This is a genomic window from Streptomyces sp. NPDC002276, assembly GCF_053891435.1.
In genome coordinates, this window is sequence record NZ_JBSFCQ010000016.1 from 172,330 (window position 1) to 230,000 (window position 57,671).

The window sequence follows — 57,671 nt, forward strand, 5'->3', positions numbered from 1 at the left end:
CGAGGGCGTCGAGGAGTTCACCGGCGGAGCAGTCGAGCGGGAAGGCGCGCCAGCGCTTCAACGCGTCCCCGGCGAGCACGGCCCCGCCCTGCAAACGGCCTCGCACGCGCGCGTGCTCGCTGTCGTAGGCCCCGTCGACGGCGGCCGTGAGCCGTAGCGCGGCGGCGTACTGGGCGGCGGCGGCACCGGCGAGTTCGGGCATCCGCGACTTGAGCGAGTCGAGGACGCCGTAGGCCGTGCGGGCCATGGACTGGTGCCGGGCGCCGGGGTCCTGGGCCTGCTGCACGAGCCAGCTGCGCAGGGTCGCCACGGCGCTGGCCGGGAGCAGCCCGCCGCCCCAGGCGGACTCGGGGAGTTCGGGCACCGTGAAGCGCGGTACGTCGCCGAGGCCGGCCTTGGCGAGCAGGGCGCCGTACTGCCGGGACACCTCGGACACCACTTGGTGGGGCACCCGGTCGAGGACGGTCACCAGGGTCGCGTTGTGCTCCTTGGCGCTGCGCAGCAGATGCCAGGGCACGGCGTCGGCGTAGCGGGCGGCCGTGGTGACCATCACCCAGATGTCGGCCGCGCAGATCAGTTCGGCGGCCAGCACCCGGTTGTCGGCGACCAGGGAGTCGATGTCGGGCGCGTCCAGGAGGGCGATTCCGCGCGGGAGGGAGTCGGCGGTCTCGACCCGCAACACGCGCATACCGTCCTCACCGGGGAGGAGCAACTCGTCCCCCGGGTCCTGATGGGGCACCCACGCGCGCGTGAGGTCGGGCAGTACGCGCATCCCGCTGAACCAGTGATGGTCCTCCGGATGGCAGACCAGCACCGGTGTGCGGGTCGTCGGGCGCAGCACGCCGGCCTCGCTGACCCTGCGCCCCACAAGGGAGTTGACGAGCGTCGACTTGCCCGCGCCGGTGGAACCGCCGACCACCGCCAGCAGGGGCGCTTCGGGCTCTTTCAGGCGGGGCACCAGATAGTCGTCGAGCTGGGCGAGCAGTTCGTCGCGGTTGGCACGCGCGCGTGGAGCCCCCGCGAGGGGCAGCGGGAAGCGTGCGGCGGCGACACGGTCGCGCAGGGCGGAGAGTGCGTCGAGCAGCTGAGGCCGTACGTCCAAGGTCACCACATGTGAAGAATGCCCAATTTTGGGGGAATTCTGAAGCATATGAGCATGCCTGCGCGCCGACGGAACACAACGGACGGAAGGGATGACTGGGGCAAGGGCACAGTCCAGGCATAACGAGTGCACAACACCCGTGGCGCCGGGCACCAAAAGCGATGCACGATTCGTACCTGCCTGCGATTATCAGGACCGCTTCACCGAACCTCCACATCGAGCCACGGAGGGGAAGCAACAGGGACAAGGACCCGGGAGCCCTATCCTTGTCCCCGGCAACGTCACGGACCGGCCCACACCCGGGCACACCACGACCGAGGCCACCACACCCGGCCCCCGTAGCTCAGTGGATAGAGCAGGCGCCTTCTAAGCGCTTGGCCGCAGGTTCGAGTCCTGCCGGGGGCGCCATTGAGTCTCTGACCTGGGGTTATGGGTCAGAAGGATCACCGAAAGCCGCGTGACTTACCTACCAGACTCGGTTAGGTAAGGCGCCTAGCGGATTGCACCTTGCCTAGCCCGGACACCAGGGAGTCACCCCGTGTCGGCACAGGCCAAGAAGTCACCTCTCAGGGCATCTCAGGGAACGGCCAGGAGCACAGCACTCCGCGTCATCCCCTCCGACCCGGACCAGTCAGAGGCCAGGCAGGCCACAGCCCAGGACTACGCAACTCACCTCAGGGCCAGCAACAACAAGCACGGTCGGCCCTACACGGAGAAGACGGTCACGGCGTACACCAAGGCAGTCCGAGCCCTTGACCAGTGGATGAGCCGAGAGGGAATGGAAGAGGACTTCACCAGCGTGGGCACCGCCACGCTGAACCTGTTTTTCAGGGCGTACTACGAGAGCCACAACCAGGGCGGGACCAACACCGTTCAGAGGAACTTGCGCCCCTTCTTCACGTGGATGGAGGAGGAGCACGACATGACCAATCCCTACCGGGACAAGAAGCTCCAGAGGTACGCCCCTCCCAAGGCAGGCAAGCCACAGACTCTCTCCGCCGACTTCGTCACCGACCTGTTGAAGGTGACCGGCAACGGCCACCCCCGAGTGAGGGAGTTCGAGAAGCTGAGGGACCACGCAATCATGAGGGTCCTGACAGAGGGACTGCGGGCAGAGGAGTTGCTGACGCTCAGGCTGGATTCCCTCGACCTGTCACAGGGGTTGGCTCAGGTGGTTCCACTGAAGGACGCCAGGAGTACGGGAGAGGGCAGGGTCATTCCCCTCCAGCCCCGTACGGTGATTGCCCTCACGCGCTACCTGAGGGCCAGGGAACCCCACAAGATGAGCAAGGGTCAGGATCTTTGGCTCGGTACCCGGAACAGGTCTCGGCTCACGTACTCAGGTCTCTACCGGATGCTCAACAGGCGGGCACAGGAAGCCGGTTACGAAGGATGCCACCCACACCAGTTCAGGCACACAGCCACAGACGACATGCTCTCTGCCGGAATGAGCGGTGAGGACGTGATGACCATTCAGGGATGGAAGGACCCCACCATGCTTCGGAGGTATGCGGCAGACATGGCGGTGAGTAGGGCTGTGAAGGCTGCACGGAAGATGGGTGACAGGTACTGACCCTGACTGGCTGAGAGGCTTCGAGAGGGCCCCTGGCGACGTAGCCAGTGGGCCCTTTCTCGTACCTGGGGAGTAGGATGGTGATAGTTCCTGTCATACCCGAGGATGATCTTTGAAGGAATTCAAGACCGCAGCCTGTCTCAGGGGTCGAGTCGGGGGCCTCTATATAAGTAGAGGGTAGTTCTCCTCGATACGCGGTGGTTGGTCTCCACGTGGTGGTGGATGAAGGGTCCTGGTTGGCTTCGGCTGGCCGGGGCTTTTATTTTTCCCGCAGGTGGACCAACACAGCCACCACAGAAGGTACCCGACAGTGCCCGGCCGATGTCAGTCCCGTGGCATAGAATAGGCACTGAAGAAGTTCACCGGACTCCAGGAAACTCCGAGAGCCCCTGATGCTGTCCGGCTTCTTGTTCCACGCCGAGTCTCAGTTACTCGTTTTCGCGACTGACCACCCACGCCATGGCACCCCCCATACTGCGGTCCTGACGGCATGCAGTATGCACGGCAGCTCTTTTTTTCAGCACGGTCTGACCAACATTCCCCCAGCAGCGGGCAGGGCTACGACGCCCTGCCGCACCCCACTAACCACGAAGGAGACAGCTATGTCTCGACGTCACTACGTAACGCTTCCCGACCACTCGTATCGATGCGTGTCCTGCCGACAGGAGTTCAGCACCCGCGAGGAGTTGGGCAGGCACTACAGCCCTAGAGGCAAGTGCAAGCACCCGATAGCCATGGGCCTGCATCTCGACATCCAGGTAAGCCAGTACCGATGGACCAGCAACAAGCCCGAGAGTGCCCCTGGATGGCTTTCTAAGGCCGCGTGAGGCCGAGCAAGTATCAATACATCAGAGCCGCAGGGATGGGCGACCAGAAGCCCGTACAGGCACATTCACGGGCCCGAGCGATCGGGCCTCACACCACCACTACCAAGGAGCAATCCACATGACTAAATGCGTAATGGACGGATGCACAGAGCAGGGCGAGACAGTCACGCTCAGACAGATATCCGGGGCACCTTCAATGACCCTGTGCCCCGCTCACCGCTGGGACTTCTTCTGGGATCGGAAGCGAGAAGCCCGAGACATGGCTACCGCTATCAGCGAGGCCAACCCGGAGATGAACCACACCCCCGGATTCACGTACATCATTCGACTGGCCAACGGGAACGTGAAGATCGGCACCACCAATCGACCCAAGCCTAACCAGGTGAAGCGGCTGAAAGACCTGAGCGATAAGCGAAATCAGAACATGCCTGTCCAGGTACTAGCACTCATGAGTGGTGGTGAATCCCTTGAGGCCCTAGTTCAGGACCAATGGAAGCATGACCGAGTACAAGGCCAGATGGAGCAGTTCTATCCCTACGCACCGCTACTCGAATGGGCTGAGCGGCAGGGGATTGACCCTGCCGTCAGCGACTTTGATGACTACGTGATCGGGAAGCACAAGCGGGGTTCCGTGAGTGAGTACGCACAAGAGATGCGGGGCCACATCGGAGATGAGCCGATGCCGTTCCGTGCCGCTTCACCCGCAGCAGAGAAGTTCCTGACCGACAAGCTCAACAACAACGAAGGAGAAGAACAGCAGTGAAGATCGCAGCAAGTGAAGCCAAGGCAGTTCTCGGCAGTCTCGTACGAGAGGCAGAACAAGGACAGACCATCGAGCTAACCCGATATGGGAAGGCCGCAGCAGTCCTCATCTCCGCAGAACGATACGAGCGACTGACACGAAACCTGATGGAAGACAACTGAGCGGGGAGGAATGTATGGCATACCGAAGAAGAAAGAACCTACTGCCGTCCATCGCGGCAGTACTGGAGTCCATGGGAGTACGAGCCTGGATACATGAGGGCCGCGTCTATCACGACGGACCGGACGAACTGAGAGACGAGATAGGCAACGCAATCGAGAGAGTCCGGCCGACAGGGGTTAGGGAGTCTGCTCTGTTCTTCGGAGCGGTTCTCGTGGTGGCTATGGACCGAGGCAACTTCACCCGCGCTGATATCAAGAGCCTGGATGACTTGGGCTACGGCAACGCTAACTATCTGCTCGAACGACTGGAGAAGCTGAAGGAGATTGAGAGTGACTGAGCGAATCACAGAGCTGTGGAGTGAATACCTGGAGAGTGGCGGTGAGGCACTCCCACTGTTGAAGCTCCTCATAGATGAGGCATGGCAGGAACTCACAGCAGACGACGCCGACGAACTGAGAAGGTTCCTGAGTTACTGAGAGGAGACGACATGTACTCCGAGGGAATCAAGGGAAGGGAACACAAGCTCATCTGTTCTGACTGCGGCGAGGCATTCAGCTTCCGGATTGAGATGCACAAGCACCAGGACCCCAAGCTCAAGCAGTGCCCAGGGGTGTTCTGGTCGAGAAGGTACACAGCCACTACCGGCATAGCCAGAGGGAAATGAGAACCCCGAGCCGGCTGAACCTTTCAGAATAGCTAGCTGACTGAGTTTCTTTGGTAGGGAGCCTGCGCCGATTGACGGCTACGGCTCCCTGCCATGGATGCTCAGACATCCGAACTAACCAGCCTCCCAATAACACCGAGTCGATTGGATGAAGGCTATGGGTACGACAGGCAACTACTACAGGTGGACGAAACAACAGAACGGAGATAGTGGATGTTCGACAAGACGAGATACGCGGGCAAGAAGCTGGGTGACCTGGTGAAGACCGCGAACAAGTTCCTGATTGAGGATCTGATCCACGGCAAGATAACGATGCTCTACGCACGACCCAAGGTGGGTAAGTCTCTGCTCGCCATGTCTGCCGCTATTGCACTCTCTGAGGGAACCGACTGGCTTGGCCGAAAGGTGGAACAGAAGTTCGTCGGTTACTGGGCAATGGACGGTGGCCAGGCCGACGAGATGCGAGAGAGGTTCGAAGACCTGGGCAGTGACACAGGGTCCGAAGTAGTCGTGTTCGACAGGAAGCCGGAAGACACCGACGAATGGTGGGACGGCTGGATCGATTACCTGGCCGACGAGGTGGAGGTTCTGTTCATCGATAACCTGCTGGCACTCAAGCCTGGCGATGTGTCCGTGAATGACGACGCATCTATGGGTGCCATCTTCGAGCGCATCGGGGCAATCGTCAGCCGAGGGATTGCAGTGGTTGTCATCCACCATGCACCGAAGATGAGCGAGGACATTCTGAAGACGCGCACACCCATGGGTAGCACCATCATCGAGTCGTCTGTCCGATACCTGATCCGAGCCGAACGAGATTGGGAGAAGAACTCTGCACTTGTCACCCTGGTTGCTGGCGGCAACGCAGGAGCAGCCAAGGAATTCCAGGTTGCCCTTTACCCGAAGGGAATGGGTAACGATGGAGCCTTTGTGACACTGCTCGAAGAGAGGCTGAATGGAGACATCCCCGAGGATGAAACCATGGAACAGGCGCTAGAGCGAGCCCGTATGGAACTCCGGAAGAAGCAGGGTCAGGCCAAGCCCGCAGAGCGTAAGCAGCAGGAGCGAGACGGTGACAATGTCTCCAGGGTGGTCGACTATCTGAAGAACAACGCCGAGCCGGTTAACCAGGGCACCATCCGTGAGGCGACAAAGATGAGTAACACCAAGCTGAGGGGTGTACTCGCAACACTGGAGAAGGACGGCAAAGCCAAGCAGACCAAGGGTGCCGGTAATGCTGTGCTGTGGGAACTGACTGCCTAAGCCTCTGTCTGTTCGTGTCTGTCTGTCTGTTCCCCCCACGATATATAAGGCAGACAGACAGACATCTGCCATCTATATCTTCCCCCCGAGCGGAGTGATCCAGGTAGGCACAGCTCCGGGCAAGGGCCCTGCGCTGCGCTTGGAGCGGGGAGAAGGAGAGGGCGGGGGAAAGGAGAGGCGTAGCCCTTGCGAAGTCTCTCCCTCGCACCCTCTCGTGCTTAAAGGTTCCGCAGGATAGGCGCTCCGGGCATGGGCCCTACGCACCTCCATAGTTCTACTTCCAGGGCTGAGCCGTAGCGAAGCCCCTGGCATGAGTCACCCGAGAGTCAAAGTCCAATCCCAGGGACTGGCGCCCTGGCATTGCATCTGTTGCTCGTGCTCATACTCTCTCCCCGCTCACCTCTTCTCTTCCTCGCTACTCGGACCACGAGCCGTCGCGAGTGGGCCAGAATGCTTGCCCCTTCATGAGGCCACTCCTCCTAGCGGAGTCGTCGCGGCCTCTCCTCTCCCCCGGTTCAGTCCTTCCCACCCCGCTATCCATATTGGGGCCGAGCCGTTGCGAGGGCCTGAACCTGAACTACGGAACTGGACCGCTGTGAACCTCTGAACCACCACTACCACGTTAGGAGATCTGAACCATGAACTACGACATCACAAGTGAACTGAAGTCCGTAACCAGAACTCGGAAAGTTGTGAACCTCATGCTCTGGTTCATTGTTGCCGGAGCAGTGTTCTACTCCCTTATGACTTCCACGCCTCTAGTCTCTACTCACTCTGTATGGCATCGGTCAGGATGGGCTCTGGGTTTACTCACCGATGCCGCATTCATCTTGTCCATATCTGCTGACGCTGCCCTGTCCAGACATGGCCTGAGTGGAGGAAGGTGGCCAGCGGTATTTCGCTGGACCACCGGGATATCCTCACTGTTCCTGAACACCTGGAGTTCCGTGGCTCACGGGGATTGGGTGGGAGTAGTCATCCATTCCATCTCGCCTGTCATCCTGGTGTGTGCTGCCGAGGTTTCACCCATCTACAGGAGAAAGTTCCGAGAGGTTGAGCTGAACCTGAGTGAACAGGCGAAGGAGTTCACTGTGACCAAGACTGTGAGCCGGAAGGGTTCAGTTCAGAACACGGTTCAGGTTCAGGGTTCAGAGGTTCAGCCGGCTCGGGGTTCAGATATCCCTGAAGAGGTTCAGCTAACCGGCAACCAGAAGGCAATCAAGGATGGATTCCTGGCGGGGGTGAAGGCAGCAGAGGTAGCCCGAGAGATTGGAGTCAGTGGCTCTTATGTGTCCGGCCAGTACCGGAAGATCAAGGCTGAACTAGAGATGGCGGCATGACAAAGGGCGGGGCACTAGACCCCGCCCCATCTCAGGAAGGAGAATTCTCCTCAGACACTAGCGATAGCCACTTCTCACGGTCAGCCTCAGTAGGCTTAATTGAGATTCCAAGGAGAAGGATAGTGGGCGTGAAGCGAATCATCAGAGTTCCAGGGGGAGCGTCCTCATGCTCTACCGGTTCGACGCCCTCAATGAACTTGCGGTCGATAACGTGAGACCTTCCAGACGTGAGCATGAACCTTAGGGACCCACCTTCTGGTTCGAGTCTCGCCATACCACGACCAACCATTTCCGGAGTGGTGGTCAAGATTGGGTGAGCTTCGCCGCTAGCGAGCAAAACACCCCGTTGAATCTCTCCCCCCAAGGCGTCAAACGTTTTCCGCAGCTCACGGTTTCCGGGTTGCTTGAGCCATGCCCGTTCTTTCTTTCGCTCCCATACGACGGCAGACAGAGCCATCAATCCCCAGCCGCCGACAGCTTGAACACCAAAGCCAATGTCAAGCATGGGGTACCCCTTTATCGGGGAAATAATGAGCGCGAGAACTGAGCCTACCGCGAACCCCATTGCCCACATGCCAGCGAACTTCGGAGCGAACAGCATCACAATCAGGACTGCCATCAGGATTCCGAATCCTGTAGTTAGGCCGTCAGTCCAGGACTCGGGTCTCACCTTGCTATCAACGGCCATGCCGAATGGCACGCCCGCACCCCATAGGAATATCAACCACACTCGAACATCACTCCCACCCCTTATGGTCCTTCTCTGAACGGATGGAGTATGCCAGAAGTCGGAGTTATCGCAACACAAAGGGCCGGAACATTGTCCGGCCCGTGATGTGCCCACCTACCTACACCCGTTTCTTTCTGCATTGGAAGCAGGAGCAGGGAGGAAATTCGGAGGTCATCAGTACCTCACCAGCCACCACTGTCCGAACCGGTTTGATGACTGTCTTCTCTCCCGTCTCAGGGTTCAGCCGGTACACCGCGAGGGTCATGTATGGGAGTCCGTCCACTGCTGCCTCATCCGCCATGCCTGCATCGTGGCCACCCACAAGGGGCGTACTGAGCCATGGGCAGGGACAGTTGGGCACTTTCGGCGGTAGCCTCAAAGAACGCCCAAACGTCCCTAGGGGGAGCCTTGAACACTGCCCTACGATCAGCTATGGAGTCCGCTGGTCTGTCACCCCGGCAACTGGCTCTGAGGGTGGGTGTCTCAGGGAAGACGGTGGAGCGGTGGGTCAGCGACTCCGAACTGATCCCTCACGCCAGGAACCGCGAAGACGCCTGTAATGCATTGGGAGTTGACGAAGAGATGATCTGGCCCAAGGTGGTTAAGGAGCGGATCAAGACGGGCGGGGACAGGGAGATCCTTCACAGCTACCCCTATCGGTCGGCGTGCCCCTCGACGGTTTGGGCGGAACTCACGGAGAACTCCACCAAGGAACTTTTCTTCGCTGGCTATACGAACTACTTCCTATGGACTCAGGTACCTCACTTCTTGCGAACCATCCAGAGGCAAGCACAGCAAGGATGCCGAGTGAGATTCCTCCTCGGCGACCCCAATGGAGAAGTAACCAGGCAGCGGGAAGTAATCGAGGACGTAGCCCTTACCGTCTCTACTCGAATCAGGATCACCTTGGAGAACGTTGAGAAACTAAGGGAAGTGGAAGGTATCGAAACTCGCTTCTCTTCTGCTCCCGACGCAGTGAACCACGTCTCCCTTTCGGTATTCCGTTTCGACAATGAGGCATTGGTTACCCCACACCTTGCCAGGCTGGTTGGCCACGACTCACCCCTGCTTCACCTGCGACGTATTGGAGATGGAGGGATGTTCTCCCGCTTCTCCGAACACGCAGAGGAACTGTGGAGCAGGGGAGTTCCCGTCGAGTAGAAGGACCACGGATAGGGGCCTCAACACTGGGGCCCTTCTCTGTATAGCGGGGAGAAATGGGGCACAGAGAAGAGGATCAGAAGATTAGCCCCTGATAGTTCTCGCTTGCCCTGTGTTATTTCCCGTTACAGAGCGTTGAGGACTATAGCCCGTACCCCATGAGAACGAATACAGAGATGTCCGGGAGGGCACATGTAGCCCCTTGTACGTCAAGTTCTATGGCACATTTTTAAGAGGTCTCACACACACCATGTCCGCCCGGATTAAACAACCCCGGGTCGGTCTGTACCGATTCGCTCCACAGTGAGATTCACTTGGGGTTGCTGGCCTGACTTCACCCATGAATTCAGTGAAGAATGCGGCGACAGGCTGGATGGAAAGCCAGGCCGAGAGGCAGTGCATTGTGTGAAGGCAGGCCCTTGCATTCATATCCACACGCGAACGCCTCACCTTGCCTGCCTGCCACTCCTCCCCGCTCAGCCCTTGACCCTCCTGTACGCCCCTGTGGGCTACTGACTCCCCTCCCGAGTCCATCACCCCAGAGGTTCCCTGAACGGCCCTCACGGGAGCACGCAGAGCCTCGCTGTCCGACTAAGAGGCCACCTGAGGGGCTGGCACCGTGGCCAGCCGACACCAGGGAGACACCGAAGCAACTTCACTAGGGAGTCCTGCGCAAGGTGCCTGTATGGGTGTTGAGAGCTAGTCAGGTCACGTTTCCGCAGGCTAGAGTCCCGGCTAGTCACGTTGCCTTCTAAGCGCTTGGCCGCAGGTTCGAGTCCTGCCGGGGGCGCCCAGCCACACTCCACGTTTCCGCACCTCCCCCAGGTTCGAGCCGGAGGGGGTGAACCGCAGGCAAGCGGTCATCACGTTCCGCGACGAGACTTCCGTCGGCCGCAGAGGCTCGCAGGGGGATCTGGGACCCACCGGGAAGCCGCCCGCCCGGAACCCGCCTCCGCCCTGTCCCACTCCTCCTGCCACCGCCCTCGTGCCGCACGACCACGGAGCGACGCGGAGACCACCATGCGCACGGAGTCGCAGCACCGGCGACTCCTCAGGGCTTGCGGAGAATCAACTGGCGGCCGAAATCGGAGTGTCGTTCCCGCATCCGACAGACGGCAGCGTCGGTCCCGAGGCTCTCGTGCCGTTGAGGAGGCATTCAAAGTCTCGACTCACCGACACGGAAGCCTCCGACGGGCCCCGTCGACGACCATTGGGCCAGGTGTTCCGCAACTCGTCCCGCACGAGCCGCATTTCGCGATCCCCCAGGTAACGGAGTACGCAACTCCGCACACGTCACATTCCACTTTCCAGAACCTGCCTCAAAGCATCTCCGACGCGCCCTCTTCCTTTCTCCGAGATTTCCAAGAGTTTCATGTCGGTCAATGATGTCCGGGCATGCAACAGCCTCAGGGTTCCCACTTGGTCTTCGAGTTCACACGCCTGAAGCTCTGTCAGGTCCGGATAGGTGCCAGACGGAAAGAATCTGACTTCGAGCACCTCTTCTTCACCAAGACCGTCGAATCCTTGATGAATATCGAGACAGAGCGAAGAACACCAGTTGGCCCACTCGGCGACAGCGAAGTCGTCAACGAATGCCCTGAGTACCATCTCGGACGCCATCGCGAAGATATCCTCAAGCTCCTCCGAGGCATCCTCCATTGACTTTCCGTCGATCTCACCACGAAGCATCTCAAGAATCTCAAGCTGCTCAGCCCGATCAGTACCGGAAGCCCATCGGTCCACCGACGGAAATCGAGTCTCAGCATCAGGGGAAGAGAGATTGAAGAGAACAGGAGTCACTCGATAGATACACATGAGTGCGGACACAACAAGCGCATCGTCGCTTGCCGTACGGAGCTCTTGAAGAAGGGAATCGTGCGAGATTTCTAGCTCTTCCAAAACATTCTCCAGGGAGAGTTCGCCTTGCTGCTTCCAAATTCTGGCCCACCCACGTTCACGCCACTTCCGGTGAGCTTTGGATGACAGTTGCCCCAACAAATTCCCGTTGAAGTACCGCCCTCAATTATCTCCCACCCGTCCCCACTGCTGAGCGCCTCCATGATCGAGTCCTCCGCATGCCCCTTGAGCTGGACGAAGACTTCACCAGGATTCAGTGAGTTGTTTTTACGCCAATTCGTGGGCAGATAGGTCTTGTTGTTGGCGACCCATGTCTCCACCCGCTCGGGGTCGGCGAGGCTCCGCACACGTGCCACGGCTGTCGTACCGCTCCAGCCCACTTGATTCTGCAGGTCGGCCGCCCGCTGCATCAGCGCTTCCGCACCGCACTCAGTGCCGCCGCTATTGTGCACCAGGACCGGTGTGCCGCCCGCCAGCACGTAGTACGTGTGCACCATGCTGACGGTCAGGTTGTGGACCGTGGCATCCAGCGTCGTCCAGCGCTCGACGGCGCTGATCTGAACCAGGGTTCCAGCACCGGTCCGCAGCCAGTCGCCTCGCCGAAGGTCGGTCGCGTCGATCCACTCGCCGAGTTCCGGGACCCAGAAGGGGTGGCCGGCGGTCGCGGTGACCTCGGCCGTCTTCGGACCGGACTTGCCGTCGATGTCGACCGTCACCTTGACCAGGTGCTTGACGCCCTTGCCGGTGATCTCGGCGGTGACCGTCTCTACCCGGGTCTCGCCCGTTTCGGGGTCGGTCGCCAGGACCTTGTCGCCGGCCTTGACGTCCTTGATCGGCTTGGTGGAGCCGTCGGCCATCAGGACCCTGGTGTCGGGTGTGAAGCTGTTGGCCGTGCAGCTCGTGGCCTCAGAGCCTCCTCCGGAACCCGAACCCGAGTCCTCCTTGCCCGACCCGCTCCGCGACCCCCCGGACTTGCTGTCCGCCTTGCCGCCGCCGGCCGAACCCTTGGACTGGGCGCTTCGGCCCGCCTTGACCTGAGCCGGGTTGCCGCGGGCGCCCTTCGAGCCGGTGTGGGCCTTCTTCTTCACGGCTTCGGCCGCGGCCTTGGCCGCCTCCCTCGCCTTGCGTTTCGCCTCGGCCGCCGCGGCCTCCGCCGCCTTCTTCGCCTTGACCAGGGCCGCCTTCGCGATCTTCGCCGCCTTCAGACCGACCTCGGCGACCGCCTTCGCCGCCCGCCACGCGTTGACCGCGCCGCGGGTCGCCTGGAAGGCCCGCCACATCTTCTTGCCCTTGGAGAAGACGCTCGACCACGGAATCGCGTCCATCAGCAGGCTGCCGCACGCCCACAGGTCGCCCTGGGAGAAGCAGCCCACCACGTCGTTCCAGCCGATGAACTCCTTGAACACCGCCCAGCCGGTCGCCAGGATCACATCGCCCATGGACCGGGACAGGGTCTTCTGATAGGCGGCGATCTTCGCGTCCATCGCCGCGATCGACGCGTCGAAGCTGGAGGCCGACGAGGTCAGACCGGACGGGTCCGCGTGAGTGACCGGGCTGTTGTTGGCGTACGAGTAGCCGTTCGCCTGGAGCGGGTCGCTGTCGTCGAGGACCGGGTCGGCCGAGAGGAAACGGCCCGTCCCGGGGTCGTACTCCCGTGCCCCCATGTGTACGAGGCCGGACTCGGCGTCGTCGTCACCGGTGTGGAAACCGGTGTGCGAGCGGGGCAGGAGGTTCGCGGTGCGATCCTCGCCCCACGGGTCCTTCTTGGTGACCCGGACGGTCATTCCGCCGTCGAGGCGGACCTCCGCCAGCGGGGTGCCGTTCAGGTCGGTGGCCTGGGCGAACAGGTGCTCACTGGCACCGGCCGCGTTGTTGGTGCCTTCGCGGTAGCGCGTCACCGACGGGCCGCCCACTCCCGCGTAGGTGCGCTCGGCGTAGCGGACCTTGCCCGCGGTGGTCAGGGAGACCTTGGTGTCGGGCAGGTTCAACACCGCGCCCGCGCCGGTGCGTTCGAGCAGCCGGTTGCCCATCGCGTCGTAGACGTAGGTCGTCTTCGAGGCGGGCTTCCACAGCTGGGTCGCCGCGGTCGAGGCGCAGTCCGCCAGGGTCAGGTCCGTGCCGACCGTCGAAGCCGGCGCGGACAGGCAGCGGTTCGACGTGTTGTTCTTGAGCTGGCCGGTGGGCAGGGTCTGCCAGCTCTGTGCCGCGACCGCGGTGTCGCAGGCCTGGATCACGACGGCGGAGCCCGCCGCGGTGCCGCTGGGCTGGGCGCAGCGTCCGCCGACGACGAGTTGTCCGAGGGTGGTGTTCTCGACTGTGCCGTCGTTGTCGGCGTCGGCGGCCTGGATGCGGAAGTTCTGCGCCTTGCTGCCGTTGCAGACGTAGACCTGGAGGGCGGTGCCCGCCGTGGTGGTGCCACCGGCGAGATCGAGGCAGAGGTCGCCGGTGCCCACCCAGGCCCCGGAGCCGTCCGCGCCGAAGCCGGTCACGGACTCGACCTTGCCGTCCCAGGTCCAGGTCAGGGACTGCGCCTCGTCGCCGCCGGTGCTGCGCTTCTCCAGCTCGCCCGCGCTGTCGTAGGTCTGCGTCGAGCGGGTCTTGACGGTCGCGCCGGCCGCCGTCGTGGAGGTCGTGGTGTACGAGGTGAGGGTGTGCGGCTGGGCGTTCTTCGCCGTGGTGCTGGTGCCGTACTCGTAGTCGGTGACGACGTCGCCCTTGGTGTCGCGGGCGCCCGAGGTGAACGTCGGATCGGCCTTGTACGCCGTCTTCTTCTTGCGGTTGCCGAGGACGTCGTACTCGTAGGACTGCCAGTAACCCGAGTTGTTGGAGGAGACGTTGACCGTGCCGTCGGAGTAGACCGGTTCGGCCGTGGTCTTGCCGGTGGCTGCGCAGGCGCCGCCGCCCGGTGTGGTCCAGGCCTCCTTCAGCTGGCCGAGGGTGTCGTAGGTGAAGCACTGCTGGTCGGTGGTGGTGCCCATGCGGTCGGCGATGGACAGGACGTTGCCGGAGGGGTCGTAGGAGTAGGAGCGGTTGCTCACCTTGCTGTCGGGGACGACGGCCGTGTCGGGGGTGGCGGCCTCGCGGATCAGGCCGCTGGTGAGCAGTTCGCCGGTGGACTCGTTGAACGTGTTCTGCTGCCACAGTCGGTGGCCCTGTTCGCCGACGGTGGCGCGCAGCACCTGTCCGTAGGGCGTGTAGGACGTCTCGGCGGCGTACCAGTCGCGGCCGGAGACCGAGGTCGGCAGGCCCGCCTCGTTGTAGCGGGTGATGACGGCCTCGGCGTCGAGGCCACCGGCCGCCGGGGCGGTGTACGACTCCAACTGGCCGTCGTCGTTGTAGTCGTACGTGTACTTGTACTGGGTGAGGAAGCCCTCGGCGGTCTGGCCGGGGGTGGTGCCCGGGGGGAGCGCCGTCGTCATGTCCGTCGGCTGGTAGTCGGCCGTGTAGCCGCCGATGGCGGTGGTGTAGGCCTTGCCGTCGGTGTAGCGGGTGGCCGAGGCGAGCTGGCCCTTGCCGCCGGTCGCGCTGTCGTAGGCGTACTGCTGGGCGACGGTGGTCGTGGTGGAGCCCTTGGGGGTGACCTTGACCTGCTCGACCCGGTTGAGGCGCTCGTAGCCGTACGAGACGGTCTGGCCACCGGCGTCGGTCGCCTTGTCGACCCGGCCGTAGGCGTCGTAGTCGGTGTGGGCGGCGCCGGCGTCCGGGTCGGTGGTGTCGGTGACCCGGCCCAGGGCGTCGTACGTCCAGGTACGGGTGTTGCCCACGTCGTCGGTGCTGGTCACCATGTCGCCGCGGAGGTCGTAGGAGTAGCTGGTGGTGACCGCTCCGGCCTCGGTCAGCGAGGTGTCGCTGAAGGTGTCCTGGCGGACGGTACGGCCCAGCGCGTCGGTCCACACCCGGGACGCGGGGGTGCCCTTGGGCTGGCGGACGGTGGTGTAGTCGAGGGCGTACTCGTAGCGGGTGCGGCGGTCGACCGTCGGCACGGACTTGCCGGCGTTGGTGAACGTCTCGCCCGTCTGCGGATAGGAGCGGTGCACCGGCGTGACCGTGAGCACGCGGCCCAGGCCGTCGTAGGTGTAGGAGGTCGCGTTGGGGACCAGCGACTCCGAGGCGGGGACGACCAGCTTCGTGCCCGGGTCGCCCTCCATGTAGTAGGCGTTGCGGGTGTAGCGCACCTGCCCGGCCGCGTTGTGCAGGGTGTCGGTGATCAGCCGACCGCCGCCCACCGCCGGTGTCTGGGACTGGCGTTCGCGGCCTAGGCCGTCGTAGATCGTGGTGGACGGCTTGTACCTGCCGTCCCCGGCGGAGGTGCTGGGGTTGTCCGAGAGCGCCTCCGTGACCACGGACACCGGCTGGGTGAGGGTGTTGTAGGTGTAGCGGACGGTCGGGTCGTCGGTGGCGAACTGGGTGGCGTCCCAGGCGGCGACGGCGCGGCCGAGCGGGTCGTACTCGTACGTCGTGACACGGTCGTTGGCGTCGGTGGACTTGACGGTGGCGCCGCGGCCGGGCTCCAGCAGGGTGGTCTCGCGGAAGCCGGTCTCGGTGCCGTCGACGACCTTGGTGCCGGTGATCGTCTCGATCTTGTAGACCTGGCCGCTGTCCGGTGTGTACGTGGTGGTGTTGGCGAGGCCGGTGGGGTCGGTGACCTTGGTGACACGGCCCACGCCGTCGTAGACGGTCCGTGACTCGGGGTTCGCCGTCTGCCAGCCGGTGCCCGCCCCGGTCGGCGACTCCGTCCTGGTGACCAGGCCCTTGGTCGGGGTGGCGGTGAGCGAGGTGGCGTCGTCGTAGTAGACGCGTGAGGCGCCGACCAGTGTCGTGTCCGTCGCGCTGGACAGGTCGGCGGAGCAGGTGGTGGTCCCGGTGGTGGTGACGGTCCTGGCCACCAGGCCGACGAGGTAGTTGGTGCCGGACGTGTTGTGCACGTACGACGTCCTCGTGCACGAGTCGTCCTTGGGGTCCGCCGTGTCGCCCAACTCGCGGACCACGGTGGGCAGTCCGTAGGTGGTGTCGTACTCGGTCCGCGTGGTCATGGTGCGCAGGGACGATCCGTCGGCGCCCTTGCCGGAGGCCTTGGTGAGGGTCCTGGTCTCGCCGAGCGTGACGCGTTCGGAGACCACGTCGGGGCCGTCGGTGCGGTTGCGGGTGGCGAGCCGGACCGGGTCGTCGGGGATGTTGACGGTACGGGACGTCCAGCCGGTGGCGGTCGCGGCGTTCGCGTCGGGATAGGTCAGCGACTCGGCGACCATGCCGGCGTAGGCCTTGCGGTCGGCCTTGAGGTCGGCGCCGGTGATGTCGGTCATCGTGTAGGAGCGTTTGACGTCGTCGGACGCCTTCTCCGGGGTGCTGTCGGCGATGACGTCGTCGCTCATGCCGCGGAAGTAGCGGGTGACCTCCTTGGAGGCCGCGCTGCCGACACTGGCGTCGGTGGTGCCGGTGACGGTGGTGACGACCGGGTAGCCGCGCCAGTCGTCCCAGGTGCGGGTCTTGGGGCGGGAGAACTCGGCCTGGTTCTTGGCCCAGAGGGCGCCGTCGTAGTCGTCGGGGAACGTCCCGTACGTGTACTTCGTCACGATCTCCTGGGCGTCCGCGAGGCGCGGGAACTCGGTGATCTTGTCGACGACGTACTTGTGGAACCACGAGGTCCGGCTGTCGGCCAGCTCGCCGTCGGCGTGCCAGTGGACCGGGTAGCAGAGCTGGTTGTTCTTGTCCGGTGCCGGGCGGGTGGCTCCGGTGAGGCACTTGCCCTCGGGCGCCTTGTAGTCGACGTGGGTGCGGCCGCCGTACTCGGAGACGACGTCCTGGATGCGCAGCCGGGCGAACACCTCGTCGGTGTCGGAGGAGTCGTTCCGGACGCGGTTGGGCAGGGCGTTCTGGTTGTGGCCGAAGGAGACCGGGTTGAGGCGGGCGGTGGCGCCGTCCACCGCGTATCCGGTGCGGGTGATGGACTCCAGCCAGAGCGCGGTGTACTCGCCCGTGAGGTTCCAGGGGAAGGACTGCTTCAGGGACCAGGAGTCGACCTTGGACAGCAGGGTCGTGGTCGACGAGTCGCCTTCCAGACCACAGGCGTTGCGCTGACCGGTCTCGTTGCCGTCGGCGTCGGACTTGTACTCGGTCAGCCGTACGCCCTGCTCGCGCTGGGTGCACGCGTCGACCGAGGCCAGGCGCTTGCGGGACCAGAACGTGGGGGCGTACGTGGAGCACTTGCCGGCGGTCGCGCACGCGAGGTCGGCGGGGGTGTCAAACCAGGGTCTGGTGCGGTCGGACTGCTTGGAGTCGAAGTTGGCCTTCGAACACTCGACGTTCAGGGCGGGGTCGTCGAAGCAGCGCTCCTCGGCGTTGAAGACGATCCGGCCCAGCGGCTCGTCGGTCAGCAGGGAGGAGCCGGCGCGCTGCCCGTAGTCGATGTGGGTCAGGAAGCCGCCGCGGTCGTAGGTGACCGCGCCGGTCTCCTTCATGTTCCGCGCGTAGGCGTTCTTCTCCTTCTCCCACCACAGCGTCATCGCGTTGCCGGTGGTGTCGACGACGTAGTCGAGCTGGAAGCGCCAGCCCTGGTCGCAGAAGGAGTTCTCGAACTTGGCCTGGTAGCAGGGGTCTTCGGTGTGGTTGCCGGCGACCGGGACGGTCAGTACCGAATCGGTCTGCGACTTGCCCGCGGACCAGCCCGGGAGCCGGTTGAGACCGAAGTAGTACTGGGTGCCGTCGCTGGTGGTGACGCGCCAGAACTCCCCGTTGTTGTCACCATTGTTGGAGGTGTGGGTGACATTGCCGACGACGCTCTTGTAGTCGTCCTCGGTGAGCAGTTCGACGCGCATGTTGTCGCCGCGCGCGCTCTTCCACTCCTTGGTGGTGTCGTCGCGCACCAGCTCGGTGGTGGTCCCGTTGAGGGAGAGCACGGCGTTGTACGTGCCCCAGCACTGGTCGCCGGTGAAGTGGTCCTTGTTGTTGGCGTTCGCGGTGTCGGCCGCACAGCCCACGAAGGTGCGGGTGATGGAGCCGGGGTTGTAGTCCCAGCCCTCGCCGACCCAGGAGACCTGGTTGTTGGTGGAGGACGTACGGCCGTCCGAGGTCTGTGAGTTGTAGCTGAGGGTGACGTTCGGGGACGGACCTGCGGGGACCTGCGGACCGGCCATCGTGTACGCGTAGGTGAAGGCGCCGGAGGAGCCTCCCCCGGTCCAGGAGCCGGCGGAGACGATCGGGCTGGCGCCGAAGTCACCGCCGGAACCGGCTCCGTAGGAGGTGCCGATGAGCACGCCCCCGCCGGAGGAGGAGGTGATCTGCCGTACGGCGTCCGAGGCGTTGTCGCCGCGCCAGACCGCCGAACTCGCCCCGGAATCCGTGCCGTTGCTCACCGCGCTGTCGGCGGTGGACGCGGTCGTGGCGGTGGAGACGGCCTGCAGGTCGGCGGTGTCGAGAGTGACGTTGACGAAGGTCTCGGGCACCTGCGCGGTGGTGTCGGTGGAGCCGACGACCTCGTCGCCCGCACCGTCCTCCCCGGGGTCGGTCTCGGAGCCCGAGGAGTCCCCGGTGGCCAGCGGCACGGTGACGGTGGCTCCGGTGCGCTCGACCGCGGTGGTCACCGGGATGCCGGCGGAGCACGCCTCCAGCTCGGGGGCGTCCGCGTAGCAGGCCGGCATGAGGGTGAAGGAGAGCCGGTCGAGCCACTGGGCGCTGTAGGTCTCGGCGAGCTTGGTGGCGTCGATGGAGACGACCGCGTCGCCGGTGGCGGTGTCGGGCGCGTCGACGGCGAGCATGAAGCCCTGGGCGCCGTCGGCCACGACCTCGGCCTCGGGGGCGGCGGCGATGCTCCACTGTCCCTTGAGGGCGTCGACCTGAGCGGCCGACGCGCCCTTCGGAGCGGCGACGCCGATGCTCATCGCGCCGTCGGCCGAGGTGGCGACGGTGGCCGGGATGCCCGCGGTCAGGGTGTCGACCGTCTTGGTGCCGGAGGCCTGAGGTACGGCGGCGACGGCGGCCGGGTCGTACTTCTGCTGCGGCCTGGTCGAGGCGGAGCCGGAGAGCGTGTCGAGCTGGTCGCTCAACTCCTCGTCGACCGGGACGGGTTCGGTCTTCTGCGGGTCGGCCAGGTCGACCGCGGTACGGGGGTCGTCGGGGCCGAATGCCTCGGCGCCGGGCAGCAGGGTGATGTTCAGGGCGAGGACCAGACCGGCTATGACACCGACCCGGGTTCTGCGGCGGACCAGGCGTTCGCGCGGCGATCTCGCCAGCGAACCCCTCCCGCACCACGACAGCACCACACGCACGGCCAATCGACCCTTCCCGAGTCACAAACCGTCAGAAACGCTCAGGCCGATGGCACATAGCGATCAACGACTTACAGAGTGAGCACGAAGATAAAGACGTCGTGAAGATCCACGTCAAGCTGTGATCAATCTGTGTTAGCTATGTCACCAACCAAAACAAGACAAAGAACAGCAAAGAAAAGCCCTAGGGCTCTTTGCCTGGGCGTTGCCAATCCCTTGTCGTCCGAAGGGTGTTGATCTCGGTCTAAAGAGCTGTTCATACTCCAACCGCCCAACCCGGCGCGTCGCGCGCTCGCCTGCCATCAGGCACGAGGGCATCCCCGCGAGAGTTGGAGAAGGGCCCTTGAGCGACCTCGACACCGCCGCACAGCCAAGTCCCCGCACCAGACGGCGCGTCAGACCCGCCGTGGCCGCCGCCGTGGCGCTGGCACTGCTGGCCGGCGGCTGCGCCGTACTCGCCCTGCGGGCCGACGGCGGTCCGGCCGCCGCCGACGCCGAGACCAAGCGCGTCGTCAAGCCGGTCGACGAGGACGAGGCGCAGCGCAGGGCGCGCAAGAGCGGCGCAAAGGTCGAAGTCGCCACGCTGGCCGACGAGTTCTCCACCACGTACGCCAACCCGGACGGCACGTTCACGTACACGGCGTCGGTGGCGCCCCTGCGCGCCAGGAACGCCAAGGGAGCGTGGGCGCCGATCGACACCACCCTGAAGCGGGACGCCAAGGGCTGGCACACCGTCAACAGCCCCTACCCCGTCACTTTCACGGCGGGCGACCCGGATCGCGCCCCGGCCCACGAGGCGGCGGCCGGAACGACCTCGACGACCGCCGTCCGGCCGGCCGTCTTCCGCACGGACACCGGAGGCGACACCGCCCAACTGGCCGCCGATCAGGCCGACTTGTGGTCGACGCTGCTGACCATGACGGCCGACGACCACGAGATCCGGTTCGAGTGGCCCGGCACGCTGCCCGAGCCCGTCGTCGAGGACAACCGCGCCCTGTACGAGGGCGTCCTGCCCGGCGTCGACCTGATGGTGTCCGCCCGGGACACCGGGTTCACCCACGTCCTGGTGGTCCACACGCCCGAGGCCGCCGAGAGGCTGGCCGCCGACCCGCCCCGCTACCGGGTCACCTCGCCCACCCTGACCTTCACCCTCGACCCGGCCACCGACGTACTCCTGGCCAAGAACGGCGCGGGCGACGAGATCGCCGTCTCGCCCACCCCCTTCCTGTGGGACTCCGCCGGCACCCATGACACGGACACCGCGGCCGAGGACCCGGACGCGGCGACCGGCACCAACGAGGACCCCGAGACCGTCGAGGAGGGACCCGCGCGCGACACCGGCACCCCGGCCGCCGAGATCCCGGGCGAGAACCCGGACGGGCCGCGCGAGAACGCCGACCCGGCGGCCTACGGCGAGCCCGCCGCCGCGGACGACACCCTCGCGCTGCCCGCGGTGAACGGCCCCGGCGAGGGCGCCCACGCCACCACCGCTCCGGCCGCGTTCGCCGACGACGTCCTGACCATCACCCCGCCGAAGGACTACCTGACGGCCACCGAGGACCTGGCCTACCCCCTGTTCCTCGACCCCTCCACCACCGGCATCCGCACCAACTGGACCACGGTCTACAAGCGTTACCCCGGCTCCAGCTTCTACGACGGCGCCAACTACAACGAGGACACCAAGGAAGCCCGCGTCGGCTTCGAGAAGCAGACCTGGGGCACCGCCCGCTCCTTCTTCCGGATGAAGATCAGGAACTCCATCAAGGGCGCGGACGTCGACAGCGCCACCCTGAAGGTCCTGGAGACCCACTCCTGGTCGTGCAGCAAGCGCACGGTGCAGCTGTGGCGCACGGACGACTTCAACTCCAGGACCACCTGGAACCGCCAGCCCGGCTGGAAGCGGAAGATCACCTCCAAGTCCTTCGCCTACGGGTGGAAGGCCAAGAGCGCCTGCCCGGACGCCAACGTCAACTTCACCGTCACCTCGCTCGCCCAGGAGGCCGCCGACAACGGCTGGACCGCCTTCAACGTGGGCCTGGTGGCCTCCACTTCGTCCACCGCGCCGACCTCGTCCGCTACCAGCCAGGAGACGAGCACGTACTCGTGGAAGAAGTTCCAGGCGGAGGGCGGCGGTTCACCGACGCTGGAGATCAAGTACAACCGGCCGCCGAACACCCCGACCTCGGTCACGATGAGCCCCAGCTTCTGCGACACCAGCGTGTCCCCGTACATCAAGGTGGGCAAGGCCGACACCATCTCCATCAGCGCCAAGGCCACCGACCCGGACAGCGACCTCGCCAAGCTGGAGTTCGAGCTCTGGCAGACGGGCAAGGCCGACACCACCAAGAAGACCCTCACCAAAGTCGTGGACGACGGCGAGACCGGCTCGGTCTCCGTCAAGTCGCTGCTGTCCAACGGCGTCACCTACTCGTGGCGGGTGCGCGCCTGGGACGCCAAGGTCAGCAGCGGCTGGGCCCCCACCGGCGGCGACGGCGTGTGCCGCTTCACCTACGACACCAACCTGCCCGACTCCCCCGCCCCGGTCGTCTCGACGGACTTCCCCGGTGACGACGACGGCGACAGCGAACCCGACGCCTGGTCCGCCAAGCCCTTCGGCAACGCCGGCAACCTCACCTTCGCGGTGGGCAGCGCCTCCGAGACGGACATCGTGAAGTTCGTCTACTCGATCAACTCCGAGAACTACGCGGGCTACGTCTGCGCGGGCGGCAAGCAGGGCACCAGCGGCGGCCTGACCGCCTCCTGCACCACCGCCGTCAAGTCGGCCACGGTCACCGGCGTCAAGCCCCCGGCCGCCGGCCCCAACACCCTCTACGTCAAGGCCGTCGACGCGGCGGGCAACATCTCCCCGACGGCCACCAAGCACTTCTTCTACGTCCAGCCGCGCACGAGCGGGGACGGCCCCGGCGACCTCAACGGCGACGGCACCGCCGACTTCGCCCATCTCACCGCCGCCGGCAATCTCTGGATCGACTCGGTCTCGCAGAACGGCGCCTGGATGTCGAGCGCCTTCGGCACCCACAACAAGGGCACCCTGATCAAGGACGGCGGCACCGCCCCGCACATCTGGGACGGCACCGGCGCCTACTCGCTCGTCACCCACAACGGCGACTTCGCCCCCGGCGACGGCGTCACCGACTGGGTCGTCCGCACCGCCGACGGCCGCCTGTTCGTCTACCCCGGCGACGGCTACGGCGCCATCGACGTCAGCAGGCGCATCGAGGTCCGCCTGCCCGCGAACGCCCCCGCCCCGTCGACGTTCTCCGAGATCAAGTCGGCGGGCGACATCACCGGGGACGGTCAGCCCGAGCTGTTCGTGGCCGGTGGCGTCGACGGCGCCGAGTTCTGGGTGTTCACCGGCTACAGCGGCGGCGCGTTCAGCGAGGCCGTGCAGATGACCACGACGTCCTGGGCCGACAAGGCCCGCGACTTCGTGGCGATCGCCGACTACAACGCCGACGGCGCCGCCGACATGACGTACCGCACCGCCGCCGGCAACCTCATCCTGCGCAAGGGCATCCTCGACAGCGACGGCGAGGGCACCGTCCTCAAGAGCCTGGGCCAGTCGGGCTGGAGTCTGGACGGCGACGACACGTACGCCTCCGGTACCTTCACGTACACCGCCCAGCCGCTGCTCTACGGCACCCCCGACACCACCGGCGACGGCATCCCCGACATCTGGGCCACCAACAGCGCGGGCGACCTCCAGCTGTACACGGGCGGCGCCACGTCCGTCGGCACGGCGACCCGTCTGCGCGCGGGCGGCTACGCGACGGTGAGACAGCTGGGCTGAGGTCCGGGCCGCCGGCGCGGCCGACCCACCGCGCCGGCGGCTCGATCGCCCCCGTGTTTCCCCCCGGTTTCCGTTACGTCCCGATGGATACGTAATGGTCAAGAGTTGGCCCCGAACGCTTGTGGGGTTCCCCATGGGCACCGATCATTGGCCGAATCCCGCCCCTCGTCCCCGCAGGAGCTCCCGGTGGCCGCTGGTCAGACAGCCTTCGAGCCGGCCGACGCGCCGGCCGCAGCCCAGACGGAGCGGCAGAAGCTGCGCAAGCACTTCGGCCGTTTCGACATCCTCTTCTTCCTTCTCTGCACCATCGTCGGCGTGGACACGATCGGCACGGTCGCCTCCTCCGGCGCCGAGGCGTTCACCTGGCTCATCGTGCTGGCCGTGGTCTTCTTCGTGCCCTCGGCGCTGCTGATCGCCGAGCTGGGTGCCGCGTTCCCCGAGGAGGGCGGCCCCTACATCTGGACCAGCCGGGCCTTCGGCCGCCTCGCGGGCGCCGTCAACAACTTCCTGTACTGGATCACCAACCCGGTGTGGCTGGGCGGCACCCTCGCCGTCTCCGCCGTCACCGCGTTCACGACCTTCTTCAACGACGGCAAGGACCTGAGCACCCCCGCCTTCTACGTCTTCGCCCTCGTCTTCATCTGGGTGGGCGTCCTCGCCGCGATCCTCTCCTTCGACGTCGGCAAGTGGATCCCCACCATCGGCGCCTGGAGCCGCTTCGTCCTCCTCGGCTTCTTCACGCTCACGGTCGTGATCTACGGCATCAAGCACGGCCTGCACGGTTTCGGCCCCGGCGACTTCTCCCCGACGTACGCGGGCTTCGTCGGCCTGGTGCCCGTCCTGATGTTCAACTACGTCGGCTTCGAGCTGCCCAACACGGCGGGCGACGAGATGACCGACGCGCAGAAGGACGTGCCGTTCGCGATCTTCCGCAGCGCCGGCCTGTCCGTGCTCCTCTACGCGCTGCCCATCCTCGGCATCCTGCTGGTCCTCCCGGTCAAGGCCATCACCGGCCTCGGCGGCTTCCTCGACGCGATCCGCCAGGTCTTCACCGTCTACGGCGGCAACGTGGCCGCCGACGGCACCATCACCAGCAGCGGCGCGGGCACGGTCCTCGGGGACGTCGCCGCGGTCCTGTTCATCCTCACGGTGCTGTCCTCCGGCGTCACCTGGGTCATGGGCTCCGACCGCGCCCTCGCCGTCTCCGGCTACGACGGCGCCGCGCCCCGCTTCCTCGGCGTGATCTCCAGCCGGTTCGGCACACCGGTCCGGGTCAACATCCTCAGCGGGCTGGTCTCCACCCTCGTCCTGGTCCTGGCCCACCAGCTCACCAACGGCAGCGCGGCCAAGCTCTTCGGCGCCGTCCTCGGCCTGGCCATCTCCACCACCCTGATCAGCTACCTGGGCATCTTCCCGGCCCTCGCGGTACTCCGGTACCGGGCCCCGCACGTCCCCCGCCCCTACAAGGCACCCGTCCCCGTCCTGCTCAGCGTGGTGCTCACCGCGCTCATCGTGTTCGCGAGCGTGCAGCTGATCGCCCCGGGAGCCGGTGACGAATGGTTCGGCGCCGCCTACGTCCCGGACGGCTGGACCCACGCCGAGCGCGTGAAGTACCTCCTCACCGAGGCCGTGCCGCTCGTCGGGTTCATCCTCCTCGGCGTCCTGTTCTGGGCCCTGGGCAAGCCGACCCGCACGGCCAACTCCCTGGCCAAGAAGTAGCGTTCCTCCGTGACCTTGCGCTGCGTTGTCCTCGACGACTATCAGAACGCGGCGACCGAGCTCGCCGACTGGTCGCCCGTCGAGGACGCGGTGGAGGTCGTCAGCCTGCGTGAACACCTCGACGGCGAGGGCGAGTTGGCCGCCGCCCTCGCCACCGCCGACATCGTGGTCACCCTGCGCGAACGCGTCCCCTTCCCCGCCTCGCTGTTCGCCCGCCTCCCCCGGCTGAAGCTGCTGATCGCCTCCGGGATGCGCAACACGGTCATCGACTACGCGGCCGCCGAGGCGCACGGCGTCACCGTGTGCGGTACGGCCAGCTCCTCGGCGCCGCCGGTCGAACTGACCTGGGCCCTGCTGCTCGGCATGGCCCGGGGCATCGTCGAGGAGAGCAACTCCCTTCGCGCGGGCGGCCCTTGGCAGCGGACCGTCGGCGCGGACCTGCACGGCCGCACCCTGGGACTGCTCGGCCTCGGGAAGATCGGCAGCCGGGTGGCCACGATCGGGCTCGCCTTCGGCATGCGCGTCACCGCGTGGAGCGAGCACCTCACCAAGGAACGCGCGGACGAGTTCGGCGTACAACTCGCCGCGTCCAAGGAGGAGTTGTTGACGGACAGCGACTTCGTCTCGGTCCACCTGGCCCTCGGCGACCGCACCCGAGGGCTCCTCGGCCCCGCCGAACTCGCCCTCCTCAAGCCCACCGCGTACCTCGTCAACACGTCCCGCGCGGCGATCGTCGACCAGGACGCCCTGCTCGCCGCGCTGCACGAGGGCCGTATCGCCGGCGCCGGAGTCGACGTCTTCGACATCGAGCCGCTCCCCGCCGACCACCCGATGCGCACGGCACCCCGCCTGCTCGCGACACCCCACCTCGGCTATGTGTCGCGGGCCAACTACACGACGTACTACGGCCAGGCAGTCGAGAACATCCGGGCCCACCTGGCGGGTTCGCCCGTACGACAGCTGCCGTAGGTCACGCCTCGACGCGCCGGTAGATGCCGTCGCCCCGCCGCAGGTGGCGCAGGTCCACCAGGTAGCGGCGGAGCGTCACATGGTCGATCTCGCCCTCGTCGCACCAGGCGCGCAGCTTCTCGTTGACGATCCGCTCGGGGTACTCGACACCGGGCGTGAAGGTCTGCTCGGCGATGTGCTGGAGCACCACCTGCTTGCGGGTCCACTGGGCGGGCAGGCGGATCAGCCGGCCGCCCTGGACGAAGGTCCGCAGGATCATGTCGGTGTGCTCGTCGCCGGTGGACGGGCCCTGGTCGGCGGGCTCCTCGCCCTCGCGCGCGAGGTTCCTGAACAGGTCGTAGTCGACGCGGAGTTCACCGTCGTCCATGGTCTTCACCACGCCCTGCTCGCGCAGTTTGAGCAGCGCGAGGGCCGTCCCCTTCGGGGTGAGGCCGGCCACCTGGGCGACCTCCTCGGAGGTCTCCGCGCCCAAAGCCACCGCCGCGAAGGCGCGTACGCGGTTCTGCTCGGCGAACAGACGGAACAGTTGGTCGGTTGCCATGCCGGGAGGCTAGTGGACACCGACCGCCGGGGGCACCGAATTTCCGGCCGTCGAACGTCCTCTCCCGGCGCTCGAAGTCCTGTTCAAAAAGGTGATCCCCGCGCTGTCGCCGTTACCAGGCATGGACCGCCGCGTTGAACCCGAAGTGCGGCGGCGAGTCCTGCCGCCGCACTCACCGAACCAAAGGAGAACGTGATGTCTCGCATCGCGAAGGCGGCCGTGGTCGCTCTCGGCACGGGCGCCGTGGCGCTCAGTGGCGCCGGCCTGGCCATGGCGGACGCGGGCGCGCAGGGTGCGGCCGTCGGTTCGCCCGGCGTCCTGTCGGGCAACGTCGTGCAGGTGCCGGTCCACATCCCGGTCAACGTCTGCGGCAACACCATCAGCGTGATCGGCCTGCTGAACCCGGCCTTCGGCAACACCTGCGCCAACGTGAGCGGCCACCACGACAAGGGCGGCCACCCCGGCCCGGGCGGCTACGGCGACAACGGCTACGGCCACTGATTCGACCGCACGCGCGGACGGACGTACGCGAAGAGCCCCGGCACCCTCAGGCGCCGGGGCTCTCCCCGTGTCCGCGACCGGTCAGCCGTAGCGGTAGATGCCGCTGACGTCCTCCAGTTGTTCCGGTGTCACGTCCCACGGCGGCATTCGCTGCTGCCGGGCCACGATCCGCCCCTCCTGGTCGTCGCCCGGCCCCGGCGGTTTCGCCGGGAGGTAGCGGGCGCCCCGGTGCCGGTTCTGCCAGCGCGTCCACTGGAGGTCGATGAAGGCGTGGTGCAGCCAGAACACCGGGTCGTTGACGGAGGCGCCGCCGAGCATCACGCCCCCGACCCACTTGTGGACCCGGTTGTGGTTGCGCCAGGACGCGCTGCCCGACCCGGTGCCCCAGCCTTCGAGCCGGTTGCGGAATCCGGTGCGGGAGGTCGAGTCCCAGGGCGAGACGTCGTAGACGGGGTCGGCGAGCGCCCCGTCGAGGTCGCTCTTCGTCGGCAGTGCGATCGGGGCAGCGGCGCGGCCCAAGTCCCTTGTGAGGTACGGCTCGTCGGTGATGTTCTCCGTGATCTTCCACTTGCCCGCCGCGTAGGCGAACGGCCCGGTCGTCACCTGGTGGTCGGAGCGCCGCCCGGTACCGCCGAGCAGGTCCTTCGTCCAGGGCAGGGCGGTGGCACTGCGATCCCGCGTCCAGTCCCAATACGGCACCGTCACCGAGGAGTCGACCCTGCGCAGCGCCCGCTCCAGGTCCAGCAGGAACTGCCGGTGCCAGGGCAGGAAGGAGGGCGCCATGTGCGCGGAACGCAGCCCGTACTCCCCGTCGGGCACGAAGTACTCGATGTGCGTGCGCACGAACTCGTCGTACTCGCCCCGCCGTTTGACCTCCAGCAGCGCCGCCACGAACCGCCGCTTCTCGGCGGCCGTGAGTGTGCTGACGTCCTTACGCGTGTACGCCATGGTCTCCCCCCATGTGCATCGGCCCCATCTGCCCGTCCGCCTCCCGCAGTTCACGGCCGGGGCTCAGTTCGTCGACGGCGGCGCGGGTCGCCTCCAGGGCGGTGGGATACGAGCGGTAGTGGTCGACCATGCTCAGCCAGGTGCCGTCGGCCCGCCGCATCAGATGCAGTGGCCGACCGTCGACCGTCACCTGCCAACTCCCCTTCAGCACACCGCGGATATGGCGGCCCCGGTACGTCTCGTCGAAGGCGGTGTCCCCGGGATCCGCACCGGAGCGGGTGGGCCGGGAGGCCGCGACGACCGGCACCAGCGCCACCGCGAGCACGGCACCGAACGCCCCGCGCAGCGCCTCCCGCCGCGTCCTGCGCACCGCTCCCGGTCTGACCGGCTCCCGGCCCACCGGCACTCCACCGACGCTCACGCTCATGGCCCAACTCCCTCGTCCGTTCCGACCGTTCGAGGGGCTAACCGTCCGACCCCCCGCCCGGTCACCGTCCGAAGCACCCGTGACATGCCGTGACATGCGGAAGGGCCCGGGTCGCACCACCCGGGCCCATGTCCGCCTTCGTGCTGTGTCCTAGAGGCCCGCCCCCGTGACCAGGTCCGCGCCCGGCACGGTCTGTAGAACCGGGGCCAGGACGCCCGCCTGGGGCGCCTTCAGGTCCGGGAGACCGAAGTTGTCGGGGTTGGGCGGGGTCAGCGGGACGTCCAGGGCGAGGCCCGGGGCCAGCGTGCGCAGGTCGGACGCGGGGGTGCTGACGCCGACGTGGTCGAAGCCGTCGCCGAGGACGTGCGGCAGCGGGGCGCGCAGACCGATGCCGGGCAGGCCGCCGTGGACCGGGAGTTGGGGCAGCGCGTGCTCCGGGATGAGCCGGCCCTCGACGTACCGCGGGCCCTCGGGGGTGCCCGGCATCGGCACCGGGATCTCGCCGCCCAGCTTGGGGAGTTCCATGCCGAGGGCGCTCTCCGCGCCCTCCAGCGGCACGGGTACCGGGACCGCGCCGAGCGCGGCGGCGGGGGTCGCGGCGGCGGCGCCGGTCGCGGCCGCCACGGCCGTGATGACGGCGGCGATGGTTCCTCGGGTGGTCGACTTCATCGTGAGTACGGTCCCTTTCGGAATTCGGAGGCTCTGTGTACGGAGGCTCTTTGTGCTGACCGGGTAACGATCCCGGGAAGGAGACCAGTTCAAGATTCCCCCGAGTGCCGCAGTAATCAGCTTTTCCCGAATTCCCATCAGCGGGCCGGAACCTGCTTCCCGTCAGCGGGCCGGAACCGGCGTTCCCGCCCGCTGTCCGGTCGTCAGCCGCGCAGGCTGCGGGCGGGCAGGACCACGTGCGCGGCGGCGGTCAGGGTCTCGTCGGCGCCCGCGAACTCGGCCAGTGCCTCCGGGGTGACGGGCTTGCCCGGCTCGGCCTCGGGCCAGGGGCGGGTGGTGAACACCAGGTAGGCGAAGCCGCGTTCGCCGACCGCCGCGAGCCACTCGGGCGGCGGCACGCACTGGGCGTTGAGCTGCGGCATGTTGAGGACGGCCTGCCCGCCCTCGACGAGCATGGTGATCGGCAGGCTGGGCCGGGTGGCTCCGTCGACGACGTCGCCGCCGACCGGGAGTCCGTTGTCGGTCAGCAGTCGTTCCACCGCGGCGCTGGCGGCCTCGGGGCCGTCCGCGGCGTCGCCCAGGGTGTAGGCGAGGAGGTAGGGCATGTCCCCGTCGGGGGCCTCGCCGCTCCACGCCAGGACGACGAGGGTGCCGAGGTCGGCGACGCGGAAGGGGCGCGTTTCGCTTGAGGTTGAGGTCACCGCGCGACCTTATCGACGGGCCGGAAGGCCACCGGACGCGTTCTCACCCGTCCGGCCGATGGCACGGTCGACCCGCCACACGAACGAGGGACGCCTCGCGACGCCCCTCGAACACCACCGGCGGCCTTAGGACCTGTCCGGCGGATCATGTCGCAGACGCGGGGTCTGGCACACCCACCTGCGGCGTTGTCGTCGGTCAGGTCCTAGCCCTGCAACGGCAGACCGCCGAGCAGCGGGTTGTGCTGGTTCAGCGCGCCGGCCGCACCCTTGACGGTGCTGAGCGGGGACTGCTTGTTCTCGGTGTCGAGCGCGTCCGACTGGTGCTGCAACGGCATCAGGTCGACGGGCTGGATCCGGCCACTGGTGAGGGTGTTGACGGCGCCGGTGAGGCTGGTGGGCGTCACGTCGGCGGGGCTGTAGGCGAACGCGGGCGCGGCGGCACCGGCGAGGGCGACGGACCCGGCAACGACAGCGGCAGCCTTCAGGGACTTCATCGCGTTCCTTTCTTCGGCAACTCATGTCACCAGAGGGAATTCTGTCGCCGTGTGTAACGAGTTCCGACCGGGCCGGAAACCCGTGCGCAGAAACTTTCTGCGCCCCCACCCGAATGCGGAGTGTGTCTCATCGGCGTTTCCCATCCTCATATGAAAGGGACGTGCGGAAAAGGCCGTTGGGCCGGTCCCGGAAAGGATCGACCCAACGGCCTTTCTACGACTGCTCGCGTCACACTCCCGGAACCGCCGGCACCGCGGGCACCGCCGGAAGGGCCGGTGTCGCGGGCACCGCGGGAAGCGAGGACGTGGACGGCAGCGCGGGCAGCGCCGGCAGACCGGCCAGGCTCGGCGCGGGCAGCCCGCCGCCGAGCAGCGTGGCCGCGACCACGTTGACCAGGCCCGTCACCACACCGGTGACCGCCGGGACGACCGCGCCGACATCGCCGGAGGTGACGGCGGCGAGCAGGGTGGTGACCGCTTTCTGTAGGGACGCGAGGGCGTCCCCGGCGAGGTCGGCGGGCGCCTTCTTGCCCTTGGAGTCGTCACCGCTCTTCGGCAGCGCGGGGAGGGCGGGGGTCGCGGGCAGGGCGGGAGTCGCGGGGAGAGCCGGGGTGGCGGGCAGCGCGGGCGCCGCCGGTACGGCCGGGACGGCGGGAGCCGCCGGAACGGCCGGAGCCGCGGGCACGGCGGGGGCCGCCGGAGCCGCCGCGGTGATCTTGGCGACGGCCTCGTTGACGGTGTCGGCGAGCTTCTGGGCCTGATCGGCGGAGAGTTGGCCGTTGTCGGCCTTGAGCACCTGGTCGAGCAGATCGGTGACCGGGGTGAGCACGCTGCCGACATCGCCGAGGCCCTTGACCTGGGCGAGCAGCCCGTCGGCTCCAGGGACTGGCACGCCCGGCGCGGCGTGGACGTGCTTCCGCGCCGAGTCGTTGTCGGCGGCGACGGCGGCGGGGCCGGCGATTCCGATCAGGACGGTGGCACAGAGTACGGAGGACGCGATGCGCCGTGCGGGCAGACCACGCATGGGGTGTTCCTTTCGGTGGTGCTTCAGATCTTGAGCCCACCGTGAAAGCGCTCACCACCATCTGCAACCGGTCGATCGCGCCGGGTGACCATCCGTCAGTCGTACGGACGACGTCGTGCCTGGTGAGGGCCATGTCAAGACCGGGCAGCCGGGCCGGTGCCGCTACCGCCCATTCGGGGCAACGGCCCGCGCCGCCGCCCCAACGCCAACCGGCCGTCCCCCCGTGGAAGGACCACGGGGAAACGGCCGGCCGAAGGGATCCGCGCGGACGTCAGTCGTTGACGCAGGTGTTGCCGAACGCGGGGTTCAGCAGACCGATGACGTTGACGGTGTTGCCGCAGACGTTGACCGGGATGTGAACCGGAACCTGGACGACGTTGCCCGACAGCACGCCCGGGGAGTGGGCGGCGGCGCCGTGCGCGTCGCTGTCGGCGGCGGCGATGCCGGCGGTGCCCGCCATGGCGGCGGCGGCAACGGAGGTCAGGACCAGGCCCTTCGCGATACGCGACATGGAGAGGTGCTCCTTGGGGTTGAAACAAACACCCGGGCGGGGATGCCCGGCGCTGTGTCAACGCGCGGCACCCACGGGGGTTGTGCCGCCAATGGGGTGATGTGCCACAGGGCCGAACTTCACCATTCCGACACACTTGTCACGTTTCGCCGGATTAATCCGGATAGCTACTAGAGTTGCGCACCTCCCGAAGTACCCCTATAGCCAGCAAATCGCACATAGGGGCCGTACTTCCCGAAAGGGCACCGCCGGTCATGCGCAATTCCCAGGGTCCGCTGCTGTGCCGGGCGTCGGTGGGCGCCCTCGCCCTCGCCTCGATCTGGGCCCCGGCCGCCTCCGGCGCCTCCGCCCCGCCCGCCGCCGAGACGGAGCGGATCGCCCCGGCCCAGCGCTACCAGGCCCTCCAGCACGGCGGCTTCGTCCGCGCGGCCAACACCTCCATCAGCTGCCGGACGAACTCGGCCGCCTGCCCGGCCGTACGCGAGGGGAAGGCCGCGGCCAACGGCGACTTCGACATGTTCTACGTCGACGTCGACCGCGATCCCAACACCTACAACTCCTCCCGCGCGGAGGTCCGGCTGCCCGAGGGCGCCCGGGCCACGTACGCCCGCCTGTACTGGGGCGGCAACCTCCGGGTCGGCGAGCAGAAGCCGCCCAAGGACAACGGGCGGGTGCTGATCGCGGAGCCCGGCGGCGAGTACCGGGACGTGCTCGCGGACACGGTCGTAGGACACCGGGTGGCGGGCGGCGCGGACGCCTTCCAGGCCTCGGCGGACGTCACCAAGCTGGTCCGGGAGAGTGGCTCGGGCCTCTACACGGTGGCCCAGGTCAACACCGCGATGGGGCGGTCGGCGGCCGGCGCGTGGGGCGGCTGGACGCTCGTCGTGGCGTACGAGAAGCCTCAGGATCCGCTGCGGCGGCTGGAGCTGTGGGACGGGTTCGACGCGCTGAACTCCCGTACCGGCGCGGAGATCCGGCTGCGCGCGCTGCGTACGCCCGCGCACGCCGGAGGACGCGCGGGCGTGGTGGCGTACAACGGAGATCGCGGCCGGACCGGGGATTCGCTCACGCTCTCGACCGGTCGTACGAACGCCGTGCCGCTCGGTGACGGCGCCAATCCCCGTGACGACGTGCTGAATTCCACGATCAGCGAGCCGGGGGCGGCGCCTTCGGAGCGTGCGCCCGCGTATGCGAACACGCTCGGCTACGACTCCGATGTGTTCGATCTCGGCAAGGCGCTGCGGCCGGGCGGTGACCAGCTGGCCTTCCGGCTCGTTTCCCAGCGGGACGCGGCGTGGTTCGGGGCGCTCTTCGTCGCCGTCGACGCCCAGCAGTGAGGCGCGTTCCCGCCCGCAGTCCCGAGCGCCACCCGTGAGCGAGGAAACCGCGCAATGCACCAGCCAGCAACCGACCCTCGACCACGGGTCCTGCACCTCGCCCAGCCCGTGGACGCCGGGGTCGCCCGGGTCGTCACGGATCTGACGCGGGCCCAGCTCGCCTCCGGCCTGCACGTCACGGTCGCCTGCCCCGACGGCGGCACGCTCGCGGACGGCATCAGGGCGCTCGGCGCCGACGTACGACGGTGGCAGGCCACCCGGTCGCCCGGTCCCGCGCTCGTCTCCGAGGTACGGCGGCTCGCCCGACTGGTCGCGGAGGTGCGGCCCGATCTGGTGCACGCGCACAGCGCGAAGGCCGGGCTGGCAGGACGCCTTGCCGTGCGGGGGCGGATCCCGACCGTGTTCCAGCCGCACGCCTGGTCGTTCGAGGCGGTCGGCGGGGTCACCGCCGCGCTCGCCGTCGGCTGGGAGCGGTGGGGCGCGCGGTGGGCCACCCGGACGGTGTGCGTGAGCGAGGCGGAGCGCACGACCGGGCTGCGGGCCGGGGTCCAGGGCCGCTGGAGCGTGATCCCGAACGGCATCGACACCGGGCGCTTCCACCCGGCCGCCGTCGACACCGTACGGGCCGGGATCGAGCAGCTCGCCGGGGTCGATCCGGCCGCGCCGCTCGTGGTGTGCGTGGGGCGGCTGTGCCGGCAGAAGGGCCAGGACGTCCTGCTGAGCGCGTGGGACGCGGTGCTGCGGCGGGTCCCGAAGGCACGCCTGGTGCTCGTCGGCGACGGACCCGACCGGGCCGCGCTGCGTCAACTGGCCCCGGAATCCGTGCTGTTCGCGGGTTCCGTCGCCGATGCCGTGCCCTGGTACCAGGCCGCCGACCTGGTGGTGCTGCCCTCGCGCTGGGAGGGCATGGCGCTGGCCCCGCTGGAGGCGATGGCCTGCGGGCGACCCGTCGTCGTCACGGATGTCGCGGGCGCCCGCGAGAGCCTGCCCCCCGGTCTCGCCCCGCGCTGCCTCGTGCCCGCCGACAACCCGGCGGTGCTGTCCGGGGCCGTCGCCGAACTGCTGCTCGACCCGCTGCTGCGTGAGTCCCTCGGCCACCAGGGACGCCGGTACGTCCAGTCCACGCACGACGTGCGGCACTCCGCCGAAGCGGTCGCGGGGGTCTATCGCGACCTGCTCGGCGGCAAACCCGTCGTGCCCACCGAGTGCAGGGAGTCCATCCACTCGTGACTGCGGAAAGCACCGTCCCCTCCCCCGGCGGACAGCCACGGGACCACGGATCCTCGAACGTCTCGGTCATCCCCCGGCGCACCGGCGGCGGTTTCCGGTTCCCGGTCCGCCGCCCGCCCGCGCGCCCGGCCTCACCGCTGCCGCTGCTCGGCGCGGACCTCGTCGCCGCCCTGCTCGGCGCCCTCGCGCTGACCGGAGGCCAGCGCCGCCCGCTGCTGGTGGCGCTGCTGGTCGCCGGTTCGATACTGCTGCGCCCGCACCTCCCCCGCGCCGTACCGCGCGTCCTCGACGAACTGCCCGCGGTCTGCGGCCGGATCGCCGTCGCCTGGCTCGCGCTCGGCACCCTCACGGCGGCCTACGACCCCGACCGCGCCCTGTCCCCGCGCACCCTGCTGCTGGGCTTCGCCCTCCAGACGGCGACCGCCTGCGTGACCCGCGGCACGGTCCACCACCGCCGCCGCAAGGCCCTCCTCAACCACCCCCGCACCGCCCTGGTCATCGGCCCCGCGACGACCGCGCAACGCGTCGCGGCAGCGGTGCTACGGCACCCGGGGTGCGGGATCGAGCCGATCGGCATCGTCGCCGACCACCCGGACGGCACCGAGGGCCTGCCCGTACTGACCACCGGCGAGGAGGTCGAACGCGCCCTCATCCAGAACGGAGTCCGCGCCGTCCTCACCGTGCATCCCTCCGTACGGTCCGAACGCGGGCCGCTGCTACGGGCGTTGGCGGAGTCGGGGTGCGCGGTCTGGGAGGTCGACGCCGACTCGCCCTCGTACGAGATGCGCGACCAGCTCGCCGGATTCGCCTGCCGGCGGCTGGAGTTGGGCTCCCGCAGGCGCGGCAGCCTCGGCAAGCGGGCACTGGACGTCCTGGTGTCCGGGACCCTGCTCCTCCTGGTCAGCCCCCTCCTCCTGCTGTGCGCTACGGTCCTGCGCCTCACCGACGGACCCGGTGTCGTCTTCCGCCAGGAACGCATCGGCAAGGACGGCCGCCCCTTCACGCTCCTCAAGTTCCGCACCCACCGCCCGGTCGACGAGCACGAGGCGGCGACCCGCTGGAGCGTCGCGGGCGAACACCAGATGAGCCGCTTCTGCCGCTTCCTGCGCCAGACCTCGCTGGACGAGCTGCTCCAGCTCTGGAACGTCTTCCGCGGCGACATGAGCCTGGTCGGCCCACGCCCCGAACGCCCTTACTTCGTCGCGCAGTTCAGCCAGACCTACCCCGGCTACGCGGCCCGCCACCGGATGCAGACCGGCATCACCGGCCTCGCCCAGATCCACGGGCTGCGCGGCGACACCTCGATCGAGGACCGCTGCCGGTTCGACAACGCGTACATCGACAACTGGTCGCTGTGGCAGGACATCTGCATCCTCGCCCGCACCGCGACCTCGCTCGTACGTCCGACGGGGAGCTGAGCCGTGAACCACCGCCTGCGCATGTTCGCCCCGGTCCTGCCGGTCATCGCCGTGATCGCCCTGCTCGGCCTGCCGCTCACCCCGGGCGCGGGCGGCGCGGGTCCGGCCGACGCGGTCTCCGGGCTGGTGGTCCTGTACTGCGGGATCCGGCTGCTCCGGGAACGCAGGCGCCCCCTGACCCCAACCGCCGTGGCGGTCATGGGACTTCCGGTCCTGGGCCTGTCCATCGCCGCGATGGGCGCGTCCTCGCCGGGCGCGGGTCTGAGCGGCCTGGGCCGCTACCTCCAGATCTTCGTCCTGGTCCCGGCGGCCGTGGTCCTCCTGATCCGCGACCGGCGCGACTTCCGCGTGCTGGCCTGGTCGTTCGTCTCCCTCGCCCTGTGGCAGGGGGCGATCGGCGTCAAGCAGTACGTCACCGCGACCGGCGCCTCCTACCAGGGCGAGGACATCCGCGCGGTGGGCACCTTCGGACCGACCGACGTGATGGGCATGGCGACGGTGGTGTCCTTCGGCCTGATCTGCGCGGTGGCGCTGGCACTGGGCGGCCTGGGCCGAAAGGACGTACGGCAGCGGGCAGTTGCCGCGAGTTGCGCGTTCGCCCTGCTCCTCCCCCTCGCCCTGTCCTTCAGCCGAGGCGCGTGGATCGCGACCGCCGCGACCTGCGCGCTGCAACTGGCGCTGGCCGGACCGCGGCGCGCGCTGAAGGTGGCCGCGGCCGTGACGGCGGCGGGCGTGGTGCTGGTCGGCGGCTTCGGGGTCGGCTCGGCGATGCTCCAGGAGCGGATCAGCAGCATCACCCAAGTCACCGACGCCCCCGACCAGTCGGTGACCGACCGCTACACCATGTGGGCGGCGGCGACCGCGATGTGGCGCGAACACCCGCTGACCGGCGTCGGGTTGAAGGGCTTCCCCGAACACCGCGACGGCAACGCCTCGTTGGCCCTGTCCTCCGGCAGCGACACGGACGGCGCGGGCGCCGGATACCTCAAGCAGCCCCTGCTCTCCCCCCACAACATGTACCTCCTGGTCCTCAGCGAACAGGGCCTGATCGGCCTCCTCACCCTGGGCGGCAGCTGGCTTGCTCTGCTGGTGTGCGCGCTGCGGGGCCTGTTCCGCACTCACCGCACCGAACTCCCGGGCCTGGACTGCGCGTTGGTCTCCTCCGGCCTCCTGATCTGGCAACTGATCGACTTCATGTACGCGGACATCGGCGGCCCGTCGACGGTCCTGACAGCGGTGGTGTTCGGGGTGGCGGCGTGGTGGTCGCTGGTGGGGGCGAACGCGGAAGAGAAGCTTCCTGTGCCGACTTCGGTGCGCGTGCCCAAGACAGAGGCCGCGATCCAATGACGGTCACTGGTAGCGCCCCAAAGGGGCGCGGGGCTGTATCGATCAGCGGCTCCGCCGCGGGGCGCGCCCAGCCCCAACGGCGCAGCACCCGACACTCCACCGAGCCACCCCTGATCCCATCTCCCTCGCCAGAAAGCCCCGCCCCCGAATCCCGCCGTTTCCTAGCCAAAGCCGCCCTCATCACAGCCGCGCTCTCCGTCACCGGCTCCCTCCTCGGCCTCGCCAGAGACCAGTCCCTCGCCCGCCTCTTCGGCGCCGGCAGCGAGACCGACGCCTTCCTCGTCGCCTGGACCGTCCCCGAGTTCGCCGCCACCCTCCTCATCGAGGACGGCCTGGCGTTCGCCCTGATCCCGGCGTTCAGCATGGCGTTGGCCCGCAGAGCTCAAGGCGCCCCCGGCGACCCGGTCCGCGCCCTGGTGAAAGCCACCCTCCCCCGCCTCGCGCTGGCGTTCATCGCGGTCTCGGCACTGTTCATCGCGGCGGCCCCCTACCTGGTCGAGGCCCTCGCCCCGGGCCTGCCCAACCCCGCGCTGGCGGTGAGCTGCACCCGCATCACCGCCACCTGCGTCCTGAGCTTCGGCCTGGCCGGCTACTTCAGCGCGGCGCTCCGCGCCCACCGCCGTTTCGTGGCCCCGGCGGCGATCTACGTGGCGTACAACATCGGCATCATCGCCGGGATGTACGCGTTCGGTGCCCACTGGGGCGTACGGTCGGCGGCCCTCGGTGTCGCCGGGGGCGGCTGCCTAATGGTGCTGACCCAACTTCCCGTACTCGTACGCCAGTTGAGGAGCCACAAGCCGACGACCCCGGATGCCGTCGCCGACGGCACCACCGAGACCCCCCGCCCGATGAACTTCGCGTTGATGGCGACGGTGCTGCTCTTCGCGCTGTGCCGTCAGTCCCAGGTCCTCATCGAGCGCTTTCTCGCCTCCCACCTCCCGGCCGGCGCCATCTCGCATCTGAACTACGCGCAGAAGGTCGCCCAGATGCCGATGGTGCTGTCGCTGATGCTGTGCACGGTGACTTTCCCGGTGGTCGCGCGGGCGCTCGCCGAGGGCGACACGGAGAAGGCCCGCAACCGTGTCGAGCGAGACCTCGCGCTCGCCGCCTGCCTGGTCCTGCTCGGCGCCGCCACGGTGATCGCGTGCGCCCCGCAGATCATCGAACTCCTCTTCCAGCGGGGCGCGTTCACCGCCCACGACACCGCCGCCACCGCCGGTGTGATGCGGGTGTACGCGCTCGGTCTGCTCGGCCAGACCCTGGTCGGCGTCCTGGTCCGCTCCTACTTCTCGGCGGGCCGCCCCACCTGGTTCCCGGTCGGCGCGATGGCCGCCGGCATCGTCGTGACCTCCTGGATCGGCGCCTGGACGGTCGGCCCCTGGGGCGTCATCGGCATCGCGATCGCCAACGCCACCGGCATCACCGTCACCGCCGTGATCCTGCTGTGCGGCAGCGGCCCGCGCAGTGTCCCGATCCGCACCCGGCAGGTCCTGGTCGAGCTGAGCCGGCCGGTGCGCGCGGCGGCCGTCGCGACGGTCGCCGGGGCGTTCGCCGCCCGCGCGATGCCCTCGCCGCTGCTCGGTCTCGCCGTCGGCTGCACGGCCGTCGCCGTCGTCTTCGTCCTGCTCGGCTGGGCCCTGGGCGCCCAGGGCTTCGCACCCGCACTGGAATCCGTCCGCTCCGTCACACGAAGGCTCCCGCATGGCCGCTCCCGCTGATTCCCCGACCACCGGCAGTCGCGTCACGGGCCCGGTCCCGTGGGTGGCGATGTACCACTCCGTGGGCGACTGCTCCGACGACCCCTACCGCATCACGGTCACCCCCGACCGCCTGGACCGGCAGCTGCGCTGGCTGAGCCGACGCGGGCTGCGCGGTGTGTCCATGGCCGAGCTGCTCGCCGCCCGCGCCCGGGGCGAGGGCGAAGGTCTGGTCGGTCTCACCTTCGACGACGGCTACGCCGACTTCGTCGACAACGCCCTTCCCGTGCTGGCCCGTTGGGACTGCGGCGCCACCCTCTTCGTCCTGCCCGGCAGGCTCGGCGGCGACAACGCCTGGGACCCGCTGGGCCCGCGCAAACCGCTCCTCACCGCGGACGGCATCCGCCAAGTCGCCGCCGAGGGCGTGGAGATCGGCTCGCACGGCCTGACCCACGTCGACCTCACCAAGGCGGACGACGCCACACTGAAGGCCGAGGTCGCCGAAAGCCGTTCCGTACTCGCCGAGTTGACCGGCACGACCGTCGACGGCTTCTGCTACCCCTACGGCACGGTCGACGCCCGCACCGTGGCCGCCGTACAGGAAGCCGGTTACACCTACGCCTGCGCCATCGACCCGGGCGATCTCAACGGCCAACACGCCTTCCCCCGCGTGCACATCGGCCAGAACGACACCGCCGTCCGCCTCTTCCTCAAGTACCGGCTGCACGGCCTGCGCCGCCGCCCGGTGGAGGGTCCCGCATGAAGGCCCTGCACATCATCACCGGGCTCGGCATCGGCGGCGCCGAGCAGCAACTCCGGCTGCTGCTACGCCACTTGCCGGTCGACTGCGATGTCGTGACGCTCACCAACCCGGGCGCGGTCGCCGCCGGCCTCACCGCCGACGGGGTGCGCGTCCACCACCTCGGCATGACCGGCAACCGCGACCTGCCCGCCCTCCCCCGCCTGGTCAAAATCATCCGCACCGGTGGCTACGACCTGGTCCACACCCACCTCTACCGCGCCTGCGTCTACGGCAGGCTCGCCGCCCGGATCGCGGGCGTGAAGGCGGTCGTCGCCACCGAACACTCCCTGGGCGACTCGCAGATGGAGGGCCGAAGCCTCAACGCCGGGGTCCGCGCCCTGTATCTCGCCAGCGAACGCCTGGGCCGCTCCACGGTCGCCGTCTCCCCCACGGTCGCCGAACGCCTCAGGCGGTGGGGTGTGCCGGGCCCGCGCATCGAGGTCGTCCCCAACGGCATCGACCTGCCCCGCTTCCGCTTCGACCCGGTCCAGCGACTGCGCACCCGCCAGCGACTCGGCCTGCCCAAGGACGCGTACGTCGTCGGCGGCATCGGCCGACTCGCGGCGGGCAAACGCTTCGACGTCCTGATCCGCACCCTGACCCAACTCCCCTCCGACTACTGGCTGTTGCTGGTCGGCGGCGGCCCCGAGGAGAACCTCCTGCGCCGCACCGCCCACGACTGCGGAGTTGCCGACCGGGTGCTGTTCACCGGCGAACGCCCCTACGTCCCGGACGGCACCCCGGGCCCCGACCTGCCCTCCCTCACCGCGGCGATGGACCTGCTGGCCTCGCCGTCCCCCGAGGAGGCCTTCGGCCTGGCCGTCGTGGAAGGTCTGGCGGCCGGGCTGCCCGTGCTCTACGCCTCCTGCCCCGCCGTCGAGGACCTCCCGCCGCAGGCCGCCGAAGCCGCACACCGCGTCCAGGGCGGGCCGGAGGTCTTCGCCCGCGCGCTGGCGGCGGCCCGCGCGCGGGGCCCGCGCCCGCGCACCGCGCCGGACGCCGCCCACCACTACTGCATCACCCGCAGCGCCGCCCAACTCATGGACGTGTACGCGGCGGTCTCCACCTCGTCGCCGTCCCCCGCACCCCAGGGAGCCAGTTCCTCATGACCGAGATCCGACAGCACCGCCCGCTCGCCCGCGCGAAGACCCTCCCGGCCTGGTCCCTCCTCGCGGCCGGCGCCGTGACCGGCGGACTCCTCGGCGCCGGTTACGGCCTCGCCAAGCCGCCGACGTACACGGCCACCAGCTACGTCATCGCCGTACCGACCGACAAGGCCGACTCCTCGACCGCGCTCGGCTTCGCGCAGGCCTACGGCCGGGTCGCCACCCAGCTCGCGGTGCTCGGGGACGCGCAGGTGTGGGCGGGCGTCCCGGTGAAGACGCTCCAGTCGAGCGTGCAGACGGCGACCTCGCCGGACGCGCCGATGGTCGCCGTCACGGCCACCTCCTCGCGCGCCGACCTCGCCGCCGACATGGCCAACGCGGTGTCCCGCTCGCTGACCGTGCACGCGAACGACTCGAAGGACTCGACCCACGTCGAACTCCAGACCTTCGCCCGCGCCATCAAGCCGGCCGGGCCCTCCTCGGCCTCGGCCGCGGTGACCGGTCTGGTCGGCGCGAGCGCGGGCGGCCTCCTCGGCGGCCTGCTGCTGCTCGTCCGGCCGCGCCGGACCACCGAAGAGACCGGCCGCCCGGCCTCCGTGCCCAGCCCGGCCACCGCGGCCGACGTCCTGTGACACCGGTGTACTCGACCGAACTCGTCACCGACGCCCAGGCCTTCGCCGAACTGGCCCCGGCCTGGGGCCGGTTGTACCAGAAGTGCGGCGCGGCGACCCCGTTCCAGTCCCACGCCTGGCTGCACTCCTGGTGGCTGTCGTACGGCCGAACGGGCCGACTGCGCCTGCTCGTTGTCCGCGACGGCCGTGAACTCGTCGCCGCGGCGCCCCTGATGCTCGTCCGCCGCCCGGTCCCCTCCCTGGTCCCGCTCGGCGGCGCGATCTCCGACTACGGCGACGTCCTGCTGGACGACGACCACGGCGACCCGGCGGTCGCCGCCCTGACGGAGGCCCTCGCGTCCGCCGCCCGCACCGCGCTGATCGACTTCCGCGAGGTACGGCCCGGCGGCGCGGTCGAGCGCGTCTACGACCGCTGGCGCGGCCCCCGCCGCCGCGTCCACGACTCGCTGTGCCTGGAACTGCCCGCCGTACCGATGGACGAACTGGTCGCCCGTCTCCCCTCCTCCAAGGCCCAGCGCGTCCGCGCCAAGCTCCGCAAGCTCACCGCACTCGGCGTCGAGCGCACCGTCGTACGACCCGACGAGGTGGACGGAGCCCTGCGGCGACTGCTGGAGCTGCATCAACTCCAGTGGCAGGGACGGAAGGTGACGTCCGAGCACCTTCAGACCCGGTTCTGCGAGCACCTGGTCCGCTCGGTCGGGCCGATGGTCCGCTCCGGGGACGCCGTCGTCACCGAGTTCCGACTCGACGAGGACGTGGTCGCCGTAGATCTCACGCTGCTGTCACGGCGGCTCGCGGGCGGGTATCTCTACGGCGCGCATCCGCGGTTGCGGGAGCGGAAGGCGGACGTGGCGGTGATGCTGCTCGACGCGTGCGCGGAGCACACCGGGACCGACGGGCCCGGCACGCTCAGTCTGCTGCGGGGCAACGAGCCGTACAAGCACCACTGGCGGCCCGAACCGGTCGTCAACCAGCGGCTGTTGCTGGCCCGGAAGCGCACTGCCCCGCTGATGGCGGCGGTCGTCTGCGACGTGGCCGCGCGCCGGCGGGGCAAGGCGATACTGCGGAAGTGGAGGGAGCGCGGTGGCGACGGACCCTGAGCGGCCCGCCGCCACCTCTGGTTCAGCGGTCGCGCTGCCACCAGTCGAACTTCACGCACAGCTTCCCGCCGAGCCAGTACTCGACCCAGTCGCCGAGTTCCACCGGCGAGCAGTTGGCCGGGTGCGTCGGAGGGGCGGGCGGTGTGGTGGGCGTGGTCGGCTTGGGCGGCTCCGGGGTGACCGGGGTCGTGGGTGTCGTAGGAGTCGTGGGAGTCGTGGGTGTGGTCGGGGTCGGTTCCTCCGTGCGGCCGAACAGGACCGAGCGGTAGACCTTGGACGACTTCGGGTTCTGGGAGCACTGCCACACACCGTGCGGGCAGTAGTCGGTCACCGTGTTGTACAGCGGCTTGTGCTCGTCCATCCAGGCGAGCATGCGCTTCATGTACTCCGCGTTGTCGCCATTGCGGAAGAGTCCCCATTCAGGATAGGAAATGGGCTTGCCGTGGGATTTGGCGAAGTCCACGTGTTCCTGGAGTCCGTAGGGCTCTTTCACCTGCTCGTCGAACGTCAGCCCGGACGGCTGGTCGTACGAATCCATTCCGACGATGTCGACCGTGTCGTTCCCCGGATAGCACTGCGTCCATGGAACGGCGTCCCGGCCGCGGCTCGGAGTGAAGTCGAACCGGAATTTCTGGCCCGGCACCGAGCGCATCGTGGTGACGATCCTGTTCCAGTACTTCTTCCAGGCCTCCGGGTCCGGCCCGCAGCGAGAGGTGTACGTGGTGCCGTTCATCTCCCAGCCGAGCACGATCACCGTGTCCGGCACCTTCAGGTCGACCAGGCGTTCGGCCAGGGCCTTGAAGTGCTGATCGAACTGGCCGGCCGCGCCCAGCTGGAGCAGCCGCCGGACCTGCCAGTCGGAGACACCGTCCTCGTTGTGCTCCTGCATGGGCACGTTGAGGACGAGCATCCGGTCGCTCTTCTCCGTGCGCCAGTCCGCCCACACGTCGAGGAGACCGGGGGCGCCCTCGATGTCGCTCCAGTGGTTGCCGGGCAGGTAGGTGTGACCGACGCGCAGTTCGGCACCGCCCAGCCAGCTGCTCAGCGCGGCCATCCGGGCCACACCGCGGGCACCGGAGTCGAGGAAGGCGCCGAAGGCCGGCGCCTCTTTCGGCTCGGGGGTCCTGGTGGCGTCGGGTGCCTTCGCGGGTCCCGCGGCGGCCGGGGTCGTCGTGGGCGCGGTGGTCACGGGAGCAGGCGGATCAGTCGCCCGCGCCACCTCCGCTCCCGCCGCGAACCCGGGACCCGACGCGAAAGCCGCGGACGCGGCGACCGTGGCCGCGACGAAGGCCAGCCGGGCGGTCCGGGACCGTCGTTGCTGTGGGGCCATGCCTGCTCCTCTCTCCACTCTCGTACTCCGTTCCGACTTTGCTTTTCCTTCTACTGACACTCAGTCATATGAATATGAATTACGCCACCGCCGTTACGGCTTCCGAGTTCCTCCATCGCCCGCACGGGTGAACCGAACCTAAGGAAACAGTCCGTGTCGCTGCTCGACATCCGTGTCCCCGCAGTTCTGTTGCGGATCGACCGGAACCCCTTTCACCACGGAACGCTGGGCGCCGTGCGTTCGCTCGGCAGGGCGGGAGTGGAGGTGCACGTGGTCGCCGATTCCGCCGGAAGTCCCGTACGCAGCTCCCGCTTCGTCTGCCAGATGCACCCCCCGCCGGCGCCCGGCGCGTCCCCGGCCGAGATCGCCGTCACGCTGCGCCGGGTCGCCGCGCGGATCGCGCGTCCCGCCGTGCTGATCCCGATGGACGACGCGAGCGCCGTCGCCGTCGGCCGGTTGCGCGACGAACTCGCGCCCTCCTACCTGCTGCCGCAGCAGCCCGGCGCGCTGGCCGAACGGGTCGCCGACAAGGCCGAACTGGCCGCCGTGTGCGCGAGCGCCGACATCCCGCACCCGGTGACGCTGATCCCGGAGAGCCCGGCGCAGGCCGCGAGCGCCGCCTGGCAACTGGGGCTGCCGGTGGTCGCGAAGTGGAGCCGGCCCTGGCTGGTGCCGTGCGGGACCGGGCTGCGCAGCACGGTGGTGATGCACAGCGCGCAGGAGGCGCGCGAGCTGTATCTGCGCGCCGAGGAAGCGGGCAGCAGGCTGCTGCTCCAGGCCTTCCTGCCGTCCGGGCCCGACCGCGACTGGTTCTTCCACGGCTACGTCGACCGCACCGGCGCCGTACGCGGCGGGGGTCCCGGCCGCAAGCAGCGGGCCTGGCCGCGCGGGGCGGGCCTGACGGCGGTGGGCCGCTGGACGCCCAACTCCCAGGTGCAGGCGCTCGCCGAACGGCTCACCGCCGAACTCGGCTACCGCGGCATCTTCGATCTGGACTTCCGCCGCTGCGGCACGACGGGCAGCTACCACCTGCTCGACTTCAACCCGCGGCCCGGCGCGCAGTTCCGGCTCTTCACCGACAGCGCGGGCCTGGACGTCGTCCGCGCGCAGCACCTGGACCTGACCCACCGTCCGCTGCCGGACGGGGCACCCCGGCCCGGGCGCTCGTTCGTGGTGGAGAACTACGCGCCCCTCAGCGCGCTCCGCCCGGCCCCCGCCGGACGCGAACTGGCCTGGTACGCGCCGGACGACCGGGCACCGGGCCGGGCGATGTGGGGCCTGTGGGCCGGACATGTGCTGCGCAAGCTGCGGGGGCGGCTGGGCGGCGGTCCGGTGCCGCCGCGCACGGCGCCGCGGGTGGTCCGGCAGGCGGGCACCGGCCCCCTCGACGAGCCCGCCGAACAAGCCGAGTTGACCAAGTTGACCGAGTTGTCCGACGACGAGAAAGCGAGCAGTTGCTGATGTACGACCTGCTGGTGGTGGGCGCGGGCCCGTACGGCCTGTCCATCGCCTCCCACGCCGCGGCCGCCGGGCTGAACCTGCGCGTCTTCGGCCGACCCATGGCGTCCTGGCGCGACCACATGCCCCGGGGCATGTTCCTCAAGTCGGAGCCCTGGGCCTCCAACCTGTCCGACCCGGAAGGCCGTTGGCCGCTCGACGCGTACTGCGCGACCCAGGGCGTGGAGTCCCGGCACGGCGAACCGATCCCGGTCGAGATGTTCGCCTCCTACGGCCTGTGGTTCGCCCGCAACGCCGTACCCGAGGTGGACGAGCGGACCGTGGAACGCATCGCACCGGTACCCGGCGGCTTCGAGGCGGTGACCGACGACGGCACGGTGCTGCACGCCCGGACCGTCGCCCTCGCGGTCGGCGTCATGCCGTTCGTCGAAATCCCATCCGCGCTACGGGGGTTGAGCCGTTCCCTCGTCTCGCACAGCAGCCACCACAGCGCGCTGGACGACTTCCGGGGCAAGGACGTCACGGTGATCGGCGGCGGCCAGGCGGCACTGGAGACGGCCGCCCTGCTCGCCGAACAGGGCACCCGGGTAAGGGTGTTGGCGCGGGCCGAAGAGCTGTACTGGAACGACGTACCGCCGGCCTGGGAGCGCCCGTGGTGGCAGGAGGCCCGCTCCCCGCACAGCGGCCTGGGCCCCGGCTGGCGCAACTGGTTCTACGCCGAGCGCCCCGACCTCTTCCGCCGTCTCCCGGAGTCGACCCGGGCCAGGATCGCGGCCAACGCCCTTGGTCCGGCGGGTGCTTGGTGGGTGCGGGACCGGTTCGAACCGGCGGTGGAGGTGCTGCTCGGCCACGAGGTCGCGGCGGCCGACGTGGTGCCGGGCGGGGTGCGCCTGGAGACGGTGAGCGCGGCGGGCGGGACCCGCTCCCTGGAGACCGAACACGTCATCACGGCAACGGGGTTCAAGGCCACGACCGGCCGACTCGGGCTGCTCTCCAGCGAGTTGAGGGGATCCCTGGCCACGGTGGGCGACGGTTCCCCCGAGGTCGGCCGGGACTTCGAGTCCTCGCACCCCGGCCTCTTCATGGCGGGCCTGCTGACGGCCTCGGGCTTCGGCCCTGCGATGCGCTTCGTGCACGGCGCCACGTTCACGGCGGGCGCGCTGGTCCGCGGAGTCCGGCGCCGGCTGAACTCGGAGCCGCGCGGCGGGATGATCCCGGCGCCGGGGCGACGGGGCGCACTGGATTTCGTACGACGCTGACCGGGTAGGGCGGTGCGGGTGTGCCGGGCGGTGACGTCCGGCACCCCGTGCGCATTACCTACGGGACGCGGCGCGGCCTCGTCGGTAGAGGATCGTGCCACCCGCGATCAACGCGGCACTGACGCCGGAAGCGGCCAGCATGGCCTCACTGCCGGTGTGCGCCAGAACGGGCGGCGGGGTGTGGCTCCCACCGTGCGGAGGCGGCGGAGTGTGATCGCCGCCGTGCGGAGGCGGGGTGTGGTTGCCGCCCGTGGGAGGCGGCGTGTGGTTGCCACCGGTGGGCGGAGGGGTGTGGTTCCCACCGCTCGGGGGCGGAGTGTGATTTCCACCCGTGGGCGGAGGGGTGTGATTCCCGCCGCTCGGGGGCGGGGTGTGGTTCCCGCCCGTGGGGGGAGGGGTGTGGTTCCCGCCGGTGGGCGGCGGGGTGTGGTGGTCACCGCCCGTGGGCGGCGGGGTGTGGTGGTCACCACCGGTGGGCGGAGGCGTGTGGTGATCCCCGCCAGTGGGAGGCGGAGTGTGGTGGTCACCACCCGTGGGTGGAGGCGTGTGATGGTCACCGCCCGTGGGAGGCGGAGTGTGGTGGTCACCACCGGTGGGAGGCGGAGTGTGATGGTCACCACCCGTAGGCGGAGGCGTGTGGTGATCCCCGCCGTGCGGAGGCGGTGGCGTCTCCTCGCAGTCCTCCGGCTTGCCGTGGCCCGAGTCGCCGGAGCCGTAGCCTCCGTGGTCACCCGAGCCGTAACCCCCGTGGTCACCGGAGCCGTAGCCCGAGTGATCGCCCGAGCCGTACCCCGAGTGGTCACCGTGGCCATGCCCGGAGTGGCCCCCGTAGCCGTACCCCGAGTCACCGCCGTAGCCGTACCCCGACTCGTCGTCCCCGGAGCCGTAGCCCGAGTCGTCGGAGTCGTCGTAGGCCTGCTCGGCCCACCGGTGGTGTCCGGTGTGCTCGCCGTGCCGGTGCGAATCCTTGCCGCCGGCGCAGGAGTTGCCGAAGGTCGGGTTGAGCCCGGACACCCCGTCGGCGGAGTTGCCGCAGGCGTTGACCGGCGCGTCGACCGGGACCGAGAGGCTGTTGCCGGACAGGACGCCCGGCGAATCCTTGGCAGCGCCGGCCGTGTACGTCTCGGCCACGGCGGGGCTGCCGCACAGGGACAGAATGCTTGTCGCGGCGGCAGCCGCGACCATTCCCTTACCCAGGGTCTGTCGCAATCTCGTTGTCTTCCTGCTTGAAGAAGTGGGAAAAAAAGCCGGCCTTGGAACAGGAAAGTGTCCAAGGCCGGCCGTGACACAGCCGGAGCGGCTGGTGCGTTGCGTCGTCAGTCGTTGACGCAGGTGTTGCCGAACGCCGGGTTCAGCAGGCCGATCACGTCGATCGAGTTGCCGCACACGTTGACGGGGATGTGCACGGGAACCTGGACCACGTTGCCCGAGAGGACACCCGGCGAACCGATGGCGGCACCCTCGGCGCCGGCGTCGGCGAAGGCCGGGGCGGCCATACCGAGAGCCATGATCGCACCAGCGACAACAGCAGCGCTCTTCTTCATGAACGTTCCCTTCTCTGCGGTCATGCCCTATGACGGCCGAAACCGAGCGAGCACAGCTTGGGCGGCTCGCACCATGACCTGCAGCCTGTGAAACGAGGGATAGACACAGGAAGAAACTCCAGAACGCGTGTCACCTGACAATTCACTCGATCGTCGGCACCGAATTGACGTGATGGCCGCACCGACACCCCAACGCAGAAACGCTTCTCTTCAAGGGAAGGCAGCGGGCGGGCAGTTTTGAGAAACGACGAGGGCGACCCGTTCGGAAGAATTCCGACGGGCCGCCCTGGCCACTGCATTGACGGACGATCAGCTGCCGATGGCGCCGTTGCCCGACAGCACGGGGACGTTGTCCACGAGGTGCGACAGCGGCTCATCACCCTTGGCCTGGGTGGAGTTCTCGGCACACTGCTGGTTCTGCTCGGCCGAGAGGATCGGCACGTCCTGGAGGACGGTGACCGGCACGAGGACGCCCACGAGCGAGGCCGCGTTGGCCTTGACCGGGACACCGAGGCACAGCTTGTTCAGGGCACCCTGGGCGACGGAGAGCTGGGGGCTCATGTCGCCGGTGGTCTTGGCGTTGCCGTAGACCTGCTCGGCACCGTTCCCGTTGACCGTGGTGACGCCGTTGTCGTTGCCGATGGCCAGCGCCTGCGGGGCGGCCGTCGCCGAGACGCCGACGACGGAAGCCGCGACAGCCGTCGCAGCCATTGCCTTCTTGAGCATTTTTCTGCGGTCCTTTCCTGGCAGAGACACAATTCCTGCTCCCCCATCAACCGGGGCGGGCCGGAATGGTTGCGTGACTTCACCCGGTTGGATTCATCTGGGCCATTGGAGTGAATCGGAGCAACCATGCGGCCCGGTGCCAGTTGTTCAGGTCGCTCCGGTGGACGGGGTTACTCCAGAAGGGATCATGAAGTGATCAAGAAGGTTATGGCTGCTGCGGCTGTCGCCGCTTCCGTCGTCGGAGCCTCGGCTGCCGTCGCCGCCCCGGCGATGGCGATCGGTAACGACAACGGCGTCACCACGACGAACGGCAATGGCGCCGAGCAGGTCTACGGCAACCAGGCCACGTACGGCAACATGAGCCCGCAGATGGCGCTCATCCAGGGCTCGCTGAACAAGCCCTGCATCGGCCTGCCGGCCAAGGCGAACCTGGCCTCGCTGGTCGGCCTCGTGCCGGTCACCGTCGCCCAGGACGTGCCGATCCTCTCCGCGCCGCAGAACCAGCAGTGCACCGAGAACTCGACCCAGGCGAAGGGCGACGAGCCCCTGTCGCACATCCTGGACAACATCCCGGTCCTGTCGGGCAACGGCTCCGCGGGCAGCTGATCCCCGGACGCACTCCACGGGCCGCCGAATTCTCGGCGGCCCGTTGGCTTGCCCTCCACGCGGACCGTCCACGGGGGCACGCTCCCGCCCGCCCGGGAGCCGACTTGTCACTCCAGCCGACTTATTGCTCCATTCAGGGCAAAGGCCGCAACCAAACCAGCCATCGCCCAGTTGATCATCGCGCGGCTCCGCAACGGGGTCCGTCCTCCGAAAGGGTTTGAACATGAAGAAGCTGTGGGCGACCGCGGCTGTTGCCGCCTCCCTCGCCGGTGCCACCGCCGCCATCGCCACCCCGGCGATGGCCATCGGCAACGACGACGGCGTCACCACCACCCAGGGCAACGGCGCCGTGCAGAAGTACGGCAACCAGGAGACCAAGGGCGACATGAGCCCCCAGCTCTCCCTCGTCCAGGGCTCGCTGAACAAGCCCTGTGTCGGCCTGCCCGTCAAGGCGAACCTGGCCTCGCTGGTCGGTCTCGTGCCGGTCACCGTTCTGCAGGACGTGCCGGTCCTCTCGGCCCCGCAGAACCAGCAGTGCACCGAGAACTCCACCCAGGCCAAGGGCGACGAGCCGCTGTCGCACATCCTGGACAACATCCCGGTCCTGTCGGGCAACGGCGCCGTGGGCAGCTGACCCCACCAGCACCACGAGAGCGGGCCGCCGAGCACCTCGGCGGCCCGCTTCCGTTATGTCGGTTTCGGCTTCGCGTAGAGCGCCTCGATGTCGTCCGCGTAGGCCGCCGTCACCACCTGCCGTTTGACCTTCAGGGACGGGGTGAGCAGGCCGTTGTCCTCGGTGAACTCGCCCTCGACCAGGGCGAAGGCGCGGATCGACTCGGCGCGGGAGACGGCCTGGTTGGCGTGGTCGACGGCCTTCTGGACGTCGGCGCGCAGGTCCGCGTTCCGCACGAGGTCGGCGAGCGGGGTGTCGGCGGGGAGCTTGCGGACCGAGAGCCAGTGGGCGAGGGCCTCGGGGTCGAGGGTGATCAGGGCGGCGACGAAGGGGCGGTTGTCGCCGACGACCAGGCACTGGCCGACCGGGGCGCGGCTGCGCAGCCGGTCCTCCAGGACGGCCGGGGAGACGTTCTTGCCGCCGTTGGTGACGAGGATGTCCTTCTTGCGGCCGGTGATGGTGAGATAGCCGTCCTCGTCGAGCGCGCCGAGGTCCCCGGTCGCGAACCACTCGTCCCGCAGTACGGCGTCGGTGGCCGCCGGGTTGTTCCAGTACGCGCCGAAGACCACCCCGCCCTTGATGAGCATCTCGCCGTCGTCGGCGATGCGGATCGTGGTGCCGGGCACCGGGAGGCCGACCGTGCCGGGGCGGGGCCGCAGGGGCGGGACGATGGCGGCGGCGGCCGTCGTCTCGGTGAGGCCGTAGCCCTCGTAGACGATGATCCCGGCCGCGGCGAAGAAGAGGTTGAGATCGCGGTCGAGCGGTGAGCCGCCGCTGATGGCGTACCGCATCCGGCCGCCGAGTTCGCTGCGGATACGGCGGTAGACCAGCAGGTCGTAGAGGGCCCACGCGGCGTACAGGGCGGGGCTCGGGCCCTTGCCGGTGCCGAGGAACCGGTCGAGGTAGGCCTTGCCGAAGCGGACCGCGACGCGGTCGGCGCGGTCGAAGGAGGCGGCGCGGCCCATCCGTTCGGCGGTCGCGCGGCCGGTGTCGTGGATCTTCTCGAAGAGGTACGGCACTCCTACCAGGAACGTGGGCCTGAACTCCCTTAGCGCCGGGCGGAGTTCGTCGGGCTTGATGCTCGGGCAGTGGCCGATCTCGATGCGGGCCATGAGACAGGCGATCTGGAGGGTGCGGCCCATGATGTGCGCGAGCGGGAGGAAGAGGAGCGTCGAGGCGACCTGGCCGGTGACCTCGGTGAAGAGGGGGTGCAGCAACTCGACCGTGTTGGCGGCCTCGGCGTGCAGGTTGGCGTGCGTGAGGACACAGCCCTTGGGGCGGCCGGTCGTGCCGGAGGTGTAGCAGATCGTCGCGACCGTGTCGGGGGTGAGCGCGCTGCGGCGCTTGGTGACCTCCTCGTCGGTGATGTCCCGTCCCAGGGTCGCGAGTTCGGCCATGGCGCCCGCGTCCAGCTGCCAGATGCGCGGGTGTTGGGGATGGCGGGCGGTGCCCGTCATGACCGTGTCGGTGTTCTCGGAGGTCTCCGTGACGACGAAGCGGGTGTCCGAGTCCCTGACGATCCACTCCACTTGCTCGGCGGACGAGGTCGCGTAGACCGGCACGGTCCGGCCGCCGGCCGCCCAGATCGCGAAGTCGAGGACCGTCCACTCGTAGCGGGTGCGGGACATCACCGCGACCCGGCCGCCCGGTTCGAGGCCGGCGGCCATCAACCCCTTTGCGGTGGCGGTGACTTCACGGGCGAAGGCGGCGGCGGTGACAGGGTGCCAGCCGCCGTTCTGTGCGCGGCGGAGGACCACGGTGTCGGGGGCCTCCGCCGCGTTGGTGAACGGGAGGTCGGCGGTGCTGCCGGTCGTCGGGCGCGGCGCGAGCGGCAGAGTGCTCGCCTCTCGTACGACTCCCCGCGCGTCCCTGGTGAGTTCGACCCGGGTGCGGGCCGCCAGGTCGGTGCGTTGCCGCGCCCGCTTCAGGTCCTTGCGTACGCCCATGTCGGCTGCTCCCGGTCGGCGGTGAGACGGTGACTGGGGCGTCAACTTACTCGCAAGTAGGGGAAGGTCAATGGGGTCCGTGGGATCGAGTGCGGGTTCGGTCGGGTTCAGTTCATCCGGCTTGCCTCGTCTATCGCCTCCGCGAGTTGTTGTACGTCCTTGTCCTCCGTCCGCTTCGCCAACGCGTGGGCGCGGTCGGCGAGTTCGTCGAGGCCCGGGTCGCCGGGCAGGTCGCCGGAGCGGAGGGAGTCGGCGAAGTAGGCGGCCACGGCGGTGACTTGGAAGCGGGGCGAGGCGTCGGTCAGGGAGTCGTGCAGGGCGTCGGTCTCCAGCTGGCCCGACTCCTCGTGCGGGGCGCGGGTGTTCGGGTCGAGCCAGCGGACGCTGGCCGTGGCGAGGTGGCCGTCGGCGCCCGGCCTGGTGCGGACGGCGTAGAGGGCGGTCACGGTGTGGCCGGGGCCGATCTCGCCGCCGTCGACGTTGTCGTCGCGGAAGTCGTCGTCGGCGACCTTGCGGTCCTCGTAGCCGATGAGGTGGAACTGCGCGACCGTCTCGGGGTCGAAGGCGACCTGGGCCTTGGCGTCGCGGGCGGTGAGGTCGATGTTCTGCGGGAGTTGGTCGACGAACACCTTGCGGGCGTCGGCGTCGTCCGAGACGTACGCGGTGTGGCCGTCGCCCTTGTCGGCGAGTTTCTCCATCAGGGCGTCGCCGTAGTCGCTGCCGACTCCGACGCCGAAGAGGGTGATGCCGTGGTCGCGGCGTTCGTTCGAGATCCGTTCCAGGATCGAATCGGCGCTGGTGTCACCGGTGTTGGCGAGGCCGTCGGAGATGAGGACGACCCGGTTGGTGGCGCCCTCGCGCAGGCCCTCGGTGGCGGTGGCGTAGCCGGTCTCGACGCCGGCGCCGAGGTTGGTCGAGGACTGTGTCTCCAACTCGTCGATGGCGTGGTGGACTTGGCCGCGGTGGCCGTCCAGGCGGGTCATCGGGAGGACGGTCTCGGCCTCGTCGCTGAAGGTGACCAGCGCGACCGAGTCGTCGTCGCGCAGCCGGTCCGTCATCTCGTCGAGGGACTTCTTGGCAAGGTCCAGGCGGCCCGTCTCGGCCATGGAGCCGGAGACGTCGATGACGAACGTGAGGGCGGCGGGCGGGCGTTCGGCGCTGTCGTCGGCCGTGCGGGTGGCGAGGCCGACGCGGACCAGGGACCAGTTGGCGCTGTCGGTGCGGGCGCCGTCGACGGTGACCGTGAAGCCGTTGCCGTCGGGGCGTTCGTAGTCCTGCCGGAAGCTGTTGACGAATTCCTCGGGGCGGATCGTCGACGGGTCGGGCAGTTGTCCGTCGGCGAGGACGCGGCGGGCGTAGCCGTAGGAGGCCGTGTCGACGTCGAGGGCGAAGGTGGAGAGGTAGTCGGGGGACGGGGCGATCTTGTCGGCGGGAGTGCTGGTCTGCTCGCCGTCCTGGTCGCTGCTGTTGTCACCGCCGGAGGTGCCGGAGGTGGTGGCGGGCGCCGGGGCCGGGAAGCCGGTCCGGTTCGCCGCGTTCGAGCCGCCGGAGTCGCTGCCGCCGCCCGCGCTGCACCCGGTGAGCAGCAGGCCGCCCGTGGCGGTGAGGGCGAGCAGGGTGGCGCGCAGGCGTCGAGGTCGCCGGGTGCGGTGGCGGGCGTACTCCTGCGCCGGTCGTGTGCGGTCGGTCTGGTCGGTTCCCATCTCCCGTGCCCCCTCGGTCCGTTGACGTCGGCTTCTGCGACTGTGACGGCGAAGGGGACGGGAACGTGCGCTACGGGGAGTTGCGGAAGCGTCTCGAAGGGGTCGCGATCATGGCTTGTCGTGACCGGTGGGTGATGCTCCGGTGACCTACGACACGATGTCCTTGCTGGCGAAACCCCGGAAGGCCAGGGCGAACAGCACGATGGCGTACGTAACGGAGACCGCCGTGCCCTGGATCATGCCGGACCACTCCGGATGGGGCTGTACGGCGTCCGCCCAGGCGAACTGCCAGTGCGCGGGCAGGAAGTCGCGCCAGTGCCCGAGGGCGGTGACGGCGTCCAGGACGTTGCCGACGATGGTCAGGCCGACCGCGCCGCCGACCGCGCCCAGGGGTGCGTCGGTCTTCGTCGAGAGCCAGAACGCGAGCCCCGCGGTGACCAGTTGGGACACGAAGATGTACGCCACGACCACGAGCAGGCGTTGGGCGGCCGTGCCCGAGCCGATCGCGCCGCCGGTGGGCAGCTCCAGCGGTCCCCAGCCGTAGGCGGCGGTGCCGACGGCCAGCGCGACGAGCGGGAGCAGGACCATCGCGCCCAGGCTGAGACTCAGGCCGACGACCAGCTTGGACCACAGCAGGCGGGCCCTGGGCACGGGCGCCGCCAGCAGATAGCGCAGGGACGACCAGCTGGCCTCCGAGGCGACGGTGTCCCCGCAGAACAGGGCGACCGGGACGACCAGGAGGAAGCCCGCCGACACGAACAGGTTCACCGCGGCGAAGTTGGCGCCGGACGAGGTGGCCGTGTCCATCAGGGTCACCTGGCCGTTGCGCTCGCCCGGGGTGCCGCCGATCGCGAAGGCGGCCACCAGGATGAAGGGCAGCGCGGCGAGGATGCCGCCCATGACCAGGGTGCGGCGCCGCTTCAACTGCCGTACCAGCTCTACCCGGAGGGGCAGTGTGCGGCCCGCGCGGTAGCCGGAGGCCACTTCTACGGGCTCGGCGAGCGTGCTCATGCGGAACCTCCGATCAGGGTGAGGAACGCGTCTTCGAGGCGACGGTGGGGGCCGACGGAGGAGACGGGGACTTCGAGTCGTACGAGTTCGACGAGGAGTCGGGCGGCGGTGGCGGAGCCTTCCAGGTGATCCTCAGGTGCCGGACTGTCGTCCGACGCCAGTCGCAGCAGCAGACCGCCCTTTGCGCGGGTCACCGATTCCACGTCCGCGAGGGCCCCGATCTTCTCCACCAGGGGGTCGGGGACATCACTCGCCAGGCCGACGAGGAGGGTGTCTCCGGAGCCGATGATCTCGGCGACCGGGCCCGCCTGGACGAGTCGGCCGCGGTCCATGACCACGAGATGGGTGCAGGACTGCTCGACCTCCGCGAGGAGGTGGCTGGAGACGATGACCGTGCGGCCGGCCTCCGCGTAGCGGATCATCACCTCGCGCATCTCGCGGATCTGCGGCGGGTCGAGGCCGTTGGTCGGTTCGTCGAGGATGAGGAGGTCGGGCAGGCCCAGCATGGCCTGGGCGATGGCGAGGCGCTGGCGCATGCCCTGGGAGTAGGTGCGCACCGCGCGGGCGAGCGCGTCACCGAGGCCCGCGATCTCCAGGGCCTCCTCCAGGTGGGCGTCCTCCGGGGGCCGTCCCGTCGCCTGCCAGTACAGCTCCAGGTTCTCGCGGCCGGAGAGGTGCGGGAGGAAGCCCGCGCCCTCGACGAAGGCGCCGACCCTGGACAGCACCGGGGCGCCCGGGCGGATCGCGTGACCGAAGACCCTGATCTCGCCGTCGTCCGGTTTGATCAGGCCCATCAGCATGCGCAGCGTGGTCGTCTTGCCCGCGCCGTTCGGGCCCAGCAGGCCGAGCACCTGACCCTTCTCGACGCGGAAGGACAGCTCCCGGACCGCGTACCGGTCCGCCGACTTCGCGTACCGCTTGCTCAAGTCGGTGATCTGGAGCGGGACTTCGGCCAGCTCGGGGTCCGGGGGTGTCGCGGAGGTGCGCCGGCGTCCGGTCAGCAGCAGTGCCAGTGCGAGTGCCACGCCGGCCAGCGGGAACCACCACACCCAGGACGGCAGCGTCGCCGCGGCCGTCGTCACACCCGGGGCCGTCGGCACCTTGAGGTCGCTCTTCAACGTGACGGTGTACGTCGCCGGGGCCGTCGGGGAGGAGTAGGCGAGGTCCGTCGAGGCGAGGACCAGGCGCAGGTGGTGGCCGCTCTGGACGTCGTAGTCGATGGCCGGGAGGGTGATCGTGACGTCCTTGCCCGCCTTGGCGCCCTCGACCCTGAGGGGGGTCACCAGCTGGGAGGGCAGCACCTGTTGGCCGCCGCCCGGGCCTACGTCGTAGACCTTGCCGAAGAGGACGGCGTCGTCGCTCGTCGACTTGACGTGGACGGTGACCGTGGGCGATCCGGTGATGCGGAGGCCCTGGGTGAGGGGCTTGGAGTCGAACGCGGCGTACTGGCCGGGGAAGTCGAGGGAGATGCCGACGCCCAGGGACGACAGCTGGGACAGGCCGCCCGCGCTGCCGAGGCCGGGCAGGGCGGAGATCGCGGGCGGGCTGGCGCCGGCCGGGTTGGTGAAGGACTGCTCGCGGCGGCCGGTGAGGGCGATCGCGCGCGGGTCGTTCTCCAGGCCGGGGTAGGCGCTGCCGCTCGCGCCGCGCAGCAGGGCGGCGCCGTCCGTGGAGTCGACGCCTCCGGTGCGGGTGACGCGGAAGGCCGGGCCGGTGTCGGTGTTCTTGTCGTCCTTCAGGTACCGGTCGAACCACGAGGTCACGCGAGCCTGGACGCGGCTCGTCTCCATGTCGCCGCCGTCATGGCCGCCCGCGATCCAGTCGAGGTCCACGGGGGCGCCGTTGGCGCGGATCGCCTTCGCGGCGGCGTCGGCCTGGCCGAGCGGGAACAGGGAGTCGGTCTGGCCCTGGAGCAGAAGGGTCGGCACGTTGATGTGCGAGGCGACGGCGGACGGGGAGCGCTCCTGGAGGAGTGCGCGCGCCGCCGCGTCCGGCTTGCCCGACTCGGCGACCCGGTCGTACATCGCGCACAACTGGGGTTCGAAATTGGCGCAGCCGCCACCGGAGTTGATGAAGATGCTCGCCCAGAGCTTCTTGAACACTCCGTTCGGGAACAGGGCGTCGGCGAGGTTCCAGTAGGTGATCGCCGGGGCGATGGCGTCCACGCGGGCGTCGTACCCGGCGGCGAGCAGGGAGATCGCTCCGCCGTAGGAGCCGCCCGCCACGCCCACGCGCGGGTCGCCGGGCTTGTCGAGCTGGACGTCCGGCTGCTTCGCCAGCCAGTCGATCAGCTTGGAGACGTCCTTGACCTCGCCGTCCGGGTCGTTCAGGCCGATCTTGCCGGTCGACCTGCCGAAGCCGCGCGCGGACCAGGTCAGTACCGCGTAGCCGTCTCTGGCGAGGCCCTCGGCCTGCTTCCGTACGTCGTCCTTGCTGCCTCCGAAGCCGTGGGCCAGGAGGACGGCGGGGCGGCGGGTGGCTCCGCCGGTCGTGAAGTACGAGGTGTCGAGGTTCACGCCGTCGACTGCCATCGTGCGGTCGGAGCGGTGTACCTCCGGCGGTTTGTCGGAGGCTACGGCCGTCCAGGTGCCGGCGGCGGCGAGCACGGCTACGGCGGCCGTGGCGGCGAGCCACTGCCGTGGGCGTCGTAGTCGTAGCTGCGGGCGAAGATCCATGTCGTCAACGGTACGGGGCGTCTCTGACAGTTGGGGGCGACCCTGGGGTG

At 68.7% G+C, this 57,671-nt stretch carries 46 protein-coding genes and 1 tRNA gene (1 of these 47 running past the window's edge); 27 read left to right on the forward strand and 20 right to left on the reverse strand.

Annotated elements, in window-relative coordinates:
- On the reverse strand, window positions 1-1,111 hold the 5' portion of the coding sequence (locus tag ACWIHT_RS34300) for a dynamin family protein (RefSeq protein WP_456172204.1). It extends 497 nt beyond the left edge of the window; only the first 1,111 of its 1,608 coding nucleotides appear in the window; its start codon is at window positions 1,109-1,111; the stop codon falls past the left edge of the window.
- Between the two features lie 323 nt (window positions 1,112-1,434).
- Here ACWIHT_RS34300 and ACWIHT_RS34305 point away from each other — a divergent pair.
- The 9 genes from ACWIHT_RS34305 to ACWIHT_RS34345 all read left to right on the forward strand — a co-directional run bounded on the left by ACWIHT_RS34305 (window position 1,435) and on the right by ACWIHT_RS34345 (window position 7,694).
- Window positions 1,435-1,510, forward strand: a tRNA-Arg gene (locus tag ACWIHT_RS34305).
- A 130-nt stretch (window positions 1,511-1,640) separates the two neighbouring features.
- Window positions 1,641-2,675, forward strand: coding sequence for a tyrosine-type recombinase/integrase (locus ACWIHT_RS34310; RefSeq protein WP_456172205.1), 1,035 nt, complete (start codon window positions 1,641-1,643; stop codon window positions 2,673-2,675).
- A gap of 1,086 nt (window positions 2,676-3,761) precedes the next feature.
- A complete protein-coding gene (locus ACWIHT_RS34315; protein WP_456172206.1) occupies window positions 3,762-4,265 on the forward strand; it encodes a hypothetical protein in 504 nt (167 codons plus the stop codon).
- On the forward strand, window positions 4,262-4,426 hold the full coding sequence (locus ACWIHT_RS34320) for a type II toxin-antitoxin system Phd/YefM family antitoxin (RefSeq protein ID WP_456172207.1): 165 nt from the start codon (window positions 4,262-4,264) through the stop codon (window positions 4,424-4,426). The genes ACWIHT_RS34315 and ACWIHT_RS34320 overlap by 4 nt, the downstream gene beginning before the upstream one ends.
- Window positions 4,427-4,440: 14 nt before the next feature.
- A complete protein-coding gene (locus tag ACWIHT_RS34325; protein WP_456172208.1) occupies window positions 4,441-4,764 on the forward strand; it encodes a hypothetical protein in 324 nt (107 codons plus the stop codon).
- On the forward strand, window positions 4,757-4,903 hold the full coding sequence (locus ACWIHT_RS34330; protein ID WP_456172209.1) for a hypothetical protein: 147 nt from the start codon (window positions 4,757-4,759) through the stop codon (window positions 4,901-4,903). Before ACWIHT_RS34325 ends, ACWIHT_RS34330 begins: the two co-directional genes overlap by 8 nt.
- A gap of 11 nt (window positions 4,904-4,914) precedes the next feature.
- A complete protein-coding gene (locus tag ACWIHT_RS34335) occupies window positions 4,915-5,091 on the forward strand; it encodes a hypothetical protein (RefSeq protein ID WP_158711473.1) in 177 nt (58 codons plus the stop codon).
- Between the two features lie 213 nt (window positions 5,092-5,304).
- Window positions 5,305-6,354 (forward strand): AAA family ATPase, encoded by a 1,050-nt coding sequence (locus ACWIHT_RS34340; RefSeq protein ID WP_456172210.1) that lies wholly within the window; start codon window positions 5,305-5,307, stop codon window positions 6,352-6,354.
- A gap of 638 nt (window positions 6,355-6,992) precedes the next feature.
- Window positions 6,993-7,694 carry a hypothetical protein gene (locus tag ACWIHT_RS34345; RefSeq protein WP_456172211.1) on the forward strand — a complete coding sequence of 234 codons (702 nt, stop codon included), beginning with the start codon at window positions 6,993-6,995 and terminating at the stop codon, window positions 7,692-7,694.
- Window positions 7,695-7,725: 31 nt separating this feature from the next.
- Here ACWIHT_RS34345 and ACWIHT_RS34350 read toward each other — a convergent pair whose 3' ends face one another.
- A complete protein-coding gene (locus tag ACWIHT_RS34350) occupies window positions 7,726-8,394 on the reverse strand; it encodes a hypothetical protein (RefSeq protein WP_456172212.1) in 669 nt (222 codons plus the stop codon).
- 369 nt (window positions 8,395-8,763) lie between these two features.
- Between ACWIHT_RS34350 and ACWIHT_RS34355 the strand changes: the two genes are divergently transcribed.
- Complete coding sequence (locus ACWIHT_RS34355; RefSeq protein WP_456172213.1) at window positions 8,764-9,585, forward strand: helix-turn-helix domain-containing protein; 822 nt, start codon at window positions 8,764-8,766, stop codon at window positions 9,583-9,585.
- 1,293 nt (window positions 9,586-10,878) lie between these two features.
- On the opposite strand, the gene ACWIHT_RS34360 is transcribed toward ACWIHT_RS34355, so the two are convergent.
- Together ACWIHT_RS34360 and ACWIHT_RS34365 are read right to left on the reverse strand one after the other, a co-directional pair.
- Window positions 10,879-11,484, reverse strand: a complete 606-nt coding sequence (locus tag ACWIHT_RS34360) for a hypothetical protein (RefSeq protein WP_456172214.1) — start codon at window positions 11,482-11,484, stop codon at window positions 10,879-10,881.
- Window positions 11,472-19,706: an RHS repeat-associated core domain-containing protein gene (locus tag ACWIHT_RS34365; RefSeq protein ID WP_456172215.1), complete on the reverse strand. Its 8,235-nt coding sequence runs from the start codon at window positions 19,704-19,706 to the stop codon at window positions 11,472-11,474. Before ACWIHT_RS34365 ends, ACWIHT_RS34360 begins: the two co-directional genes overlap by 13 nt.
- A gap of 343 nt (window positions 19,707-20,049) precedes the next feature.
- Between ACWIHT_RS34365 and ACWIHT_RS34370 the strand changes: the two genes are divergently transcribed.
- The 3 genes from ACWIHT_RS34370 to ACWIHT_RS34380 all read left to right on the forward strand — a co-directional run bounded on the left by ACWIHT_RS34370 (window position 20,050) and on the right by ACWIHT_RS34380 (window position 26,205).
- Entirely contained in the window at window positions 20,050-23,517 is a 3,468-nt protein-coding gene (locus ACWIHT_RS34370) for an FG-GAP-like repeat-containing protein (protein WP_456172216.1), read from the forward strand.
- A gap of 186 nt (window positions 23,518-23,703) precedes the next feature.
- Window positions 23,704-25,236, forward strand: a complete 1,533-nt coding sequence (locus ACWIHT_RS34375) for an APC family permease (RefSeq protein ID WP_456172217.1) — start codon at window positions 23,704-23,706, stop codon at window positions 25,234-25,236.
- 9 nt (window positions 25,237-25,245) lie between these two features.
- Complete coding sequence (locus ACWIHT_RS34380) at window positions 25,246-26,205, forward strand: D-2-hydroxyacid dehydrogenase family protein (RefSeq protein WP_456172218.1); 960 nt, start codon at window positions 25,246-25,248, stop codon at window positions 26,203-26,205.
- A gap of 1 nt (window position 26,206) precedes the next feature.
- Here ACWIHT_RS34380 and ACWIHT_RS34385 read toward each other — a convergent pair whose 3' ends face one another.
- Window positions 26,207-26,746 carry a DUF2087 domain-containing protein gene (locus ACWIHT_RS34385; protein WP_456172219.1) on the reverse strand — a complete coding sequence of 180 codons (540 nt, stop codon included), beginning with the start codon at window positions 26,744-26,746 and terminating at the stop codon, window positions 26,207-26,209.
- Window positions 26,747-26,941: 195 nt separating this feature from the next.
- Here ACWIHT_RS34385 and ACWIHT_RS34390 point away from each other — a divergent pair, with 195 nt between their 5' ends.
- Window positions 26,942-27,247 carry a chaplin gene (locus tag ACWIHT_RS34390; RefSeq protein ID WP_200715589.1) on the forward strand — a complete coding sequence of 102 codons (306 nt, stop codon included), beginning with the start codon at window positions 26,942-26,944 and terminating at the stop codon, window positions 27,245-27,247.
- Between the two features lie 81 nt (window positions 27,248-27,328).
- On the opposite strand, the gene ACWIHT_RS34395 is transcribed toward ACWIHT_RS34390, so the two are convergent.
- The 7 genes from ACWIHT_RS34395 to chpG form a co-directional block, all read right to left on the reverse strand.
- Window positions 27,329-28,195 carry a tyrosinase family protein gene (locus tag ACWIHT_RS34395; RefSeq protein ID WP_456172220.1) on the reverse strand — a complete coding sequence of 289 codons (867 nt, stop codon included), beginning with the start codon at window positions 28,193-28,195 and terminating at the stop codon, window positions 27,329-27,331.
- A complete protein-coding gene (locus ACWIHT_RS34400; protein WP_456172221.1) occupies window positions 28,179-28,622 on the reverse strand; it encodes a tyrosinase family oxidase copper chaperone in 444 nt (147 codons plus the stop codon). Before ACWIHT_RS34400 ends, ACWIHT_RS34395 begins: the two co-directional genes overlap by 17 nt.
- A 150-nt stretch (window positions 28,623-28,772) precedes the next feature.
- Window positions 28,773-29,291: a hypothetical protein gene (locus ACWIHT_RS34405; RefSeq protein WP_456172222.1), complete on the reverse strand. Its 519-nt coding sequence runs from the start codon at window positions 29,289-29,291 to the stop codon at window positions 28,773-28,775.
- A 203-nt stretch (window positions 29,292-29,494) separates the two neighbouring features.
- Entirely contained in the window at window positions 29,495-29,992 is a 498-nt protein-coding gene (locus tag ACWIHT_RS34410; protein WP_456172223.1) for a DUF5949 family protein, read from the reverse strand.
- 203 nt (window positions 29,993-30,195) lie between these two features.
- Window positions 30,196-30,486: a hypothetical protein gene (locus ACWIHT_RS34415; protein ID WP_456172224.1), complete on the reverse strand. Its 291-nt coding sequence runs from the start codon at window positions 30,484-30,486 to the stop codon at window positions 30,196-30,198.
- 229 nt (window positions 30,487-30,715) lie between these two features.
- Complete coding sequence (locus ACWIHT_RS34420) at window positions 30,716-31,510, reverse strand: hypothetical protein (RefSeq protein WP_456172225.1); 795 nt, start codon at window positions 31,508-31,510, stop codon at window positions 30,716-30,718.
- Between the two features lie 271 nt (window positions 31,511-31,781).
- Window positions 31,782-32,021, reverse strand: coding sequence for a chaplin ChpG (chpG, locus tag ACWIHT_RS34425; protein WP_019065678.1), 240 nt, complete (start codon window positions 32,019-32,021; stop codon window positions 31,782-31,784).
- A 254-nt stretch (window positions 32,022-32,275) separates the two neighbouring features.
- Between chpG and ACWIHT_RS34430 the strand changes: the two genes are divergently transcribed.
- From ACWIHT_RS34430 to ACWIHT_RS34470, 9 genes are read left to right on the forward strand one after another with little or no spacing between them, the layout of a single operon-like run.
- Window positions 32,276-33,358 carry a DUF3344 domain-containing protein gene (locus ACWIHT_RS34430; protein ID WP_456172226.1) on the forward strand — a complete coding sequence of 361 codons (1,083 nt, stop codon included), beginning with the start codon at window positions 32,276-32,278 and terminating at the stop codon, window positions 33,356-33,358.
- 54 nt (window positions 33,359-33,412) lie between these two features.
- A complete protein-coding gene (locus ACWIHT_RS34435; protein WP_456172227.1) occupies window positions 33,413-34,588 on the forward strand; it encodes a glycosyltransferase in 1,176 nt (391 codons plus the stop codon).
- Entirely contained in the window at window positions 34,585-36,006 is a 1,422-nt protein-coding gene (locus tag ACWIHT_RS34440) for an exopolysaccharide biosynthesis polyprenyl glycosylphosphotransferase (RefSeq protein WP_456172228.1), read from the forward strand. The genes ACWIHT_RS34435 and ACWIHT_RS34440 overlap by 4 nt, the downstream gene beginning before the upstream one ends.
- 21 nt (window positions 36,007-36,027) lie before the next feature.
- Window positions 36,028-37,353 carry an O-antigen ligase family protein gene (locus ACWIHT_RS34445; protein WP_456172263.1) on the forward strand — a complete coding sequence of 442 codons (1,326 nt, stop codon included), beginning with the start codon at window positions 36,028-36,030 and terminating at the stop codon, window positions 37,351-37,353.
- Window positions 37,350-39,071, forward strand: a complete 1,722-nt coding sequence (gene murJ, locus ACWIHT_RS34450; protein ID WP_456172229.1) for a murein biosynthesis integral membrane protein MurJ — start codon at window positions 37,350-37,352, stop codon at window positions 39,069-39,071. Before ACWIHT_RS34445 ends, murJ begins: the two co-directional genes overlap by 4 nt.
- Window positions 39,055-39,813: a polysaccharide deacetylase family protein gene (locus ACWIHT_RS34455; RefSeq protein ID WP_456172230.1), complete on the forward strand. Its 759-nt coding sequence runs from the start codon at window positions 39,055-39,057 to the stop codon at window positions 39,811-39,813. The genes murJ and ACWIHT_RS34455 overlap by 17 nt, the downstream gene beginning before the upstream one ends.
- Complete coding sequence (locus tag ACWIHT_RS34460; RefSeq protein WP_456172231.1) at window positions 39,810-40,961, forward strand: glycosyltransferase; 1,152 nt, start codon at window positions 39,810-39,812, stop codon at window positions 40,959-40,961. Before ACWIHT_RS34455 ends, ACWIHT_RS34460 begins: the two co-directional genes overlap by 4 nt.
- Complete coding sequence (locus tag ACWIHT_RS34465; protein WP_456172232.1) at window positions 40,958-41,590, forward strand: lipopolysaccharide biosynthesis protein; 633 nt, start codon at window positions 40,958-40,960, stop codon at window positions 41,588-41,590. Before ACWIHT_RS34460 ends, ACWIHT_RS34465 begins: the two co-directional genes overlap by 4 nt.
- Window positions 41,587-42,690, forward strand: coding sequence for a GNAT family N-acetyltransferase (locus ACWIHT_RS34470; protein ID WP_456172233.1), 1,104 nt, complete (start codon window positions 41,587-41,589; stop codon window positions 42,688-42,690). The genes ACWIHT_RS34465 and ACWIHT_RS34470 overlap by 4 nt, the downstream gene beginning before the upstream one ends.
- Window positions 42,691-42,712: 22 nt before the next feature.
- Here ACWIHT_RS34470 and ACWIHT_RS34475 read toward each other — a convergent pair whose 3' ends face one another.
- The gene (locus ACWIHT_RS34475) at window positions 42,713-44,020 is read right to left on the reverse strand and encodes a glycoside hydrolase family 26 protein (RefSeq protein WP_456172234.1); all 1,308 of its coding nucleotides are present in this window, start codon (window positions 44,018-44,020) and stop codon (window positions 42,713-42,715) included.
- Between the two features lie 153 nt (window positions 44,021-44,173).
- Between ACWIHT_RS34475 and ACWIHT_RS34480 the strand changes: the two genes are divergently transcribed.
- Together ACWIHT_RS34480 and ACWIHT_RS34485 are read left to right on the forward strand one after the other, a co-directional pair.
- Window positions 44,174-45,481 carry a carboxylate--amine ligase gene (locus ACWIHT_RS34480; protein ID WP_456172235.1) on the forward strand — a complete coding sequence of 436 codons (1,308 nt, stop codon included), beginning with the start codon at window positions 44,174-44,176 and terminating at the stop codon, window positions 45,479-45,481.
- Window positions 45,481-46,737, forward strand: a complete 1,257-nt coding sequence (locus ACWIHT_RS34485; RefSeq protein ID WP_456172236.1) for an NAD(P)-binding domain-containing protein — start codon at window positions 45,481-45,483, stop codon at window positions 46,735-46,737. Before ACWIHT_RS34480 ends, ACWIHT_RS34485 begins: the two co-directional genes overlap by 1 nt.
- Before the next feature lie 54 nt (window positions 46,738-46,791).
- On the opposite strand, the gene ACWIHT_RS34490 is transcribed toward ACWIHT_RS34485, so the two are convergent.
- The 3 genes from ACWIHT_RS34490 to ACWIHT_RS34500 form a co-directional block, all read right to left on the reverse strand.
- Window positions 46,792-47,946, reverse strand: coding sequence for a chaplin family protein (locus ACWIHT_RS34490; protein WP_456172237.1), 1,155 nt, complete (start codon window positions 47,944-47,946; stop codon window positions 46,792-46,794).
- Between the two features lie 107 nt (window positions 47,947-48,053).
- Entirely contained in the window at window positions 48,054-48,281 is a 228-nt protein-coding gene (gene chpD / locus ACWIHT_RS34495) for a chaplin ChpD (protein ID WP_026178071.1), read from the reverse strand.
- Between the two features lie 309 nt (window positions 48,282-48,590).
- Complete coding sequence (locus ACWIHT_RS34500) at window positions 48,591-49,007, reverse strand: rodlin (protein WP_456172238.1); 417 nt, start codon at window positions 49,005-49,007, stop codon at window positions 48,591-48,593.
- Window positions 49,008-49,199: 192 nt separating this feature from the next.
- Here ACWIHT_RS34500 and ACWIHT_RS34505 point away from each other — a divergent pair, with 192 nt between their 5' ends.
- Both ACWIHT_RS34505 and ACWIHT_RS34510 read left to right on the forward strand, forming a co-directional pair.
- Window positions 49,200-49,613 carry a rodlin gene (locus ACWIHT_RS34505; RefSeq protein ID WP_200711929.1) on the forward strand — a complete coding sequence of 138 codons (414 nt, stop codon included), beginning with the start codon at window positions 49,200-49,202 and terminating at the stop codon, window positions 49,611-49,613.
- Window positions 49,614-49,836: 223 nt separating this feature from the next.
- Window positions 49,837-50,247, forward strand: coding sequence for a rodlin (locus ACWIHT_RS34510; protein WP_456172239.1), 411 nt, complete (start codon window positions 49,837-49,839; stop codon window positions 50,245-50,247).
- Between the two features lie 53 nt (window positions 50,248-50,300).
- Here the strand turns inward: ACWIHT_RS34510 and ACWIHT_RS34515 are convergent, their stop codons facing one another.
- From ACWIHT_RS34515 to ACWIHT_RS34530, 4 genes are all read right to left on the reverse strand, one after another.
- Window positions 50,301-52,232 (reverse strand): AMP-dependent synthetase/ligase, encoded by a 1,932-nt coding sequence (locus ACWIHT_RS34515; protein WP_456172240.1) that lies wholly within the window; start codon window positions 52,230-52,232, stop codon window positions 50,301-50,303.
- A gap of 107 nt (window positions 52,233-52,339) precedes the next feature.
- The gene (locus ACWIHT_RS34520) at window positions 52,340-53,935 is read right to left on the reverse strand and encodes a YfbK domain-containing protein (protein ID WP_456172241.1); all 1,596 of its coding nucleotides are present in this window, start codon (window positions 53,933-53,935) and stop codon (window positions 52,340-52,342) included.
- A 147-nt stretch (window positions 53,936-54,082) separates the two neighbouring features.
- Window positions 54,083-54,946 carry an ABC transporter permease gene (locus ACWIHT_RS34525; RefSeq protein WP_456172242.1) on the reverse strand — a complete coding sequence of 288 codons (864 nt, stop codon included), beginning with the start codon at window positions 54,944-54,946 and terminating at the stop codon, window positions 54,083-54,085.
- A complete protein-coding gene (locus ACWIHT_RS34530; RefSeq protein WP_456172243.1) occupies window positions 54,943-57,621 on the reverse strand; it encodes an alpha/beta fold hydrolase in 2,679 nt (892 codons plus the stop codon). Before ACWIHT_RS34530 ends, ACWIHT_RS34525 begins: the two co-directional genes overlap by 4 nt.
- Window positions 57,622-57,671: the final 50 nt, after the last annotated feature.

Coding starts and splice junctions, on each gene's coding strand:
- ACWIHT_RS34385 (WP_456172219.1), bottom strand. CDS start 26,746: ATGGCAACCGACCAACTGTTCCGTCTGTTCGCCGAGCAGAACCGCGTA.
- ACWIHT_RS34355 (WP_456172213.1), top strand. CDS start 8,764: ATGGGCAGGGACAGTTGGGCACTTTCGGCGGTAGCCTCAAAGAACGCC.
- ACWIHT_RS34530 (WP_456172243.1), bottom strand. CDS start 57,621: ATGGATCTTCGCCCGCAGCTACGACTACGACGCCCACGGCAGTGGCTC.
- murJ (WP_456172229.1), top strand. CDS start 37,350: ATGACGGTCACTGGTAGCGCCCCAAAGGGGCGCGGGGCTGTATCGATC.
- chpD (WP_026178071.1), bottom strand. CDS start 48,281: ATGAAGAAGAGCGCTGCTGTTGTCGCTGGTGCGATCATGGCTCTCGGT.
- ACWIHT_RS34325 (WP_456172208.1), top strand. CDS start 4,441: ATGGCATACCGAAGAAGAAAGAACCTACTGCCGTCCATCGCGGCAGTA.
- ACWIHT_RS34520 (WP_456172241.1), bottom strand. CDS start 53,935: ATGGGAACCGACCAGACCGACCGCACACGACCGGCGCAGGAGTACGCC.
- ACWIHT_RS34420 (WP_456172225.1), bottom strand. CDS start 31,510: ATGCGTGGTCTGCCCGCACGGCGCATCGCGTCCTCCGTACTCTGTGCC.
- ACWIHT_RS34485 (WP_456172236.1), top strand. CDS start 45,481: ATGTACGACCTGCTGGTGGTGGGCGCGGGCCCGTACGGCCTGTCCATC.
- ACWIHT_RS34445 (WP_456172263.1), top strand. CDS start 36,028: ATGTTCGCCCCGGTCCTGCCGGTCATCGCCGTGATCGCCCTGCTCGGC.
- ACWIHT_RS34500 (WP_456172238.1), bottom strand. CDS start 49,007: ATGCTCAAGAAGGCAATGGCTGCGACGGCTGTCGCGGCTTCCGTCGTC.
- ACWIHT_RS34390 (WP_200715589.1), top strand. CDS start 26,942: ATGTCTCGCATCGCGAAGGCGGCCGTGGTCGCTCTCGGCACGGGCGCC.
- ACWIHT_RS34430 (WP_456172226.1), top strand. CDS start 32,276: ATGCGCAATTCCCAGGGTCCGCTGCTGTGCCGGGCGTCGGTGGGCGCC.
- ACWIHT_RS34415 (WP_456172224.1), bottom strand. CDS start 30,486: ATGAAGTCCCTGAAGGCTGCCGCTGTCGTTGCCGGGTCCGTCGCCCTC.
- ACWIHT_RS34510 (WP_456172239.1), top strand. CDS start 49,837: ATGAAGAAGCTGTGGGCGACCGCGGCTGTTGCCGCCTCCCTCGCCGGT.
- ACWIHT_RS34515 (WP_456172240.1), bottom strand. CDS start 52,232: ATGGGCGTACGCAAGGACCTGAAGCGGGCGCGGCAACGCACCGACCTG.
- chpG (WP_019065678.1), bottom strand. CDS start 32,021: ATGTCGCGTATCGCGAAGGGCCTGGTCCTGACCTCCGTTGCCGCCGCC.
- ACWIHT_RS34525 (WP_456172242.1), bottom strand. CDS start 54,946: ATGAGCACGCTCGCCGAGCCCGTAGAAGTGGCCTCCGGCTACCGCGCG.
- ACWIHT_RS34395 (WP_456172220.1), bottom strand. CDS start 28,195: ATGGCGTACACGCGTAAGGACGTCAGCACACTCACGGCCGCCGAGAAG.
- ACWIHT_RS34335 (WP_158711473.1), top strand. CDS start 4,915: ATGTACTCCGAGGGAATCAAGGGAAGGGAACACAAGCTCATCTGTTCT.
- ACWIHT_RS34465 (WP_456172232.1), top strand. CDS start 40,958: ATGACCGAGATCCGACAGCACCGCCCGCTCGCCCGCGCGAAGACCCTC.
- ACWIHT_RS34345 (WP_456172211.1), top strand. CDS start 6,993: ATGAACTACGACATCACAAGTGAACTGAAGTCCGTAACCAGAACTCGG.
- ACWIHT_RS34460 (WP_456172231.1), top strand. CDS start 39,810: ATGAAGGCCCTGCACATCATCACCGGGCTCGGCATCGGCGGCGCCGAG.
- ACWIHT_RS34475 (WP_456172234.1), bottom strand. CDS start 44,020: ATGGCCCCACAGCAACGACGGTCCCGGACCGCCCGGCTGGCCTTCGTC.
- ACWIHT_RS34340 (WP_456172210.1), top strand. CDS start 5,305: ATGTTCGACAAGACGAGATACGCGGGCAAGAAGCTGGGTGACCTGGTG.
- ACWIHT_RS34405 (WP_456172222.1), bottom strand. CDS start 29,291: ATGAAGTCGACCACCCGAGGAACCATCGCCGCCGTCATCACGGCCGTG.
- ACWIHT_RS34400 (WP_456172221.1), bottom strand. CDS start 28,622: ATGAGCGTGAGCGTCGGTGGAGTGCCGGTGGGCCGGGAGCCGGTCAGA.
- ACWIHT_RS34315 (WP_456172206.1), top strand. CDS start 3,762: ATGGCTACCGCTATCAGCGAGGCCAACCCGGAGATGAACCACACCCCC.
- ACWIHT_RS34435 (WP_456172227.1), top strand. CDS start 33,413: ATGCACCAGCCAGCAACCGACCCTCGACCACGGGTCCTGCACCTCGCC.
- ACWIHT_RS34455 (WP_456172230.1), top strand. CDS start 39,055: ATGGCCGCTCCCGCTGATTCCCCGACCACCGGCAGTCGCGTCACGGGC.